The 57671-nt window shown below is 61.9% G+C and carries 52 protein-coding genes and 1 other RNA gene (2 of these 53 only partly in view); 23 read left to right on the top strand and 30 right to left on the bottom strand.

Translation table 11 applies throughout. From position 1 onward, the window contains the following. Together BM151_RS15820 and BM151_RS15815 are read right to left on the bottom strand one after the other, a co-directional pair. Positions 1-1954: the 5' portion of an Ig-like domain-containing protein gene (locus BM151_RS15820; RefSeq protein WP_090061709.1), read on the bottom strand. Its footprint begins 1199 nt before the window's first position; only the first 1954 of its 3153 coding nucleotides appear in the window; its start codon is at positions 1952-1954; the stop codon falls past the left edge of the window. A 222-nt stretch (positions 1955-2176) separates the two neighbouring features. Then, a complete protein-coding gene (locus BM151_RS15815; protein WP_090061708.1) occupies positions 2177-4615 on the bottom strand; it encodes a heavy metal translocating P-type ATPase in 2439 nt (812 codons plus the stop codon). Positions 4616-4729: 114 nt separating this feature from the next. Here BM151_RS15815 and BM151_RS15810 point away from each other — a divergent pair, with 114 nt between their 5' ends. The 3 genes from BM151_RS15810 (at position 4730) to BM151_RS15800 (ending at position 6782) form a co-directional block, all read left to right on the top strand. Continuing rightward, positions 4730-4930, top strand: a complete 201-nt coding sequence (locus BM151_RS15810; RefSeq protein ID WP_090061707.1) for a heavy-metal-associated domain-containing protein — start codon at positions 4730-4732, stop codon at positions 4928-4930. Positions 4931-5022: 92 nt separating this feature from the next. Next, on the top strand, positions 5023-5790 hold the full coding sequence (locus tag BM151_RS15805; protein WP_090061706.1) for a 2-dehydro-3-deoxygalactonokinase: 768 nt from the start codon (positions 5023-5025) through the stop codon (positions 5788-5790). Beyond that, complete coding sequence (locus BM151_RS15800) at positions 5787-6782, top strand: aldose epimerase family protein (protein WP_090061705.1); 996 nt, start codon at positions 5787-5789, stop codon at positions 6780-6782. Before BM151_RS15805 ends, BM151_RS15800 begins: the two co-directional genes overlap by 4 nt. Positions 6783-6827: 45 nt before the next feature. Here the strand turns inward: BM151_RS15800 and BM151_RS15795 are convergent, their stop codons facing one another. Together BM151_RS15795 and uraH are read right to left on the bottom strand one after the other, a co-directional pair. Continuing rightward, positions 6828-8066: a urate hydroxylase PuuD gene (locus BM151_RS15795; protein ID WP_090061704.1), complete on the bottom strand. Its 1239-nt coding sequence runs from the start codon at positions 8064-8066 to the stop codon at positions 6828-6830. Position 8067: 1 nt separating this feature from the next. After that, a complete protein-coding gene (uraH, locus tag BM151_RS15790) occupies positions 8068-8427 on the bottom strand; it encodes a hydroxyisourate hydrolase (RefSeq protein WP_090061703.1) in 360 nt (119 codons plus the stop codon). Positions 8428-8578: 151 nt separating this feature from the next. Between uraH and puuE the strand changes: the two genes are divergently transcribed. From puuE to BM151_RS15775, 3 genes are read left to right on the top strand one after another with little or no spacing between them, the layout of a single operon-like run. Beyond that, complete coding sequence (gene puuE / locus BM151_RS15785; RefSeq protein WP_090061702.1) at positions 8579-10006, top strand: allantoinase PuuE; 1428 nt, start codon at positions 8579-8581, stop codon at positions 10004-10006. A gap of 12 nt (positions 10007-10018) precedes the next feature. Next, entirely contained in the window at positions 10019-10849 is an 831-nt protein-coding gene (locus tag BM151_RS15780) for a bifunctional allantoicase/(S)-ureidoglycine aminohydrolase (RefSeq protein WP_090061701.1), read from the top strand. 7 nt (positions 10850-10856) lie between these two features. Further along, positions 10857-11348, top strand: coding sequence for an ureidoglycolate lyase (locus BM151_RS15775; protein WP_090061700.1), 492 nt, complete (start codon positions 10857-10859; stop codon positions 11346-11348). 40 nt (positions 11349-11388) lie between these two features. Here the strand turns inward: BM151_RS15775 and BM151_RS15770 are convergent, their stop codons facing one another. Next, a complete protein-coding gene (locus BM151_RS15770; RefSeq protein ID WP_090061735.1) occupies positions 11389-13917 on the bottom strand; it encodes an ABC transporter permease in 2529 nt (842 codons plus the stop codon). A gap of 14 nt (positions 13918-13931) precedes the next feature. Continuing rightward, the gene (locus tag BM151_RS15765) at positions 13932-14642 is read right to left on the bottom strand and encodes an ABC transporter ATP-binding protein (RefSeq protein ID WP_090061699.1); all 711 of its coding nucleotides are present in this window, start codon (positions 14640-14642) and stop codon (positions 13932-13934) included. 43 nt (positions 14643-14685) lie between these two features. On the opposite strand from BM151_RS15765, the gene BM151_RS15760 reads away from it, so the two are divergent. Beyond that, positions 14686-15387 carry an arylesterase gene (locus tag BM151_RS15760; protein WP_090061698.1) on the top strand — a complete coding sequence of 234 codons (702 nt, stop codon included), beginning with the start codon at positions 14686-14688 and terminating at the stop codon, positions 15385-15387. Between the two features lies 1 nt (position 15388). Here BM151_RS15760 and ccoS read toward each other — a convergent pair whose 3' ends face one another. The 8 genes from ccoS to ccoN all read right to left on the bottom strand — a co-directional run bounded on the left by ccoS (position 15389) and on the right by ccoN (position 23433). Further along, positions 15389-15547 carry a cbb3-type cytochrome oxidase assembly protein CcoS gene (gene ccoS / locus BM151_RS15755; protein ID WP_090061697.1) on the bottom strand — a complete coding sequence of 53 codons (159 nt, stop codon included), beginning with the start codon at positions 15545-15547 and terminating at the stop codon, positions 15389-15391. Next, positions 15544-17721 (bottom strand): heavy metal translocating P-type ATPase, encoded by a 2178-nt coding sequence (locus BM151_RS15750; protein ID WP_090061696.1) that lies wholly within the window; start codon positions 17719-17721, stop codon positions 15544-15546. The genes ccoS and BM151_RS15750 overlap by 4 nt, the downstream gene beginning before the upstream one ends. Before the next feature lie 9 nt (positions 17722-17730). Then, entirely contained in the window at positions 17731-18189 is a 459-nt protein-coding gene (locus tag BM151_RS15745) for a FixH family protein (protein WP_090061695.1), read from the bottom strand. A 3-nt stretch (positions 18190-18192) separates the two neighbouring features. Continuing rightward, complete coding sequence (gene ccoG / locus BM151_RS15740) at positions 18193-19638, bottom strand: cytochrome c oxidase accessory protein CcoG (RefSeq protein WP_090061694.1); 1446 nt, start codon at positions 19636-19638, stop codon at positions 18193-18195. A 421-nt stretch (positions 19639-20059) separates the two neighbouring features. After that, a complete protein-coding gene (ccoP, locus tag BM151_RS15735; protein ID WP_090061693.1) occupies positions 20060-20908 on the bottom strand; it encodes a cytochrome-c oxidase, cbb3-type subunit III in 849 nt (282 codons plus the stop codon). Continuing rightward, complete coding sequence (locus tag BM151_RS15730) at positions 20905-21084, bottom strand: cbb3-type cytochrome oxidase subunit 3 (protein ID WP_090061692.1); 180 nt, start codon at positions 21082-21084, stop codon at positions 20905-20907. Before BM151_RS15730 ends, ccoP begins: the two co-directional genes overlap by 4 nt. A gap of 12 nt (positions 21085-21096) precedes the next feature. Beyond that, positions 21097-21822, bottom strand: a complete 726-nt coding sequence (gene ccoO, locus BM151_RS15725; RefSeq protein ID WP_090061691.1) for a cytochrome-c oxidase, cbb3-type subunit II — start codon at positions 21820-21822, stop codon at positions 21097-21099. 15 nt (positions 21823-21837) lie between these two features. Next, positions 21838-23433 (bottom strand): cytochrome-c oxidase, cbb3-type subunit I, encoded by a 1596-nt coding sequence (gene ccoN, locus BM151_RS15720; RefSeq protein ID WP_090061690.1) that lies wholly within the window; start codon positions 23431-23433, stop codon positions 21838-21840. Positions 23434-23800: 367 nt separating this feature from the next. On the opposite strand from ccoN, the gene BM151_RS15715 reads away from it, so the two are divergent. Then, a complete protein-coding gene (locus BM151_RS15715; RefSeq protein WP_090061734.1) occupies positions 23801-24640 on the top strand; it encodes a universal stress protein in 840 nt (279 codons plus the stop codon). Positions 24641-24740: 100 nt separating this feature from the next. Here BM151_RS15715 and fnrL read toward each other — a convergent pair whose 3' ends face one another. Continuing rightward, on the bottom strand, positions 24741-25481 hold the full coding sequence (gene fnrL / locus BM151_RS15710) for a transcriptional regulator FnrL (protein ID WP_090061689.1): 741 nt from the start codon (positions 25479-25481) through the stop codon (positions 24741-24743). Positions 25482-25547: 66 nt separating this feature from the next. Between fnrL and hemN the strand changes: the two genes are divergently transcribed. Next, on the top strand, positions 25548-26903 hold the full coding sequence (hemN, locus tag BM151_RS15705; protein WP_090061688.1) for an oxygen-independent coproporphyrinogen III oxidase: 1356 nt from the start codon (positions 25548-25550) through the stop codon (positions 26901-26903). Between the two features lie 119 nt (positions 26904-27022). Then, positions 27023-28417: an FAD-binding oxidoreductase gene (locus tag BM151_RS15700; protein ID WP_090061687.1), complete on the top strand. Its 1395-nt coding sequence runs from the start codon at positions 27023-27025 to the stop codon at positions 28415-28417. A 255-nt stretch (positions 28418-28672) separates the two neighbouring features. On the opposite strand, the gene hemC is transcribed toward BM151_RS15700, so the two are convergent. Continuing rightward, complete coding sequence (gene hemC, locus BM151_RS15695) at positions 28673-29617, bottom strand: hydroxymethylbilane synthase (protein WP_090061733.1); 945 nt, start codon at positions 29615-29617, stop codon at positions 28673-28675. A 129-nt stretch (positions 29618-29746) separates the two neighbouring features. Between hemC and hemE the strand changes: the two genes are divergently transcribed. Then, entirely contained in the window at positions 29747-30781 is a 1035-nt protein-coding gene (gene hemE, locus BM151_RS15690; RefSeq protein ID WP_090061686.1) for a uroporphyrinogen decarboxylase, read from the top strand. 87 nt (positions 30782-30868) lie between these two features. On the opposite strand, the gene BM151_RS15685 is transcribed toward hemE, so the two are convergent. Together BM151_RS15685 and hemF are read right to left on the bottom strand one after the other, a co-directional pair. After that, positions 30869-31543, bottom strand: a complete 675-nt coding sequence (locus tag BM151_RS15685; RefSeq protein WP_090061685.1) for a YfdX family protein — start codon at positions 31541-31543, stop codon at positions 30869-30871. 325 nt (positions 31544-31868) lie between these two features. Then, positions 31869-32762 carry an oxygen-dependent coproporphyrinogen oxidase gene (gene hemF / locus BM151_RS15680; RefSeq protein ID WP_090061684.1) on the bottom strand — a complete coding sequence of 298 codons (894 nt, stop codon included), beginning with the start codon at positions 32760-32762 and terminating at the stop codon, positions 31869-31871. A 126-nt stretch (positions 32763-32888) separates the two neighbouring features. On the opposite strand from hemF, the gene BM151_RS15675 reads away from it, so the two are divergent. Next, complete coding sequence (locus BM151_RS15675) at positions 32889-33263, top strand: hypothetical protein (protein ID WP_090061683.1); 375 nt, start codon at positions 32889-32891, stop codon at positions 33261-33263. Positions 33264-33278: 15 nt separating this feature from the next. Here the strand turns inward: BM151_RS15675 and BM151_RS15670 are convergent, their stop codons facing one another. Genes BM151_RS15670 through clpS form a run of 3 tightly spaced genes read right to left on the bottom strand, consistent with a single transcriptional unit; the run spans position 33279 to position 35477 of the window. Then, entirely contained in the window at positions 33279-34091 is an 813-nt protein-coding gene (locus BM151_RS15670) for an SDR family NAD(P)-dependent oxidoreductase (protein ID WP_090061682.1), read from the bottom strand. Between the two features lie 48 nt (positions 34092-34139). Next, entirely contained in the window at positions 34140-35132 is a 993-nt protein-coding gene (locus tag BM151_RS15665; protein ID WP_090061681.1) for a class I SAM-dependent methyltransferase, read from the bottom strand. Between the two features lie 18 nt (positions 35133-35150). Next, on the bottom strand, positions 35151-35477 hold the full coding sequence (gene clpS, locus BM151_RS15660; protein ID WP_090061732.1) for an ATP-dependent Clp protease adapter ClpS: 327 nt from the start codon (positions 35475-35477) through the stop codon (positions 35151-35153). 148 nt (positions 35478-35625) lie between these two features. On the opposite strand from clpS, the gene BM151_RS15655 reads away from it, so the two are divergent. Both BM151_RS15655 and BM151_RS15650 read left to right on the top strand, forming a co-directional pair. Further along, positions 35626-36330 (top strand): HAD family hydrolase, encoded by a 705-nt coding sequence (locus BM151_RS15655; protein WP_090061680.1) that lies wholly within the window; start codon positions 35626-35628, stop codon positions 36328-36330. A gap of 251 nt (positions 36331-36581) precedes the next feature. Next, on the top strand, positions 36582-38132 hold the full coding sequence (locus BM151_RS15650) for a D-alanyl-D-alanine carboxypeptidase family protein (RefSeq protein ID WP_090061679.1): 1551 nt from the start codon (positions 36582-36584) through the stop codon (positions 38130-38132). Between the two features lie 82 nt (positions 38133-38214). Here BM151_RS15650 and BM151_RS15645 read toward each other — a convergent pair whose 3' ends face one another. The 5 genes from BM151_RS15645 to BM151_RS15625 form a co-directional block, all read right to left on the bottom strand. Next, positions 38215-39822, bottom strand: coding sequence for an ABC transporter ATP-binding protein (locus BM151_RS15645; protein WP_090061678.1), 1608 nt, complete (start codon positions 39820-39822; stop codon positions 38215-38217). After that, complete coding sequence (locus BM151_RS15640; protein WP_090061677.1) at positions 39819-40925, bottom strand: ABC transporter permease; 1107 nt, start codon at positions 40923-40925, stop codon at positions 39819-39821. The genes BM151_RS15645 and BM151_RS15640 overlap by 4 nt, the downstream gene beginning before the upstream one ends. Next, the gene (locus tag BM151_RS15635; RefSeq protein ID WP_090061676.1) at positions 40922-42034 is read right to left on the bottom strand and encodes a microcin C ABC transporter permease YejB; all 1113 of its coding nucleotides are present in this window, start codon (positions 42032-42034) and stop codon (positions 40922-40924) included. The genes BM151_RS15640 and BM151_RS15635 overlap by 4 nt, the downstream gene beginning before the upstream one ends. A 67-nt stretch (positions 42035-42101) precedes the next feature. After that, entirely contained in the window at positions 42102-43985 is a 1884-nt protein-coding gene (locus BM151_RS15630) for an extracellular solute-binding protein (RefSeq protein ID WP_090061675.1), read from the bottom strand. A 226-nt stretch (positions 43986-44211) separates the two neighbouring features. After that, entirely contained in the window at positions 44212-44730 is a 519-nt protein-coding gene (locus BM151_RS15625) for a c-type cytochrome (RefSeq protein ID WP_090061674.1), read from the bottom strand. A 122-nt stretch (positions 44731-44852) separates the two neighbouring features. On the opposite strand from BM151_RS15625, the gene BM151_RS15620 reads away from it, so the two are divergent. After that, entirely contained in the window at positions 44853-45683 is an 831-nt protein-coding gene (locus BM151_RS15620) for a prephenate dehydratase (protein ID WP_090061673.1), read from the top strand. 39 nt (positions 45684-45722) lie between these two features. On the opposite strand, the gene BM151_RS15615 is transcribed toward BM151_RS15620, so the two are convergent. Together BM151_RS15615 and nudC are read right to left on the bottom strand one after the other, a co-directional pair. Further along, positions 45723-46196 (bottom strand): SRPBCC family protein, encoded by a 474-nt coding sequence (locus tag BM151_RS15615; protein ID WP_090061672.1) that lies wholly within the window; start codon positions 46194-46196, stop codon positions 45723-45725. A gap of 52 nt (positions 46197-46248) precedes the next feature. Then, positions 46249-47184, bottom strand: a complete 936-nt coding sequence (gene nudC, locus BM151_RS15610) for an NAD(+) diphosphatase (protein WP_090061671.1) — start codon at positions 47182-47184, stop codon at positions 46249-46251. 300 nt (positions 47185-47484) lie between these two features. Between nudC and BM151_RS15605 the strand changes: the two genes are divergently transcribed. From BM151_RS15605 to BM151_RS15590, 4 genes are all read left to right on the top strand, one after another. Continuing rightward, positions 47485-49461 (top strand): bifunctional 2',3'-cyclic-nucleotide 2'-phosphodiesterase/3'-nucleotidase, encoded by a 1977-nt coding sequence (locus tag BM151_RS15605; protein ID WP_090061670.1) that lies wholly within the window; start codon positions 47485-47487, stop codon positions 49459-49461. Positions 49462-49662: 201 nt separating this feature from the next. After that, positions 49663-50670 carry an ABC transporter substrate-binding protein gene (locus tag BM151_RS15600; protein ID WP_090061731.1) on the top strand — a complete coding sequence of 336 codons (1008 nt, stop codon included), beginning with the start codon at positions 49663-49665 and terminating at the stop codon, positions 50668-50670. A gap of 108 nt (positions 50671-50778) precedes the next feature. Beyond that, a complete protein-coding gene (locus BM151_RS15595) occupies positions 50779-51585 on the top strand; it encodes an ABC transporter ATP-binding protein (RefSeq protein WP_090061669.1) in 807 nt (268 codons plus the stop codon). Next, complete coding sequence (locus BM151_RS15590) at positions 51585-52349, top strand: ABC transporter permease (RefSeq protein ID WP_090061730.1); 765 nt, start codon at positions 51585-51587, stop codon at positions 52347-52349. Before BM151_RS15595 ends, BM151_RS15590 begins: the two co-directional genes overlap by 1 nt. A 110-nt stretch (positions 52350-52459) precedes the next feature. Here the strand turns inward: BM151_RS15590 and BM151_RS15585 are convergent, their stop codons facing one another. Both BM151_RS15585 and BM151_RS15580 read right to left on the bottom strand, forming a co-directional pair. Further along, the gene (locus tag BM151_RS15585; RefSeq protein WP_090061668.1) at positions 52460-53335 is read right to left on the bottom strand and encodes an MBL fold metallo-hydrolase; all 876 of its coding nucleotides are present in this window, start codon (positions 53333-53335) and stop codon (positions 52460-52462) included. A 78-nt stretch (positions 53336-53413) separates the two neighbouring features. Further along, the gene (locus BM151_RS15580; protein ID WP_090061667.1) at positions 53414-54070 is read right to left on the bottom strand and encodes a peroxiredoxin; all 657 of its coding nucleotides are present in this window, start codon (positions 54068-54070) and stop codon (positions 53414-53416) included. Between the two features lie 144 nt (positions 54071-54214). On the opposite strand from BM151_RS15580, the gene BM151_RS15575 reads away from it, so the two are divergent. From BM151_RS15575 to BM151_RS15560, 4 genes are all read left to right on the top strand, one after another. After that, positions 54215-55120 (top strand): hydrogen peroxide-inducible genes activator, encoded by a 906-nt coding sequence (locus tag BM151_RS15575; protein WP_177213180.1) that lies wholly within the window; start codon positions 54215-54217, stop codon positions 55118-55120. Between the two features lie 47 nt (positions 55121-55167). Continuing rightward, positions 55168-55264: signal recognition particle sRNA small type (gene ffs, locus BM151_RS15570), an RNA gene on the top strand. Between the two features lie 169 nt (positions 55265-55433). After that, positions 55434-56477, top strand: coding sequence for a ribosome small subunit-dependent GTPase A (rsgA, locus tag BM151_RS15565; RefSeq protein WP_090061666.1), 1044 nt, complete (start codon positions 55434-55436; stop codon positions 56475-56477). A 379-nt stretch (positions 56478-56856) separates the two neighbouring features. Beyond that, positions 56857-57671 carry the beginning of a DNA polymerase III subunit gamma/tau gene (locus BM151_RS15560; protein WP_090061665.1) on the top strand. It continues 988 nt past the right edge of the window, so the window shows 815 of its 1803 coding nt (coding positions 1-815); the start codon lies at positions 56857-56859; the stop codon falls past the right edge of the window.

Here is a 57671-nt window from a genome sequence, read left to right as displayed (position 1 = left end):
TGTTGCCCGCGGCGTCGGTGAGGGTGGCCGTGGCCGTACCGTCATATTCGCCCGGGGTGATCTCGGAAGCGGCAAAGAAGGCAGCATAGGTGCCGCCCGAAGAGGCGCTGACCGTATGCGACACGCCCGCCAGCGTCACGGTGACCGTCTCGCCCGCCGTCGCGGTGCCGGAAATCCAGACCCCGTCGGACGCCTCGGCAGCATTGATCACATTGTCGCCTTCGATCGGCGTGGTGATGGTGATATTGCCCACCACGGTATCGACATGCACGGTGCTGGCGCTGGTCGCGGTATTGCCCGCGGCATCGGTCGCGACGGCGGTCAGGACGGTATCGTATTCTCCCGCGGCCAGCGTGCCCGCCGCGTAAGAGGCGGTCCAGGTCCCCGCCGCATCCGCCACGGTGGTCACAGCCACACCGGCCAGCGTCACCACCACGGTGGCGCCCGGCTCGGCGGTACCGGTAAAGCTCATCGCACTCTGGCTTTCGGACAGGTTGATGGTCTCATCACCACCGGAATGGCCCGCATCGATGGCAACGCCGGTCTCGGTGTCGATCTGGAAGGTTCCCGTCGCGGAGGTGGAATTGCCGGCGAGATCGGTGGAGGTGGCGGTCACTTCGGCGCTGTAGCTGCCTTCGGGCAGGGAACCGCTCTCATAGGTCACGGTCCAGCTGCCGTCTTCGGCCACCGTCGTTGTGCGCGAGACGCCTTCGACCGTCACGGTGACGGAGGCGCCGGGCTCGCCGGTCCCCGAAAGATTCACACCGGAAGTCATCTCGGACAGGTTGACCGTGCCGTCGCCTCCCGCCGCATCCGCATCAACCGTCAGCGCCGCCTCGAGATCGATGGCGATGTCATGGGTGTAACTCGCGGCATTGCCATAGGCATCGGTGACCGTTGCGGTGACCGTGCTGTCATAGGTGCCGGCCGGCAATTGCGTGCCATCGAAGGTCACGCTCCAGCTGCCATCCTCAGCCACCGTGGTCGTGGCGCTCTGGCCTTCCAGCTCGATCACGACCGTGGCGCCCGCCTCGGATTGACCGGAGATGGTCACATCGCCGGAAGCTTCGGCGATATTGACGATATCGTCGCCCGCAACCGTGTCGAAGCTGAGATCCTCGGCCTCGGTATCGACCACCAGCGTATCGGTCACGGTGGTGGTGTTCCCGGCCTCGTCGATCGCGGTCACGGTGACATCGGTGGTATATTCGCCGGTCTCGATCGTCTCGCTCTCGAAGGTGGTGCTCCAGGTGCCATCCTCACCGACCACCACGGTCTGGCTGTTGCCATTCACCTCGACGGTGACGGAGGCGCCAACCTCGCCCTCACCGGAGATGACGTAGCTGCCACCGTCATAGATCTCGCCATTGACGTAATCATCGGTACTTTCGACACCGGAGAGGATCACGACATCGGGGGCCGCGCTGTCGGTGGCGCCACCGCCACCTCCCGTACCGCCATCCGTACCATCCCCGCCACCGGCCAGAAGCGCCGCGCCACCGACGGCCGCCGCAGCAGCTCCGGCCCCGCCGAGCCCGAACAAAGCAGGCGCCGCGAGCGGAGCGACAACCGGCTCGACCCGTTCAAGGTCGAGAAACGCCAGCTGGTCGTATTCGCTCCATTTGCCGCTCAGATCGACATCCTGATAGGAGGCCACCAGCGCGCCTTCGTCCTCGGTGACGAAATCGACCTTGGTCATCAGGCCGCGCTCGGAGAGAAGCAGCTGGTGCTCCCCCTCGAAATAGCCTTCGAGAACGATGGTCTTGCCGCCGACCAGCTCGACCACGAGATCGCCGCCGTCACGGGCATAGCCGGTCACGGAGGCCGACGACATATTGATGGAGATATCCTCGACATTCCGAACCGCGAGAGTTTCGCTATTTCCGGAAAGAGAGAGCGTGCCTGTGGAAATTTCACCCGCGTGATCGCGGACGGAATATTGAATGCCCAACATGATACCGTTTCACTTTTGCTCGATAGATAGCCGCGTCCGTAAGCTCGGCACGACTTTTTTTGCTCATTTACCGGCAAACTATATGAAAGATGATTCGCAGACTAGGGGAGAAATGATCCCCTTAACTCATTTTTAAGCTTACAACCCCCACATCAACCGAGGAAATTTTCGTTTTCGACAAGATATTGCGCATTTTGCAATACCTAGATTCACCCTCCCGGATCATAGCGATGCGGGGATACGCCGCAGCCGCAGCGCGTTCGAAACCACGAAAACCGAGGACATGGCCATCGCCCCCGCGCCGAGCATCGGCGACAATTGCAGCCCGAAGGCCGGATAGAGCACGCCCGCCGCCACCGGGATCAGAGCCGCGTTATAGGCAAAGGCCCAGAACAGGTTCTGGCGAATATTGCCCATGGTCCTGCGGCTCACATCGAAGGCGGTCACCACCGCCGCAGGGTCACCGCCCATGAGCACCACATCCGCCGCCTCGATGGCGACATCGGTGCCGGTGCCCACCGCGATCCCGACATCGGCCGAGGCCAGCGCCGGCGCGTCATTGATCCCGTCCCCGACGAACCCCACCGCGCCATGGCGCTCCTTGAGCGCCGCGACGGTCTTGGCCTTGCCCTTGGGCAGCACTTCCGCCTCGACATGATCGATGCCGAGATCCCGCGCTACGGCCTCTGCCGCCCGACGCGTATCGCCCGAGACCATCGCCACCTTGATGCCGCGCGCATGCAGTTCCGCGATGGCCTTGCGCGAGGCCGGACGGATCGGATCGGAAATCCCGAGCACCATCGCCGCCACGCCATCCCGGGCCACCAGCACCGGCGTGCGTCCCTGATCGGCGAGCGCCTCAAGCGGCGCCTCGAAAGCGCCCGTGACGATGTTCTCCCGCGCCATCAGACGCATATTGCCGACCAGCAACGAGACCGCTCCGATCTCCGCCTTGATCCCATGCCCTGCCACGGCACGCGCCTTGTCCACCTCAGGCAAGCTGAGCCCGCGCGTCTCGGCCGCACGCTCGATCGCCCGGGCAATCGGATGTTCGGACTTGGATTCGACGGCCGCGACCGCTGCCAGAAGCGCATTTTCGTCGCCCTGCAGCACCAGCACATCGGTGACATCCGGGCGTCCTTCGGTGAGCGTTCCGGTCTTGTCAAAAGCCACGACCTTCACCTCCTGCAACCCTTGCAGCGCGTCGCCCTTGCGGAACAGCACACCCAACTCGGCGGCACGCCCCGTGCCCACCATGATCGAGGTCGGCGTGGCCAACCCCATGGCACAGGGGCAGGCAATGATCAGCACCGCGACACCGGCGACCAGCGCATGGGCCAGCGCCGGCTCCGGCCCGAAGAAGAACCAAACCAAGGTGGTCAGCGCCGCCAGCCCCATCACCACGGGGACGAAATACATCGTCACCTTGTCGACCAGAGACTGGATCGGCAATTTCGCCCCCTGTGCCTCTTCGACCATGCGGATGATCTGTGCCAGCATCGTGTCGGAACCGACCTTTTCGGCGAGATAGGTCATCACGCCCTCGCCATTCACCGTGCCGGCGATCACCGGGCTGCCAATCGTCTTGGCCACCGGGATCGGTTCACCCGAGATCATCGCCTCATCGACATGGCTGTCGCCCGTGAGCACCTTGCCATCGACGGCGATCTTTTCGCCCGGGCGCAGATGCAGCACATCTCCGACCTTGATGTCTTCGATCGGCAGCTCCACGACCTCGCCATCGCGCTCGACCCGCGCCACTTTCGCCCGCATGCCCGCGAGCTTGTGGATAGCGGCGCCGGTCTGTCCCTTGGCCCGCGCCTCGAGCCAGCGCCCCAGAAGAATCAGGGTGACGATGACGGCGGCGGCCTCGAAATAGACATTCTGTGCGCCCATCGGCACGGCCTGCGGCCAGAAGGTCACGAAGGTGGAAAACAGATACGCCGCGCCGGAACCCAGCGCCACCAGCGCGTTCATGTCCGGTCCGCCCTTCAGCAGCGACGGAATGCCCTTGGCAAAGAACACCCGCCCCGGGAAGGCCAGAACAATCGTGGTGAGCGCGAATTGCACCATGCGCCAAAGCCATTCCGGCACCGTCATCATCCACCAATGATGCAGCGCCGGGATCAGATGGCCACCCATCTCGATCACGAAAATCGGCAGGGTCAGCACAGCCGCCCAGATCAGATGCCGGCGCAGCCCGCGCGCTTCATCGGCCTTGCGATTGACCGGGGCGGCATCGCGATCGATCCGCGCCCGGCCCTCATAGCCGGCCTTGGCGATCACCTTGGTGAGGCTATCGACATCCTGGGCGCCGGTCAGGAAATGCACTGTCGCGGTTTCGGCAGCGAGATTGACATTCGCCTCCGTGACGCCGGGCTCGGCGGCCAATGCCCGCTCCACCCGCCCGACACAGGAGGCACAGGTCATGCCCTGCACATCGAAGACCAGCTCTTCGGCGCGGGCCGGATAGCCCGCCTTGTCGAGCACTTCGACCAGATCGCCAACAGAGACATCATCATCGAATGTCACCTCGGCGGTCTCGGTCGCCAGATTGACATTCGCCGCCTTGACCCCTTCGGTTCCGATCAACGCCCGTTCGACCCGGCCCACACAGGAGGCACAGGTCATGCCTTCGACTGACAAACGCGTATTCTGCATCTTGATCCTCTGGTCTTTACCGTCTTACAGCTTAGCTATGTAGCGCAGAGACCGGTGCCCGCGTAGTGTCCAGCCGCCGGAAGCTCGCAAGAAATTTCCGAAAGGATCAGACAAATGTCCGTATTTTCCGTCCCCGACATGTCCTGTGGCCATTGCAAAGCCACGATCACCGAAGCGCTTGAGGCCATCGACGACACGGTCGAGATCGATGCCGACATGGAGGCGCGCGAGATCGACGTATTTTCCGATATCGAGGATGCGGCCATTCTCGACGCTCTGAAAAAAGCCGGCTATCCGGCAACGATCAAAACCTGAGCCAGCGCGCAGCCTGACGCCATTGCATCGCCCTTGCAGCAACGCGATAAAGGGGCGAGGATCGCACTGGAGTTGAGGGAGGCGGACGCAGCATGGATGCAGGGGACGCAGGAATTTGGGACGGCAGGACGCTGCGGCTTTGGTCTCTCGGACGCGCTGATCTGCCGCCGCGTGTGATGCCCCTGCCCGAGGGGCCGGACGGGGCCCGGCCCGAGTTCTCGGAGACGCTTCTGGCCGGCACCGGGACAGCCCCGCGCCAGCTGCCCTGCACCGCCCTGCCCGAGGCTCTCAGCGCGTCAAATATCCCACCGCTCGCACAGGACAACCCGCGCACCGTGACCCGGGGCGAAGAGGTGACCATGGCCGGGTTCATCGCCGGGACCCCGAAATTCGACGGCATTCTCTGCCTGCCCGGCCCCCAAAGCACGCTCTGGGCCCATGTCAGCGCCGAAGAAATCGTCTCCATGCGGCGGTTCCTGACCGGCACCATGCTGCGCGCCACCCTGCCCGAACACATCACCTTTGCGGAAACCGACAGGTTCCTCGAGATCCTCTCCGACACCATGTCACGCCCGGAGAACGTCGCCCTGCGCCTGTCCGAGGCCCGGACCCGGGCCGATCTCCGCGAGTTCACCGAAGCCGAAGCCCATGCCAGTATGACGGCCGCCCTGATCGGCGCCGAACTCGCCGCGACGCGTCCCTATTGGCTCGGCCAGATGGTGGCGCTGATCGGGACGGAGGTGCAACGCGCGCCGTATCGCGCCGCCCTGTCGAGCCAGTTCGTACCGATGACCGAGGCCGAAGCCGATCCGCTCACGCTGCGCGGCTTCACGCTGGCCCGCAAAAGGCTCTCTGCATGAAGGCACGTTTCGGCACATTGCGCGACGGGCGCCCGGTCGACGCGATCACCCTGAGCGCCGGCGATCTGACGGTCAAGATTCTGACCTATGGTGCCATTCTCAACGATGTGCGGCTGCGCGGCGTGCCCTATGGGCTGACGCTGGGCAGCTCCGACATCCGCGCCTATGAACACGGCCCGATGGATTTCTGGGGCGCTCTGGTCGGCCCGGTCGCCAATCGCATCGCGGGAGCGCGGGCCCAGCTCGGCGGGCAGGAGCTTTGCTTTGAGCCCAATGAGGGCGAGACACTTCTGCATGGCGGGGCACAGGGCATGTTCACCGAGCTTTGGCAGATCGCCGCGCTCACCGCCACCTCGGCGACCCTGACCCTCACCCTGCCCCACGGCAAGGGCGGTTTTCCCGGCACACGGCTGATCACCGCGCGCTATACGGTCGAGGCGCCCGCCACGCTGCGGCTCGAGATCAACGCCAGCACCGACGCGCCGACGCTGATGAACATCGCCAATCACTCCTATTGGAACCTCGACGGCACCGAGACCACCGATGGTCATTGGCTCCAGGTCGCGGCGGAGCGATATCTGCCGGTGGACGCACGGATGATCCCGACAGAGGCGACAACCGTCGCGGGCACAGGCTTCGATCTGCGCGCGGGGCGCGTGCTCCGGCCCAGCGATGCCCAGCGCTATGATCACAACTTCTGCCTTGCGGACCGATCGGGCGACATGAAACCCGCCGCAACCCTGCTCGGCACCCGCGGCGTCGAGATGCGGATGGACACCACAGAAGCGGGGCTACAGGTGTTTGATGCTGCGCCCATCGGCAGCGGCGATTTCGCCGGTCACCGTGGCCTGCCTGAGGTCGGTTTCTGTGGCATCGCTTTGGAGGCACAAGGCTGGCCTGATGCGCCGAACCATCCGGAATTCCCCTCGGTAAAACTCATGCCTCACGAGACATACCGGCAGGAGACACGCTGGAGCTTCTCAAAAAGATAAGGCGGGGAAGCCCCGCCTCAGATCCTTGGTTGATACGCTCTGGCCTTAGCCCTCGATCGCGCCTTCGTACCATTTGCGAATGGCGTCTCGGCTCTCGTCGTCTAGCGCCATATAGCTTCCAGCTGGCGGCATGGCATGGGTCACACCCGCTTGCAGCCAGATTTCCTTGGCCAGTGTCGCCACCTCTTGCGTGGTTTCGAGACGAATGCCCTTGGGCGGCGCAGCCATGCCCTCCCAATAGGGTTCGCGGGAATGGCACATGGAACAATTGGTCACCACGATATCGTGCACATCCTCGAAGCCTTCGGCAGAGGCAAATTTCTGCGCCATCGGCCCCAGAGCGGCGGCCTCATCCTCGCCCTTGTCCTGCATGAAAATCCCGGCGGTGGAGAGCCACATCACGATCAGGAACAGACCCACCGTGAGCCCCCAGGTCCACCACAGCATGCCCTTGTGCGCATGCATGGTGTTGAAGAAATGCCGGATGGTGACCCCCATCAGGAACACCAGCGCCGCGATGATCCAGTTGTACTGCGAGGCGAAGGCCAGCGGGTAGTGGTTCGACAGCATCATGAACAGCACCGGCAGGGTCAGATAGTTGTTATGGGTCGAACGCTGCTTGGCGATCTTGCCGTATTTGGCGTCCGGCGTGCGACCCGCGACCAGGTCTTTGACCACGATCTTCTGGTTCGGAATGATGATGAAGAACACATTGGCGCTCATCACCGTGGCGGTGAAGGCGCCGAGATGCAGGAACGCCGCCCGGCCGGAAAAGACCTGGGTATAGCCCCAGGCCATCACCACCAGGATCACGTAGAGGATGAGCATCAGATAGGTGTCGCCCTTGCCCAGCATCAGCTTGCAGATCGTGTTATAGGCGATCCAGCCAAAGGCCAGCGAGGCTATCGAGATCGCAATCGCCGCGCCATTCGACAGTTCCATCACATTCGGATCGATCAGGAACAACTCGGCGCCGAGGTAATAGACCACCGCCATGAGCGCGAAACCCGACAGCCAGGTCGCATAGCTTTCCCATTTGAACCAGACGAGATCCTCAGGCATGCGCGCCGGTGCGACCATGTATTTCTGGATGAAATAAAAACCGCCGCCATGGACCTGCCATTCCTCGCCATGGACGCCCTGACGGCGGTCCGAGGACGGGTGCAGCCCGAGATCGAGCGCGATGAAATAGAACGACGAGCCGATCCACGCGATCGCGGTGACCACATGCAACCAGCGCAGGGCGAACTCCGCCCATTCCCAGAAAATCGGTAGCAAACTCATCTTAGCTCCCCCGGTAGGTCGAATAGCTGAAGGGCGACAGCAACAGCGGCACATGATAATGGCTGTCCGCGTCATTGATGCCGAAACGGATCGGGATCTGATCGAGGAACAGCGGATCATCCCCCGCCTGCCCCGTGCGTCTCAGGTACTCTCCCGCGAAAAAGATCAGCTCATAGGTCCCGGTTGTGAATTTCTCCGCCGGCAGGATCGGTGCATCGGTGCGACCGTCACTGTTGGTGATGGCTGTCGCGATTTTCGTGTGGCTGTTGCCAGTCACACGATAGAGCGCAATCTCGATCCCTTCAGCGGGAAGCCCCTTGGCCGTGTCGAGAACATGGGTGGTCAAAAAACCGGACGTCATAGAGAAGCTGCCCAAATTGTTAGCGTTTCCTCAGAAGACTGTCGGAAAGCTCCGACAGCGGCAATGAAGATTGTCGCCAGATTGCATACAAAAGAGTATTCGATATCTCACAAGCCTACCAATTAGTCAAAAAACACGAAGGCCACGAAAAATGCCGAAAAATCCGCCGCGTTATGTTCGCAACATGTCTGGGTACGGAGCCAACGCCCCCGATCCGAAATGGCCCGGCGGCGCCAAGGTGGCGGTGCAATTCGTGCTGAACTACGAGGAAGGCGGCGAAAACTGCGTGCTGCATGGTGATGCGGCCTCCGAAGCCTTCCTGTCCGACATCGCCGGCGCCGCCATGTGGCAGGGCCAGCGCCACTGGAACATGGAATCGATCTATGAATATGGCGCCCGGGCCGGGTTCTGGCGTTTGCACCGCCTATTCACCAATGCCGAGATTCCGGTGACCATCTATGGTGTCGCCACGGCGCTCGCGCGCTCGCCGGAACAGGTCGCGGCCATGCAGGACGCCGGCTGGGAGATCGCCTCGCACGGGCTGAAATGGGTCGAGCACAAGGATATGCCCGAGGCCGAGGAACGCGCCGCGATTGCCGAGGCGATCCGCCTGCACGAGGAAGTCACCGGCGAACGGCCCTATGGCTGGTACACCGGGCGCTGTTCCGAGAACACCGTGCGGCTTGTGGCGGAAGAAGGCGGGTTCGATTATGTCTCCGACACGTATGACGACGACCTGCCCTATTGGCTCGAAGTCGGGGAGCGCGATCAGCTCATTATCCCCTATACGCTCGAGGCCAATGACATGCGCTTTGCCACGGCGCCCGGCTATATCACCGGCGAGCAGTTCTTTACCTATCTCAAGGACGCCTTCGACACGCTCTATGCCGAGGGCACTGAAAGCACCCCGAAGATGATGAACATCGGGCTGCATTGCCGTTTGATCGGGCGTCCGGGCAAACTCGCAGGGCTCAAGAAGTTCATCGACTATATCAAGGGCTTTGACGACATCTGGACCCCGCGCCGGATCGATATCGCGAAACACTGGGCCGCGACCCATCCGCATATGCGCAAAGAAAAGCCGTCGCAGATGTCGAAAGACGAGTATGTCGCCAGGTTCGGCGCAATTTTCGAACACAGCCCCTGGGTCGCGGAACGCGCCTGGGACCTCGAGCTTGGTCCGGCCCATGACACATGGATCGGCACGCATTCGGCGCTGTGCCGCGCTTTCCGCAGCTCTTCGGATGCCGAGAAAAGCGGTGTGCTGATCGCGCATCCGGATCTCGCGGGCAAGCTGGCACAGGCCAAGCGCCTCACCGCAGAAAGCACGTCGGAACAGGCCTCCGCCGGCCTCGACGCGCTCACCGACGCCGAGCGCACCGCCTTCGAAGCTTTGAACGGCAAATATACCGAAAAATTCGGCTTCCCCTTTATCATCGCGGTGAAAGACAATACCAAGGAGACAATCCTCGCGGCTTTCCACGCCCGGCTGGAGCATTCCAGAGACGAAGAATTCAAGACGGCCTGCCAACAGGTCGAACGGATTGCGTGGCATCGGCTGAAGGATATGGACCTCTAACCCGAGACCCCAATGAAATACGAATATACCTATTGCGCGCCCACGGGCGGCCTGCCGGACCAGAACAATCATGCGCGCGAACGCGCCGTTTTCACCAATTCCTATGCGGTCATCCCGCATGGGGTGATGTCGGATATCGTGGTGAGCTACCTGCCTGGCTGGGACAAGACCCGCGCCTGGACGCTCGCCCGCCCGCTCACCGGCTTTGCCGAGACCTTTGCCCAGCTGATCGTCGAGGTCAGCCCGGGGGGCGGCGCGACCGACCCGGAGCCCGATCCGATGGCCGAATGCGTGATTTTCGTTCTGGCCGGGCACATGCGCATCACCATTGGGGCGCGTGCCCATCAGCTGGAACCCGGCAGCTATGTCTTCATCGCACCGGGCGACAAATACACGATTGCCAATGACAATGACACGCCGGTGACCTTTGTCTGGATCCGCAAACGCTACGAACCCGCGCCGGGCATTGAGGCGCCGGAGAGTTTTGTCACCGCGGATATGGAAAAACCGCCGGTCGAGATGCCCAATACTTCGGGCTATTGGTCGACCTCTCGCTTTGTCGATCCGCATGACCTGCGTTATGATTTCCACGTCAATATCGTGACCTTCCTGCCGGGCGGCACCATCCCCTTCGCCGAAACCCATGTGATGGAACACGGGCTCTATGTGTTGCAGGGGCGTGGCGTCTATCTGCTCAATCAGGACTGGGTCGAGGTCTCCGAGGGCGACTTCCTGTGGCTGCGTGCCTTCTGCCCGCAGGCCTGTTACGCTGCCGGGCGCCGGCCCTTCCGCTATCTCCTGTACAAGGACGTCAACCGTCACGCCAAGCTGGAGCTGGGGTGAGGCGCATATGACACGCAGCATCACGACAGAGCCGCTGACGCCCGAGGCCTTTGCCCCTTATGGCGATGTGCTGGACGTCGAGGGCGCACCCGACAAGATCATCAATCAGGGCAAATGCGGCCGCTATCACGACCGCGCCCGGGTTGATGTCACCCCCGAGAGTGGCGGGCGGGTCGGCATCTCGGTGTTTCATGCCGAGCTCAGGACCTTCCCCTACACGCTCGATCTGATCGAACGTCACCCGGAAGGCTCGCAGGCTTTCGTGCCGATGTCCGCCGATCCGTTTCTGGTGGTCGTTGCCGATGGACCGGACGCCCCGCCCCGCGCCTTTGTCACTAATGGCGCGCAGGCGATCAATTTCCACCGGGGCACATGGCACGGGGTGCTGACCCCGCTCACCGGCAGTGGCATGTTCGCCGTCGTCGACCGGATCGGCGAAACGCCCAATCTCGAAGAGCATTGGTTCGAGGCGCCTTGGCTGATCACCCACACCGTTTGAGCCTGTCCGCGCCCCGATAGGAGACGAGCGGCGGCAAGGATCAGCTTTCCGCCGCTCTGAGCACCTGCGCCGGGCGCACCCCCATGGCGCGCCAGGACATCCACAGGGAACTCAGGCTGGTGAGCGTGATGCCGCCAAGGATGATCGGCAGGGCGGATCCGAGCGAAAGCATGAAGTCCGCCTCCATCACGAAATGCAGCACCGCCCAGGCAATCGTCGCCCCGGAGACGAGCGCCACCAGACCGGCCGCCGCGCCGAGGATCACGGCGCGCAGGGCGAAGCTCAGCAAGACCTTGCCACGCGAAGCCCCCAGCGTCTTGAGCACCGCCGCCTCATAGCGACGTCGTTCCTCGCCGGCCACCGCCGCCCCGATCAGCACGACGGCTCCTGCGACCAGGGTCACCAGCGCGCCCAAAGTGGTGGCCGACGCGATGCTTTGCAAGATCGTCACCACCTGTTCGATGGCGTCACGCACCCGGATCGTGGTGATATTGGGATAGGCCCGCGCCAGATCGCGAATGAGCGGCGCTTCGGCGGCCTCATCGGCATAGATCGTGGCGATCCATGTGTGCGGCGCACCGGCCAGAGCCGCCGGGTTCATCGTCAGGATAAAGCCCATGCCGGCGCCGGAGAAATCCACCTCGCGAAACGAGGTGATCGTGCCGGTGATGTCGCGGCCAAGCACATTGACCGTCATCGTATCTCCGAGTTTGAGCCCCATTTCCTCGGCCTCCTTGGCGGCGAAGCTGATCTGCGGCGCCTTGTCTTCGAGCGACCACCATGTGCCGGCGGTGATCTTGGTGTTGCTCGAAGGCGTCTCGGCATAGGTGATGCCGCGATCGCCGCGCAGCACCCAATGCGCACCGGCGACCTCCTTGGCGTCCTGACCGTTGATCCGCGTGATCACGCCGCGCAGCATCGGGGCCTTCTCGAACCGCGACACGCCGGGATCGCTCGTCACCCGGTCGCTGAGCCCGTCGATCTGATCGGGCTGGATATCGACCACGTAATAGGAGGGCGCGCGTTCCGGCAGGTCCCGGGCGATGGCGCTGCGCATATTGCTGTCGATCTGGCCGATGGCGGAGAGCACGGTCAGCCCGAGCCCGAGCGACAGCACGACCGAGGTCACCTCGCCGCCCGGCCCGCCGACGGAGCCAAGCGCGAGCCTGAGCGGCAGGGCGCGACGCGCGAACCGGCTATGCGACAATGCCTTTGACACCCGGCCCAGCCCGCGCCCGGCCAGAACCAGGACCCCGAAGGTGATGGCAAGGCCAAGAAAGGACCAGAGCACCAGCCGCGCACTGTCCGACAGGATCACGGCCGCCAGGATCAACAGGGCGATCAGCCCGGAGATGGTCAAAAGATAGGGCCAGCGCGGCAGGCCCGTCAGCCCGATCAGCGCCTCGCGATAGAGCGCGGCGGGGCGGATGCGTTCGCTACGCGCCAGAGGCCAGAGGACGAAAATGGCACTCGCCAAAACGCCATAGAGCGCCGCCTCAAAGAGTGGTGCGAGATGGACCCCCATCTCGACGGGCACCGGCAGGAGCTGTTGCACCAGAGGCAGCGCCAGCAGCGGCAGAAGCCCGCCCAGCACCAGCCCGGCGAGGATCGCCAGCGCCGTCAGCACACCGATCTGCATCAGATAGGAAATAAAGATCACCCGTCGCTCGGCGCCCAATGTCTTGAGCGTGGCGATCACCGCGATCTTGCGGTCGAGATAGCTGCGCACGGCAGAGGAGACGCCGACGCCGCCCACCGCGAGACCGGCCAGACCGACCAGCACCAGAAAGGAACTGAGCTGATCGACGAAACGGCTCACACCCGGCGCGCCATTGCGGGCATCGCGCCACCGGAACGCCCCGGCGGCCAGCTCGGATTGTGCCGTGTTTTTCAACTGGTCGAGATCGCTGCCCGGCGGCAGCTTCAAGCGATAGGCGCTCTCGAACAGGGTGCCGGGGGCGAGAAGCGTGGTGTCTTTCAACGCATCGAGTGCGACGAGGCTGCGTGGCCCGAGGGTAAAGCCGGCGCCTGCACCATCGGGCTCATGGGTGAGCGCTGCCATCACCACGAAAGGCACATCGCCGATCCGCACCGCATCACCGGGGGTGAGCCCCAAACGTTCCATCAGGATCGGCGCCAGAACGACCCCGGGCAGGCCATCTTGCCCCGCCAGGGCGGTCGCGAGCGGCATCGCAGGCGTCAGCTCCACCTGCCCCGTCAAAGGATAAGCGCCATCGACGGCTTTCACCTGCGTCAGGGCGCGACCCTCTGCCGCCGCGCCGTCTGGCGCCAGCATGGAGCGGAAATCGGCGATCTCGGACAGGGTCTCGGCACGATCCTGCATCCAGCCGCGCTCCTCCTCAGAGGCAAAACGATAGGTAAATTGCAATTCCGCGTCACCGCCCAACATGGTGGCGCCTTCCCGCGCCAGCCCGCCGGAGATCATGTCGCGCACCGAAGTGACCGCAGCAATGGCCGCCACGCCCAGCGCAAGGCTCAGGATCAACACCCAAAAGCCGCTCAGCCCCGCCCGCAGCTCCCGCCGGGCGATGGCCCAGGCCAGCCGGATTTGCGCGCCAAAGCTCACCGGGCCGCCTCCTGGCCATCCTGTTCGCCGTCCAGCTGACCGTCCAACTTTCCGTCCTTGAGACGGAGCACCCGGTCGCAACGTGCGGCGAGTTCCGGCGCATGGGTGACCATGACCAGCGTCGCGCCATGACGATCGCGCAGCCCCATCAGGAGATCCATGATCGCAGCACCATTGGCGCCATCGAGATTGCCGGTGGGTTCATCGGCCAGAAGGATCTCCGGCCGCGGCGCCGAGGCGCGGGCCAGCGCCACGCGCTGCTGTTCCCCGCCCGACATCTGGGCCGGGTAATGATCGCAGCGCGCGCCCAATCCCACGGCATCGAGTTCCGCCCGGGCGCGCTCGAACGCATCGTCATGGCCGGCAAGCTCGAGGGGGATTGCGACATTCTCCAAAGCGGTCATTGTGGGAATGAGGTGGAAGGATTGGAACACCACCCCCATATGATCTCTGCGAAAGCGCGCGAGTTGATCCTCATTCATGCCGGTCAGATCGCGCCCGAGCACCTTGACCTGACCCGCGCTGGCCTGTTCCAGCCCGCCCAAGACCATGAGGAGTGAGGATTTGCCCGACCCGGACGGCCCGATCAGACCCAGCGTTTCGCCCTTGGCGACCTCGAGCGTGATGCCGCGCAAAATCTCCACTTTACCGGCGTTACCGTCGAGGGTGAGACGCGCCGCCTCGGTGGAAATGATCGGTTCGCTCATCTCGAAAGTCCTTTTGCCTCGCCTCAGATCATCCAGCCTCTGGATGTCGGCTTTTCTCAAGAAATATGGGGTCTTGGCGCGGATCGACAAGCCGCTTGCCACGCTTTTGGTGACTCTGATGTTGATCGGCGGCACGCTGCCGGCCGAGGCCCGGCCCTTGCGCATCGCGGCTCTGGGCGACAGCCTCACCGAGGGCTACGGATTGATCGCGCAAAACGGCTTCACCGCGCAGCTGCAAAGCTGGCTCGACGCGCGCCATGTCGAGGCCACGATCGTCAATGCCGGGGTTTCCGGCGACACCACTGCGGGTGGTTTGAGCCGGGTCGACTGGACCCTGACCCCGGATATCGGCGCGATGATCGTGGCGCTCGGCGGCAATGATCTCTTGCGTGGGCTGTCGCCGGATCTGTCCAGATCCAACCTCGCCGGCATTCTCGATGTGGCGAAAGAAAAAGGCATCCCGGTCCTGCTGGTCGGGATGGAAGCGCCCGGCAATTACGGTGCCGAGTACAAGGCCACATTTGATGCGATCTATCCGGATCTCGCGGCGGAGTATGACACGCTCTATTTCGAGGGTTTTCTGAAACCGCTGACCGATCTCGGGCTTTGGGAGCAGGTTCTGAAAGACTACATGCAACCCGACGGGGTGCATCCGAATGCCGAGGGCGTGGCCAGGATCGTCGAGGCCATGGGACCCGTGGTGGCGGAGCTCGCCGAGCGGGCGGGGGCCTCAGAACAGCCCTAGATCACTCTTTCGGGTGGTCGTCATATTCGCCGGTGAGGATGCGGTTGGCATCCCCGTCCGGATCGTCATATTGCCGCGACCGGATCGACCAGAAGAAGCCCGCGAGCCCCAGCCCGCCCAGAAAGATCGAGATCGGGATCAGGTAGACGAGTACATTCATGGCTTTCCTTTGAGACGCAGTGCGTTGAGGGACACGGTGATCGAGCTGGCCGACATCGCGAGCGCGGCAGCCAGCGGGGTCGCGAACCCGGCAAGCGCAATCGGGATGGCGATCATATTGTAGCCCGCGGCGATGGCAAAATTTTCCCTGATCCGCCGGGTCGCGGATCTGGCGACCTGTGTGGCCTCGCCGAGCGGGGCGAGCGTCTTGCCCAGCAGCACCATGTCGGAGACGACGCGGGTGGCTTCGAGCGCCGAAGCCGGCGAGATCGAAACATGCGCCGCGGCCAGAGCGGCCGTGTCGTTGAGACCGTCCCCGACCATCAGCACCTTGCGGCCAGAGCGGGTCAGCTCCGCCACGCGGAGCGCCTTGGCCGCGGGCAGGCATTCGGCATCCCAGGCCTCGATCCCGATGCGGGCGGCGATATCGGCCACGGCGGCGGGCGCATCGCCGGACAAGAGGACGACATCCTTGCCCTGCGCCTTCAAGGCAGCAACGGCTTCCATCGCGCCCTCACGCAGGTGATCGACAAAGGTGAAGGCAATCGGCGCCTCCTTGCCGAGCTTGAGATAGGTCGCGGTCTGCGACAGGGCATGGGCATCGACCCAGGCGGCGCGGCCCAGTTTGACGTTCACATCGCCCAGCCGGCCCATGATCCCCTGCCCCGGCACCTCGACAATATCGGTGAGGGCAGACGGGGTGATATCCGCCGCAAGAGCCGCCTCGTAGAGCGCGGCGGAGAGCGGATGCGCGGAACCGGATGCCAGTGCCATGGCGACGCTGCGGGCATGCGGCGGGATGTCTTTCAGGTTCGACAGCTCCGGCTTGCCCTCTGTGAGCGTGCCGGTCTTGTCGAACACCACGGTGTCGACCTCGGCCAGACGTTCCAACGCGGTGGCGGATTTGATCAGCATGCCGGCACGGAACAGCCGACCCGACGCCGCGGTGGTCACGGCCGGAACGGCCAGACCCAATGCACAGGGACAGGTGATGATCAGCACCGCCACGGCGATATTGAGCGAGTGGCGGATGTCACCGGTCGCCATCATCCAGCCGATGAAGGCCGCAAGCGACAGGAGATGCACGGCAGGCGCGTAGACCTGCGCCGCTCGGTCGGCCAGCGAGGTGTATTTGTTGCGCGAGGTCTCGGCCATGGCGACGAGATCGGCCATGCGATGCAGCGAACTGTCCTCGCCGGCGGCGGTGACCTTTACCACCAGCGGACCTGTGAGATTGACCTCGCCGGCAGAAACGATGGTGTCGACCCCGGCCTCGACCGGCAGGCTCTCGCCGGTCAGAAGGGAGCGATCCAGTTCAGAGGCGCCTTCGACCACGATCCCGTCGACCGGCACGCGGGCCCCGGGCACGACACGCACCAGGGCGCCTTTGGCGAGATCCTTGATCGAAATGACCGTGCCATCGGTCAAGGTCACACGCGGCACTTCGAGCGCGGCGAGCTCCTCGGCGGCGGAGCGCGCCACGGAGCGGGTGCGGTAATCGAGATAGCGGCCGGCCAGAAGGAAGAAGGTCAGCGATAGGGCCGCGTCGAAATAGGCGTGACGCCCGGATTCCATGGTCTCGAACAGCGACATGCCGCCGGCCAGAAGAATCGCCAGAGAGATCGGCACATCCATGTTGAGACGCCTAGCCCTGAGTGCGGTCCAGGCCGACCCGAAGAACGGCTGGGCGGCATAGGCGATGGCCGGCAGCGCGATCGCCGCCGAGATCCAGTGGAACATGTCGCGGGTGACGTCAGAGGCCCCGGACCAGACCGCGATCGACAGCAGCATGACATTCATCATGGCAAAGCCCGAAACGGCGATGCGGGTCAGGATGGCGCGGCCTTTCCTGTCGGTCTCGGTGGCGGAGATGGCGCCGGCATCCAATTCATAGGCCTCGTAGCCCACACGGGTCAGCGCCGAAATCAGATCATCGACCGAGACGTCTTCGTCGGCCTCGACCTGGGCGCGCTTCAAGGTCAGGTTGACCCGGGCGGCACGCACGCCGGGCTGTTTGATGAGTTCACGCTCAACGCCGGAAATACAGGCCGCACAATAGATCGCGGGCAGAGACAGCACGAAACGCGTGTCGCGAACGTCACGCGCATGGGCTGTTTCTTCGGCGGCCGGGGCGGCCACACAGGCCGGACAGGCCGAGATCTGAACCTCGGACATGGTTCCCTCTTAGCGTTTGACGTGAATCACGATCCGCTGCGTGAACTGCGTGCCATCGAGCGCGGTGGCGGTCATCCGGTAATTCCAGTTGCCGCTCGACAGCACCCCGGTCTTGGCCACATAGGCCTCGCCGTTGAAGCTGAACTCGGGCTGCTGGTCATCGACCACCGTAGTGGCCCGCCCGAGCGTGCCACCAATCTCGGTGACCTCGACCGGCTTGCCCTCGGCATCGCGGATATAGACGAAGAGATGTTCCTGATCATCCACCGCCTCGACGGTCCAGCCCAGGGCTTCCTGGGCCTGTTTGTCGCGGTTGAAGGTCTGGGACACGCCGTAGGAATTGGCGGTCTCGAGCCCGGGGAAGGTCTTCACGGCCTGAAACGCCATGAAGACATTGACCCCGATGATCACGGCAAAAGCCGAGACCGTTCCGATCAGAACATGCTTGCCGGTGATTTCGCGCGCCATCTGTTACTGTCCTTTTCCGTTGAAGACAGATTCAACGGAGACGCGCTCGTTGGCAACCCCATCCTCGACCCAGAAGGTGAATTCCGTGCGGTCGGACGTGGCGGCTTTGGAGCCCGCTGGCGCTTCGACATAGGCCCGGACGATGCGCATTTCATCGGCATTCACCGCGATCGTGTTGCCCGCGTCGCTGTCGGCGCCTTGCAGCGTCACGAGCAGGCTGTCATCGCCGGTCACGCTGACCTTGAATTCGCGGGTCTCGCCATGTTTGTTGCGCAGACGCAGGTCGTAGATATTGCGGATCGCGCCATCGGATTGCATCACGTAGGTCGGGTTGCGCACCGGGGCCACGGTCATGTCGATATCGGCGCGCACGAAGAGCGCGTAGAGAAGCGCGAAACCGACGCCGGACCAGAGCACCGTGTAGAGAATGGTGCGCGGGCGGAAGATGTGCTTCCACACCGGTTTCGGCGGCTGGCCGGAGATCTCGCGCGGCTCGTCGGTCAGAGCCATGTAGTCGATCAGCCCCCGCGGCTTGCCGATCTTGTCCATCATCTCGTCACAGGCGTCGATGCAGAGCGCACAGGTGATGCACTCGAGCTGTTGACCGTCGCGGATATCGATCCCCATCGGGCAGACGTTGACGCAGGCCATGCAATCGATGCAATCGCCGAGGGTCTCGGCGCCGGCGCCCTTACGATGTTTGCCGCGCGGCTCGCCACGCCAATGGCGATAGCCGACCACGAGAGTATCCTCATCCATCATCGCGGCCTGAATCCGCGGCCAGGGGCAGGCGTAGATACAGATCTGTTCGCGGGCGATTGCGCCGAAGAACACGGTGGTCGCGGTCAGCACGGCCATGGTCATATAGGCAATCGGATGGGCATGGCCGGTCAGCAGATCGATGGCCAGTGTCGGCGCATCGGTGAAATAGAACACCCAGGCGCCACCGGTGGCCAGGCCGATCAGCACCCAGGCAACCAGTTTGGTCAGGCGCAGGCGAATTTTCCGCGCGTCCCATTTCTTTTGCCGGTAGAGGCGCAGGCGGGCGTTGCGGTCGCCTTCGATCCAGCGCTCCACGAGGATGAAGAGATCGGTCCAGACGGTCTGCGGACAGGCATAGCCGCACCAGACACGGCCGGCGGCCGAGGTGAACAGGAACAGGCCGAGACCGGCCATGATCAACAGACCCGCGATGAAATAGAACTCATGCGGCCAGATCTCGATGAAGAAGAAAAAGAAACGGCGGTTGGCGAGATCGATCAGGATGGCCTGATCGGGCAGCTCCGGCCCCCGGTCCCAGCGAATCCAGGGCGACAGGTAATAGATGCCCAGTGTCACCGCCATGATGATCCATTTCAGCGACCGGAACTTGCCTTTCACACGGCGCGGAAAAACCGGCTCGCGGGAGGCATAGAGTTTCTGTTCGGGGGGGGTATCGGTAGAGCTCATGGAGCATTGCCTTTTCGCACGTTTCGCGTTTGTCCCTTATTGGGCGGGAGCGGTTACCAGAGCCTTGATGTGGATCAAGGGATTCGCATCCCGCTCAAAGATGCATCAAGAAAATGCCTTATCTTTCGGACATCCTGCCCGCTGGCGCCGAAAAAACAAGATTTTTGGCGCTTTGTGAGGCTGACGGATTGACGCGGGGCGGCTGTTTTCCCAACGGGCAACGTGATTCCATGCGCCGCGTCCCCATTGCTCGCGCAGCGCGAAACACCACGCGCGCCTTCCCCTTTTTGTGGATACGAAAACACCGCCCCCGATCCGGGAACGGTGTTCTCAAGACATATAGGCACCGGCCCCGAAGAAACGCGCGAACAGGATCAAGGGCCGGTGCCGCAACCCGGGCGTTGCCGCCCGGATTCTGGTGTTATTGACCGCCGCCCAGCTGGTGGACGTAGAGGGCCGCGGCATTGACTTCCGCCTGCGACAGACGCTGCCCCCAGGCCGGCATCACGCCGAAGCGGGCGTTGGTGACGGTTTCCTTGAGGGTGGCGCGATCGCCGCCATACAGCCAGATGGCATCGGTCAGGTTCGGAGCCCCTTGGTAGATGTCCCCCGTGCCGTCCTCGGCGTGACAGGCGACGCAGTTCTCTTCAAAGACCACGGCCCCTTCGGTGGCCATGGCCGCATCATGATCCTGACCGGAGATCTGCAGGACATATTCCACGACCTGATCGATCTGTGCCGGTTCCAGGAGCTCGTCGGCGCCGAAACGCGGCATTTCGGAATAGCGCGCCTCATCGGTTTCGTTGCGCACACCGTGTTGAACGGTAAAGGCAACCTCGTCGATGGTGCCACCCCAGAGCCAGTCATTGTCCAACAGGTTCGGATAGCCGACGTTGCCGGCAGCACCGGAACCGTGACATTGCGAACAATTGGCACGGAACACCGCGGCGCCCATGTTGACGGCGTAGTTATGCACCGGCGAGCCGACTTCGATCGTGGTCACGTCCGCAGCGGCAAGCTCGGCTTCGACCGTGGCGTTCATTTCCTCGAAAGAGGCGATCTTGTCGGCCACCTGGGCACGGGTCGACCAGCCGAGCATACCGGCGGTTGCGCCCTTGACCAGCGGCCATGCAGGGAAGGCAATCGTGTAGCCGATGCCCCAGATGATGCAGATGTACCAGATGATCAGCCACCAGCGCGGAAGCGGGTTGTTGTACTCTTCAATCCCGTCCCACGAGTGGCCTGTGGTTTCCACTTCTTTCTTGCTCATGTCCTCGCCTCCTTTTCGGCGGGTTTCTCTTCATGCCGGAAGATGATGTCGGCCGTGTCCCGATGCTCCTTGCGGGAGCCCGGGCGAAACGCCCAGACCACCACAAGGGCGAAGAACACAAACATGGCCAGCAACACCCAGCTGTCGGCAAATTCGCGAAGGATGTGATAATCCATCTCTTCAGTTCCTTAGCGGGACGCGTCGGGAGTGAAGGTCGAGAAATCGACCAGGGTGCCCAGCATCTGCATATACGCGATGATGGCATCCATCTCCGTGATCCCGTCCTGACCGTCGAAATTCGACACCACTGCACCCGGGTAGCGTTCCATCAGGCCATCGGTATCGGCCCAGGGATCCGCCTGTGCGGCAAAGTCTTCTTTCGCAACTTCGATCATCTCGTCGGTGTAAGGCACGCCGACGATCCGATGAGTCTTCATCAAGTCCTCGATATACTCGGGCTCGATGTAACGGTCCGAAAGGAAGCCGTATTTCGGCATGACCGATTCCGGCACCACGGACTGCGGGTTGGTGAGGTGATCCACATGCCAGGCGTCGGAGTAACGCCCGCCCACACGGGCGAGGTCCGGCCCCGTCCGCTTTGAGCCCCACTGGAACGGGTGATCGTATTTCGATTCCGCTGCCAGCGAGTAGTGACCATAACGTTCGACCTCGTCGCGCATCGGGCGGATCATCTGCGAGTGGCAGACATAACAGCCTTCGCGCACATAGATTTCCCGGCCCGTCAGCTCCAGCGGGGAGTAGGGGCGCACGCCCTCGACATCCTCGATGGTGTTTTCGAGATAGAACAGCGGGGCGATCTCGACGATCCCGCCGACGGTGACGACCAGAAGGGCGCCAACCATCAACAGGGTTCCGTTGGTTTCGATGATCTTATGCTTGTCAATGAGACCCATAATCGGAACCCTCCCTTATTCGGCCGGTACGGCAGCAGCTTCGTCCGCTTTCACGGGGCTGCGACGCACGGTCATGACGAGGTTGTAGCACATGATGAGCGCACCGGTGAGGTAGAGCACCCCGCCCGTGGCACGGACCACATACATCGGATGTTTCGCGGCGACGGTGTCGGCAAAGGCGTTCACGAGGAAGCCCTGGCTGTCAACTTCGCGCCACATTAGGCCTTCCATGATACCGGTCACCCACATCGAGGCTGCGTAGAGCACGATGCCGATGGTGGCGAGCCAGAAGTGCCAGGACACGAGACCGAGCGAGTAGAGACGCTGACGGTTCCACAGCGCCGGCACCAGATAGTAGAGCGCCCCGAAGGTGATCATGCCGTTCCAGCCCAGAGCACCGGAGTGCACGTGACCGATGGTCCAGTCCGTGTAGTGCGACAGCGAGTTCACGGCGCGGATCGACATCATCGGACCTTCGAAGGTGGACATGCCGTAGAAGCCGACGGAAATCACCATCATCCGGATCACCGGGTCGGTGCGCAGCTTGTCCCAGGCGCCCGAGAGCGTCATCAGACCGTTGATCATGCCACCCCAGGACGGCATCCACAGCACGACGGAGAACACCATGCCGAGGGTCGAGGCCCAGTCCGGCAGAGCGGTGTAATGCAGGTGGTGCGGACCGGCCCAGATGTAGATGAAGATCAGCGCCCAGAAGTGGATGATCGACAGTTTATAGGAGAACACCGGGCGTTCCGCCTGTTTCGGCACGAAGTAGTACATCATGCCGAGGAAGCCGGCGGTGAGGAAGAAGCCCACGGCGTTGTGGCCGTACCACCACTGGGTCATGGCATCCTGAACACCGGACATCACCATCACGGAACGGGAGCCGAGGATGGAGATCGGGATCACCAGGTTGTTCACGATATGCAGCATCGCGATGGTGACGATGAACGACAGGTAGAACCAGTTGGCAACGTAGATATGCTTTTCCTTGCGGGTAAAGATCGTGCCCATGAACACCATCAGGTAAGCCACCCAGACGATGGTCAGCCACAGGTCGATATACCACTCGGGTTCGGCGTATTCCTTGGATTGGGTCACCCCCATCAGGTACCCGGTCGCCGCCAGCACGATGAACAGGTTATAGCCCCAGAATACGAACCATCCGAGACCGCCGCCCCAGAGACGCGCCGCCGAGGTGCGCTGCACCACGTAGAAGGACGTCGCGATCAGCGCGTTGCCGCCAAAGGCGAAAATCACCGCAGAGGTGTGCAGCGGACGCAGGCGCCCGAAGTTGCCGTAACCCTGCAGGAACTCGAAGTTCAGCTGCGGGAAAGCCAGCTGGAAGGCGATAAACGTCCCAACCAGAAAGCCCACAACGCCCCAACCGGCCGTTGCGATGACCCCGTAGCGCACGACACCGTCAAAATAGCCTTCCGGCTTCGGTTTGACATCCCCGGTCGTCCGCAGGGTGTAGATGAAAGTGATGGCCGCGGCGGCCATGAAAATCAGCGCGTGCACTTGATAGCCAAAATCGCGCCCATAGTTGGCGGCAAGGCCAAAGAGGACCACGGCGATCCCCAGCACTGCCAGCTTGATGTAGTTCCACATGTTGCGTCCCTTCGTTCATTCGCCCCTGTCTTCAGGGCATAGTCGTCCCGCGTTCGACCCACGGGTACCGACAGCTTGCGGTTTGTCTCACATCTGTGTGAACAGCATTGATCTGAGTCAAAACACTATCATTTACGAAATTTCCGCGCCACATTCCCAGCCAGCTTCCGCAGGTCCGCGATGATCGGTCGCATCCCAGTTCGCAAGGCCGAGTATGAGGCCAGCCGGGCTCTTTTCAACTTGTAATTGCAAAGCCCCCTAAGAATCCGCGAACAGTGTCGAAATTTGTTGATCTCCATCAAAGCCGTTTTTGCCGCGAAGGCGCATGGTTTAGCTGAAAGTCAAACAACCTCGGATGGAGGCGGACATGCCCTTCAAAACTATCACGACCATCATGTGCAACATGGAGGCCGATCGCCACGCCCTTGATGCCGCCGTTGCCCTTGCCCGGCGCGAAGAAGGGCATCTTGACGTGATCTGCCTCGGCCTCGACCGGACCCAGCCCGGGTTCTATTACGCCGGCACCAACGCCATGGCGCTGCAGGACAACCTGCAACAGGCCCAGGCGGACAGCCGCAAGATCGAAGAAGAGGTCAATGAATATCTCAAGGCCGAAGAGATCTCCTGGTTCACCAATCCGGTGACAGCCCAGATGGCCGGCCTGACCCCGCAGCTTGCGCATTTCCTGCGCTTCTCCGATGTCGTGGTGTTGCCACGCCCCTACGGGCCAGGCCGCGGTCACGAACATGAAGAGATTCTGGAAGCCGCGCTGTTCTCCGGCCATGTTCCGGTGCTCGTCGTGCCCGATGGCACCGATGTTCCCGCTGAGATTGAGCGTGTCGTCGTTGCCTGGAACGAAAGCGCCGAAGCGCTTGGCGCGGTGCGCTCGTCGCTGCCGATCCTGCAAAAGGCCGACTTGGTGGATATCACCATCGTCGACCCGCCGCAGCACGGCCCCGACCGCTCCGACCCGGGTGGCTCGCTGTGTCAGATGCTGGTGCGCCACGGCGTCCGCGCCGAGGTCTCGGTCCTGGCGAAAACCATGCCGCGCATTTCCGATGTTCTCGTGCGCCAACTGCGCGACAAGGATGCCGATATGCTGGTGATGGGGGCCTATGGCCACTCCCGTTTCCGCGAGTCCATCCTTGGCGGGGCAACCCGGCATATGCTTGAACTTGCAGAGATTCCGGTGCTGATGTCGCACTGACATCCGCCGCAATCCTCAAAAACAAAAGCGCGCCTCAGGGCGCGCTTTTCATTTCGTGACAGGGCTGAAAACGTCGAAGGCCGGGCCTTCCGCGCCCGGTTCAGACCATCAACCCGCCATCGGTGTCGTCGCCGGTCTCGATCTGCAAGCGGTCGAAATCCGGGATCAGAACCTTGCGCTTGCCCTCGAGCGTGATCACCCCGTCGCGCTTGAGCGCCGAGATCTGTCGCGACACGGTCTCGAGCGTCAGGCCAAGATAATCGGCCATCGCCTCGCGCGTCAGCGGCAGTTCGAAACTCATGCCATTCTCCGTCGAGCCGAGCCCGAGCGAGGCTTCGCGCCGGGCCAGGATCGCCATCAGCGAGGCGATTTTCTCCCGCGCCGTCTTGCGACCGAGAATCAGCATCCATTCACGCGCCGCGTCCAGCTCGTCGAGCGTCATCTCCAGAAGCCGCTGGCCGATATGGGGCGTGCGGATCATCATCTGTTCAAACGGCTTGCGCCGGAAACAGCAGAGCGTGAGATTCGACACGGCGATCACATCGTAAGGGGCGACATCGCGCCCCGGACGGCCGAGGAAATCGGAGGGCAGCAACAGCCCGACCATCTGAGTGCGGCCGTCTTCCATCGCCTGGCTCAGCGAAGCAACGCCGGTCACAACGGAGGCGACGAAATCCATCCGGTCGCCAGACCAGACGATCGGCTGACCAGCCTCATAGGAGCGATAGTATTTGATCGCGTCCAGTTCTTCGAGCTCGTCGGTTTCGCAGCGGGCACAGACCGCACGATGACGGATCGGGCAGGAGCCGCATTCTTTATGGTCAAATATAACGTCACTCATCTGTGCGCTCGCGATTCTTGATCTGGGTCAATGCACCCGATCTCTGTTTCTCTAGAGCGTATCCCTATGAACAAACATACGCAACTCCGCAAGCTCGGCCTTTTTGACGCCCGTGTCCCCCGGTACACGAGCTATCCGACCGCACCGCATTTCTCCACCGATGTCACGGCAGAGGATGTCAGCGGTTGGCTCAAGACCCTGCCGCCGGAAAACCCGATCTCGCTTTATGTGCATGTGCCCTTTTGCCGTCGGCTGTGCTGGTTCTGCGCCTGCCGGACCCAGGGCACAACCACGGCGGGTCCCGTCGCCGCCTATGTGGAAACACTCAAGGCGGAGCTGGAACTTCTGAAAGCGCAACTGCCCGAAGGCATCACCATCGGCCATCTGCATTGGGGCGGCGGCACGCCGACGCTGCTGGAAGCCGATATGATCGCCGATCTTTCCGGCGCGATTCGCGATGTCGCTCCGTTTTCCGACGAGTATGAGTTCTCGGTCGAGGTCGATCCCAATGAGATCGACGATGCCCGGCTCGATGCGCTCGCCGCAGCCGGGATGAACCGCGCCTCGATCGGGGTGCAGGATTTCGATCCGCAGATTCAGGAAACCATCGGTCGCATCCAGTCCTATGAGACGACGAAAGACGCCGTCGACGGGCTCAGGGCGCGCGGCATCCGCTCCCTCAACGCCGATATTCTCTACGGCCTGCCCGGTCAGACACCGGAAAAAATCTCCGAGAGCGTTCAAAAACTGTTGTCGCTCTCGCCGGATCGGGTCGCGCTCTTTGGCTACGCCCATGTGCCCTGGATGGCACGGCGTCAGTCGATGATCCCGACAGATGCCCTGCCGACGCCTGAGGAGCGGCTCAGCCTGTTCAACATCGCTCGCGATCTCTTCGTCTGGGACGATTATGCCGAGATCGGCATCGATCACTTTGCGAAAAAGGGTGACGGTCTGGAAGTGGCGCTGCGCACCGGCAAGCTGCGCCGCAATTTTCAGGGCTATACCGATGACAAATGCCCGACCATGGTCGGGGTCGGCGCCTCCTCGATCGCGAAATTCCCGCAGGGCTATGCCCAGAACCAGCCTGCGACCTCGAAATACCAGGCCGAGGTGCGGGCCGGAAACCTGCCGATCGCCAAGGGCCACAGGTTCACCGAGGAAGATCATCTGCGTGGCCGGATCATCGAGGCGCTGATGTGCGATTTCCGGGTCGAGGCGGCGGAACTCGCCGAGACATTCGCGCTGAGCCAGGAGGGCTTCGATCATTTCGCGCAAAGCGTGGCGGAGGCCTTCCCCGACATGCTCGATATTTCCGATGAGCGTATCGTGATCCGCGAAGAGGCGCGCCCGCTGACCCGGATGATCGCCCGGCATTTCGACGCTTATGACATGACACAGGCGAAGCACTCCTCCGCCGTGTGACCTGCAACACGACAAGAACAGACAAACCCGCCCGGCATGCCGCCGAGGCGGGTTTGTCATGCGCCTCTTGCCATTCCCGGCATTTTGCCGGACACCCGTCGCAGCAAGTGGAGACCCCAATGACCCTCATCGCCCGCCTGAAAGAGATCACGCCGCATGTTCTGACCGGGGCTGACGCCCTGCCCTATGGTCGCGATTGGGTCGGAAAATATCAGACCGCGCCTCTGGCGGTGCTCCGCCCCGGCACGACTGGCGAGGTCTCCGCCATTCTCGCGCTCTGCAGCGAGACGGGCACGGCCGTGGTGCCGATGGGCGGCAACACAGGGCTCACCGGGGCAACGGCGGCCGAAGGGCTCGTCATCCTGTCGCTGGAGCGGATGAACACCATTCGTGAAATCCGCCCCGATGCCCGCATCGCCATCGTCGAGGCCGGGGTGATCCTGCAAGACCTGCATGAGGCCGCCGCGCAACATGATCTCTCCTACCCGATGACCTTCGGGGCCAAGGGCTCCGCCCGGATCGGCGGCACGCTGGCGACCAATGCCGGCGGTTCGAACGTGTTGCGCTATGGCAATACCCGCGATCTCTGTCTGGGTCTCGAAGTGGTGCTGGCCGACGGGCGCGTGCTCGATCTGATGAGCGAGCTGCACAAGGACAACTCGGGCTATGACCTGCGCGATCTGATAATCGGCTCCGAGGGCACGCTGGGGGTGATCACCGCGGCCGTGTTGAAACTTGTGCCGACCCCCTCGGCCTATGCCACCGCCATGGTCACCGTGCCGGGGCTCTCGGGGGCGCTGAGGCTGTTGAACGCGCTGCAGACCCGCACCGGCGGCATGGTCGAAGCCTTTGAATATATGCCACGCGATTACATGGCGCGGCTGAAACAGTTCCGTTCCGATCTGATCCCGCCCCTGGGGCATGATCAGGATCACACGATTTTTCTCGAAGTCGCCTCGACCGTGCCGCGCGATTGCGCCGCGGATGAGAGCGGGCAAGTGCCGCTGGTGAGCCATCTCGAGGAAACGCTGGGCGAATTGTTCGAAGAGGGTCTGGTGCTCGACGCCGCCCTGGCCCAGAGCGAGGCGCAACGCGCGCTGATGTGGCAGATCCGCGAGGCCGCCGCCGAGATCTCGGTCGCCACCAAACCCATCGTGATCAACGATCTCTGCCTGCCGATCGATCAGGTCGAAGCATTTCTCGCCCGGGCCGAAGCAAAACTCCGCCCGCTCGATCCCGGCTTTGGCACCTGCGTGGTCAGCCATCTCGGCGACGGCAATGTGCATTACACGATCTATCCATCGACCGAGGCGCTCTGCGATCCGCTGATGCAGGCGGTGGAGGATATCGTCGAGGAGATGCGCGGAAGCTTTTCCGCCGAACATGGCATCGGGCTCTCGAAATTGCCCTCGATGCGGCGGCGCAAGGATGAGGTGGCGCTGACTATGATGCGCGGCGTGAAAGCGGCGTTTGACCCGAAGAGGATTCTCAATCCGGGGAAGACGCTGCCTTAGACCTCAATCGCGAGAGACGGCTTTGCGGGACGGAGTTGCCGGTCGCGGTCCAGGCGCTGAGCCGTGACAAGCCTGCCCGTGGGATGGCGCCCAAACGATTGAGCGATGCGCTTTATGTTGAAGAATACTTCTTATTTATGAGGTCATTACGCGACCAGGGTGCGCCAGCCCGCCGGGACGGGCAGGCGCAGGCGCGGCGGCCTACGGCCTTGTTCCGCGCCAAGTAGACCAACGTCCCCTCAGGGCTCTAAGCGTTCAAGTCCAGTCGAAGAACCCGGCGCCGGCGCGTTCCAGCAGTTTGACCGCCATTTCGACGCCCATCGCGGCCCCATCCTCGACGGCACCGGTCATGTCGTCCGTCAGGCTCTCGGAGCCATCCGTGCGCAGGATCTCGCCTCTGAGCCGCAATGTGCCGCCCTCGATCTGCGCAAGCCCGGCAATCGGGGTCTGGCACGAGCCGTCGAGCTTGGCCAAGAATGCCCGTTCGCAGGCCATGGCCTGACCGGTCGGCGCGTGATGCAGCGCGGCGAGCATCTCGGCGATGTCTTTGTCGCCCGCGCGGCGCTCGATCGAGATCGCACCTTGCGCCACCGCCGGCAGCATTTCCTCCGGCGTCACCGCCTGGCGCGGCACATCGTCGTAGCCAAGACGGTTGAGGCCCGCCATGGCGAGGAACGTCGCCTCGGCCACACCGTCTTCGAGCTTTTTCAGTCGCGTTTGCACCGAGCCGCGGAATTCCACGACGCTCAGGTCGGGACGTTTGTTCAACAGCTGCGCCTTGCGCCGCAGCGAAGACGAGCCGACCACGGCGCCCTGCGGCAATTCCGAGAGCGGCTTGCCATCGAGCGTGATGAAGGCGTCGAACGGGTTTTCACGCTCCAAAAACGTATCAAGCACCAGCCCCTCGGGCTGTTCCACCGACATGTCCTTGGTCGAATGCACGGCGATATCAACCTCGCCGGACAGCAGCCGATCCTCGATTTCCTTGGAAAACAGGCCCTTGCCGCCCAGCTCACGCAGGGCGCGGTCCTGAACCCGGTCGCCCCGGGTCGAGACGGTCACCACCTCGAACGCCTCTTCCGGCAGGTCGAACGCCGCCATCAACAGGCTGCGCGTCTCATAGGCCTGCGCCAGAGCAAGAGGCGAGCCACGGGTGCCGATTTTCAGCGGGTGAGCGGGGGTCGGAAGCGTCAAAGTCATGGTCAAGCCATACCTGCGGCGGATCAGCCTGACAAGCGGGGAAAACGCCTTGCATGCTTGACAAAACCGCGCGGGACAGGGACCAGTGCGGGACGTAAATTCGCGACAGGAAGATGGGAGAGGCCGCAGATGACCGAGAAGACGATCCTGAAAGCACTGAAAGGCGAGGTGCAAAAGGTTCCGCCGATCTGGATGATGCGGCAGGCCGGGCGCTACCTGCCGGAATATCGCGCCACCCGCGCCGAAGCGGGCGATTTCCTGTCGCTCTGCTACAATTCCGATCTCGCCGCCGAGGTGACCTTGCAGCCGATCCGGCGCTTCGGTTTCGATGCGGCGATCCTGTTCGCTGATATTCTTTTGTTGCCGCAAGCACTTGGCGCCGATCTCTGGTTCGAAACCGGCGAGGGACCGCGGCTCTCGACCATCACCGAACAGGCGGATTTCGCCAAGCTCAAGGGCAAGGATGACATCCATGACAAGCTCGCGCCGATCTATGAGACGGTGAAGATCCTCTCTGGCGAGCTGCCGAAAGAGACCACGCTGATCGGCTTTGCCGGCGCGCCCTGGACCGTAGCGACCTATATGATCGCTGGGCGCGGCACCCCGGATCAGGGCCCGGCGCATGCGCTGCGCGAGGGCGACAATGCGCTCTTTGAGCAGATCATCGATCTCCTGACCGTCTCGACCATCGAATATCTCGACATGCAGATCCGCGCCGGCGCCGAGGTGGTGAAGATCTTCGACAGCTGGGCCGGCAGCCTCAAGGGCGAAGCTTTCGAGAAATACGCGGTGGAACCGGCGCGGCTCATTACCCGCGAACTCAAACGCCGCCATGGCGATATCCCGGTGATCGGCTTCCCGCGCGAGGCAGGCGAGGGTTACATCGGCTTTCATAAGAAGACCGGTGTCGATTGCGTCGCGCTCGACAATTCCGTCACCCCGGAATGGGGCGCCGAACATGTACAGGTCGATGGCTGCGTGCAGGGCAATCTGGCCTCTAGCCACATGGTGACCGGTGGTCAGGCGCTCGTGGACGAGGTGCGCCATGTGCGCGAGGCCTTCTCGAAAGGTCCGCATATCTTCAATCTCGGCCATGGCATCACCCCGGATGCCGATCCGGACAATGTCGCGCTGATGATCGAAACGCTGCGGGAAAACGCCTGAGCTTACTCAGACCCAGCGACATCGAACGAAAGATGCCTGCCGCAGACGCTCCTGCGGCAGGCATCTTTTTGAGCCACAGCTGTCACATCAGCCCGCCGAGCCGCCTTGTGCCGGCAGATTGCTGAAGTCGAAATTATCCGCAACGATCGAATCCTCGATCGCTTTCAGGGACATGTTCGCCTGATAGTAGTCGCCCTTGGCGATCTGATCGGAGGCCTGTTGGGCGTGTTTCACGCTGCCGTTGATCGGCAACATATAGGCCATGTAATCGACATCGACATTGGCGAGCTTGAGAACTTCCAGCGCCTTTTGCTGATCGCCCTTGGCGAGATGCTTGCCAGCCTCGGCCATCTGATCCTTGTTGGCATCCGTCGGCACGAAACCCTCAGCCAGACCGACCGAGCTTTCGAACGGCACATACATGTCATCCTTGGCTTTCGTCTTGTCGGATTTGATCGCGATATCCGACGCGGTCTTCTGTGCGCTGCTGAGATCATCGGCCGCTGCCGCCGTCAATGTCCCGGCCATGTCGGTATTGCCTTCGAACAGGGCAATTCGGGCAGCATGGACATTTTGCAGTGCATCGCGCGTGCTCTGCGAGGTTTCAAAGGCCAATTTCCGTTGTACCGGTGTCATCGCGCTGTCCGTCGAGACATCCGTCTTCGGCGCCATCGCGCTCTCTGATGCCGGAGCGGCAAAGGCGGGAGAGAGCGCCAGCATGCCGACGAGACCAAGACCGACCAGTTTCGTATGAGTTTTCATAACCTGTGTCCTTCTGAAGTTCAGATCTCAGACGTTTTCGCCTGATGAGTTTCAGGTGGGGACAAAACACCCACGGACAACCAGATTAAGCATTTGAATAGTATCAACAAAACCTAACGGTCGGGAACCCGATCGTGAGAAAGCGTGTGCGCATCTTCCGCCGCAGGACATGTCACCGAGAAATTTGCCCGCATTTTCAAAGGCGGCGCAAAATCAGGGCAATGTGAAAGCGAAGGCCGAAAGCATCGGCTGAAAAATGCTTTCGGCTCGGCTGGTTTTGGCGGATCTGTTTGCGAAGACGGATGAGACGAGTGCGCCAGCGCCCTCACACCCATTTGGCCATGGGCGGCAGGGACATCAGCACGGCATTGGCGTCATGGCCGGTCTCGAGCCCGAATTTCGTGCCCCGATCATAGACGAGGTTGTATTCGGCATAGAGGCCGCGATGGATCAGCTGGGCATCCTTGTCGGCCTCGTCCCAGGGCGTGTCACGGCGTTTTTCCGTGACACCAAGGAAGGCGGGCAGGAAGGCGCGCCCGACATCTTGGGTAAAGGCAAAGTCTTTCTCCCAATCGCCGGTGTTGTGGTCGTCGAAGAAAATCCCGCCGACGCCGCGCGCCCGGCCCCGGTGCGGCACATAGAAATATTCATCCGCCCAGGCTTTGAAACGCGGGTAATACTCGGGATCGTGCCGGTCACAATGCTCTTTCTGAACCGCGTGGAACTGCGCCGTGTCCTCGGCATATTCGATACAGGGGTTGAGATCGGAGCCGCCACCGAACCACCAGCCATGCGGCGTCCAGAACATCCGCGTGTTCATATGCACCGCCGGCGTATGCGGGTTCTGCATATGCGCCACCAGCGAGATGCCCGCCGCCCAGAACCGCGGATCGTCCTTCATCCCGGGCAGCCCCTTGCGTGCCGCCATGGCCATCTGCGCCCGCTCGCCGAGCTTGCCATAGACGGTGGAGACATTGACCCCGACCTTCTCGAACACCCGGCCACCGCGCATCACCGACATCAGACCACCACCGGCGCCGGAGCCGTCCTCGGACTGGCGCTTGGTCTCCGTCACCTCGAAACGGCCGGCATGTCCGGTCGCGAAAGGCCCGCTCAGCTGGGTGTCTTCGAGCGCTTCGAAGGCCGAGACGATCTGATCACGAAGACTCCGGAACCACGCGCTGGCGCGGGCCTTTTCATCGGGCATATCCTGTGTCATCGGCGCTCTCCTTTTCCCGCGTCTCAGCGCAACAGAGGTAACAGCAACCGCCCTGCGACGGCAAGCTCCCTTCCCCTGCGACGGAAACGCGCTATTCTGACGTTCTACAGGAAAAGGAGATTTCCGATGCGCTGGTATATTCCTCTCGCTCTCATCCCGCTTCTGGCGGCCTGTTCCGAGCAGCAAATGTGCATCTCGCGAGCCACCAAGGACCTGCGGCAGGTGCAAAGCTTCATCGCCGAATCCGAAGGCAATCTGGCACGCGGCTACGCCTTGGTTGAAAAGCAATATATCGATTACGATTACGAACGCTGCGGCGAAGATGCCGATGGCAAGACGATCTATTGTCGCGTACCGGACGTCGAAACCCGCAAAGTGCCGAAAGCCATCGATCTCGATGCCGAAGCCGCGAAACTCGCCGCGCTGAAGGCGAAGGAAGCCCAGTTGCAGGTCACGGCGGCTGCGGCGACCCAGGCCTGTATCGAACAGTATCCCGAGTAGGAGCGCGCGCCCGGATCAGTGGGTCGGCGCGTGCACCGGGTCGACCAGCGTGCGCCCGCCATCCACGGTCAGGATCTGTCCGGTCATGAAGCCGGAGCCTTCCGAGACAAGATATTGCACGGTTTCGGCCACCTCGGTGGCCGGAGCCACACGGCCCAACGGGGTCTTTGCGGTGATTTCCTCACGATAATCTGGGTTTTCGGCCAGCATATCCTTGAGGCTGGCACTCATCACCGAACCGAAGGCCACGGCATTGACGCGGATGCGGTTCGGCGCCAGAGCCACCGCCATCGCCCGGGTCATCTGATCGACCGCCGCCGATGAGATCGAAAAGGCCAGCAGATCGGGCTGACAGCGTCGCGCGGCAATCGACGACAGATTGACGATCGAACCGACGACGCCCTCATCGCTTTCGGATTTCTCCGACTGTTTGATCATCCATTTGGCGACATGCTGGGTCAGCCTCAGCGAGGTCATCAGGTTCTGATCCAAAAGCTGCGCGACATTGTCTTCGCGCGGTTTGAGCGGATCGCTCATCAACACCTGCCGCGAGGCATTGACCAGAATATCCACCCCGTCAAAGGCGTCGATGGTGGCCGAGAGCAGGTTGGCGATGGTCAGTTTCTGCCGCAGGTCGCCGGCGAAATAGGCGATCTTGGCCTCCTCGGCCTCGGCCGCCTCGCCATATTGGGCGACCAGGCTGGCCTCATCGATATCGGCACACATGACATTGGCGCCCTGTTCCGCGAAATGCCGGGAGATCGCCAGACCGACACCATTGGCCGCGCCGGTCACAATCGCGGTCTTGCCTGCTATGGAAAAGCTCATCTCGGGGGAACTCCCTCTTTCTGCCCGGCTTGCCTGCCGGGGCACAGTTTAGACGCTCGCCCGCGCCCTGCGAAGGGGTTTCGCGGCGTGAAGCAATTTGAACCCCTGGGTGGTGCCAATCTCGGCGTGGCTGCCGAAACAGGCGGCAAGGGTCGCCTCATAGGGCAATTGCCGGTTGGCCACCAGCCAGAGCTGACCCTGCGGGCCGAGCATCCCGGCCGCCGCCTCGATAAAGGCCTGACCCAGCGCCGGATCGGCGGCGCGGCTGGTGTGAAACGGCGGATTCATGATCACCGCGTCGAGCTTGCCGGGCGGGGTGAAACGCGTGGCGTCTTCCCAGTGGAACGTGACGCGCGGATCGGTGAGATTGTCCCGGGCCGAGGCAAGCGCCGCGGCTTCCGCCTCGACCACATGCAGTTCCTGCACCCCGTCGCGAGAGAGGATCGCACGGGAAAGATAGCCCCAGCCGGCACCGAGATCGGCGATTTTGGCGGGGAGCCTGTCGGGAAGTGCGGCGGCCAGAGCCTCGGAGCCCTTGTCGATCCGGTCATAGGAAAACACGCCCAGCCGGGTGGTGAACCCATCGATCAACTGCAGCGCGCCGGGATCGGCCCAGTCGGAGAAATCCCCGCCAGAAAATAGCACGGATTTGCCATGCGCCTTGGAGATCACCTGTGCCGCACCGGCACCTCTGCGAATGTCCTTGAGCAGCGAGTCGATGCCGTCGGTCTTCTGGCCGTCGACGAGCACCCGCGCGGCACGCGACGCGGCATCGGCAATCAACGCGCGGGCCTGAGCCTTGGACCGAGGCACCGCCACGATGGCAAGATCGAAATCACCTTCGGCCTCGGTGCGCACATCAAAGCCCTCAGCCTTGAACGCATCGAAATCGGGTTTGAACCCCTGCACGATCTGCAGATTATTCGTGCCGAAACGCGTGAGATCCTCGCCGGCGCGCGGGCGATAGATCACCACACGGGCGTCCGGAGACAGATCCGAGAGCGGCCCGTCGAGCAGGAGGGGAAGACGCGCAGACAGCATGGCGAAGCGGCGGACCGCTTATTCCTTTTCCATCGTGCATTGCAGCGGATGCTGATGCCGGCGGGAGAAATCCATGACCTGCTGCACCTTGGTCTCGGCGATCTCAAAAGCAAAGACTCCGACCACGGCGAGGCCCTTTTTATGCACGGTCAGCATGATCTCGGTCGCCTGACCATGGCCAATGCCAAAGAATCGTTCGAGCACCAGAACGACGAATTCCATCGGCGTGTAATCGTCATTCAGAAGCATGACCTTGTAGAGCGGCGGACGCTTGGTTTTCGGCCGGGTCTTGAGCGCAAGACCGACATCGCCGTCCTCATCCGAACGGTCGTCATCATTGGCCATCATCTGAGGTCTCATCTGAGCCGAGAGGATCACTCTGTCGTCTCCGGTATCTTCATCTGCACACGTCGGGATCATTGGCCGATATATAGCCCCTTTTTCATATCAATAAAGAGGGTTATGCCAAAACCGGTAAAGGAGAGCTGGAAATATGGCCGAAAAATGCGCAACCATCGCCTTCGATGCGGATGACACGCTTTGGGAAAATGAGCAGTTTTTCCGCATGACTCAGGCGCGATTCGGCGAGCTGCTGGCCGACTTTACCGATCCGGATCATCTGGCCGAACGGCTCCTGGCGGCCGAGCGGCGCAACCTCGGCCATTACGGCTTCGGCATCAAAGGATTCGTCCTGTCGATGATCGAGACCGCCATCGAAGTCACCGAGGAACGCGTGCCCGCCGCCGTCATCGGCGAGCTGATCGCCGCCGGTCAAGAGATGCTGCGTCACCCGATCCATCTGCTCGACGGCGTCGAGGAAACGATCCCCGCCCTCGCCGAAGAGTTCGAGATCCTGCTGGTGACCAAAGGCGACCTTCTGGATCAGGAACGCAAGCTGGCGCAATCCGGCCTGGGCGAACTGTTCGATGGGGTCGAGGTGGTCTCCGACAAGACCGCAACGGTCTATAGCTCGATTTTCGAGCGCCACAATGTCACGCCGGACCGCGCCATGATGGTCGGCAATTCGATGAAGTCCGACGTGTTGCCGCCAATCGCGGCCGGTGCCTGGGGCGTGTATATCCCGCATAATTTCACCTGGGAGATCGAACAGGCCAAAGCGCCCGACGCACATCCGCGCTATCGCCAGCTCTCGAGCCTGCGCGATTTGCCCGCGCTGATCGCCTCTGTCTTTGTCTGAGACTCGGCCTGACGTTTGATCCTGACTGGCCTTGCCTGAATTTCAGGCAGCGGCGCGCCGCCTCACGTTACCAAAGGATTAACAAAGTGCGCATGTGGTGGCGGACATCCACGCGCATACAAAATCTGGCGTTGCATCAATGCACGCTCTGAAACGCCTTGAAAATTGGGAGTTTTCTCCGCCTCCAGCCTGTGTTACCGTTTCCTTTATAAGTCGGGCGCAATGATCCGGCATGACGAGGCAGATTTATCATGAAGAGCAACGTGCGAGCGCGGGCGATCCCGTGTGCCGTTTCAGGACGTATTTTCCCTCTCTTTCTGGTCGCATTCGCGATGCTGATCGCGGTGTCCAGTCGCGCCGTTGCGGCGGAATATGCCGCGCTGGTGATGGATGCCCGCAATGGCAAGGTGTTGCATGCCACCAATGCCGACACCCGATTGCACCCGGCCTCGCTGACCAAGATGATGACCCTCTACATCGCCTTTGAGGCAATCGAGCACGGCGAGATCGGCCTCGACGATCTGGTCACCGTATCGCGCAACGCCGCTTCGGAACCGCCATCGAAACTCGGGCTGCGCACCGGTCAGCAGATCAAGCTGCGCTATCTCATCCGTGCCGCCGCGGTAAAATCCGCCAATGACGCGGCCACCGCCATCGGCGAGGCGATCGAAGGCTCGGAAGCCGCCTTTGCCCGCCGGATGAACCGCACGGCAAAGGCTTTGGGCATGTCGCGCACGACGTTCAAGAATGCCAATGGCCTGACCGAGAGCGGTCACCTGTCGACCGCCCGGGACATGTCGGTTCTGGGGCGGCATCTGTTTTACGACTTCCCGGACTATTACAACCTGTTCTCGCGCAAGACCGCGGATGCCGGGGTGCGCACGGTGAGCCATACCAACACGCGGTTCCTCAACTCCTACCCCGGCGCAGATGGGATCAAGACCGGTTACACCTCGGCGGCGGGCTTCAACCTGACGGCCTCGGCCCGGCATGGCAGCGAGCGGATCATCGTCACCGTGTTCGGCGGCAAATCCACCGTGTCGCGCAACGCCAAGGTGACCGAACTGATGGATCTCGGTTTCAAACGCGCCCCGCGCAATGTCGCCGTGGTCAAACCCAAACGCCCCGCCTATCTCGGCAAAGGGGCCGGCGGGACGGTCATGGTCGCGGGCGCAGACATGCCCGACGTGGCCTCCAAGATCATTCGCGTGAATATCAAGATGACCTCGAGCCAGCGCCCCCTGCCCCGACCGGTGCAGGCGCTCGCCCCGGAGACCGAGGAACTGCTGATGGCCGCCTCCGACGATGTCATGGACGCTTTGGCGCAGGCACAACAAGAGGCCGAACAGGAAAAGGCCCTTCTGGCCGCCGCCAGCGCCGCCACGACCGAAGCCAATACGATTCTCGCCGAAACCGCGCGGGCGAAACAGCCGAGCCTGCCGATGATCGCGCCGGTGCCGCGGCCTGAAACATTGCAGCTCGCCTCGGTCGAGCCGACCTCCGCGATGGCCGCCTCGCCGCTGCCCAGCGCACCCGAAGTGGTCACCCGCATCTCAACCTCGGGCAGCCGCTATTGGGGGATCAACATCGGCACTTACAACAGCGAATATGCCGCCCGCAAAGAGCTGTTGAAAACCGCGCTGACCGAGGTGGAAATGCTCGATGGCGCATTGCGTAAAGTGGTGAAGACCAAACGTGGATTTGACGCGAACTTCCTCGGCATGACCGAAGAGATGGCCTCGATGACCTGCCGTCGACTGGAAGCGCGAGGCACAGAATGTGCCACTGTCGGCCCGTCCTGAGCCAAAGGCCAGCGGTGGAATGACAAAAGCGCGGGAGAGATCCCGCGCTTTTCTTTTGCCCGGCGTCTTATGGGGTTGAGCGCTAAACGCCCGCGCCCGCCTCAACCTTGAGATCGAGCGCAGCACTGATCAGCGCCTTGGTATAGGCCTCTTTCGGGGTTTCGAAGATCTCTTCGGCGGTGCCCATTTCCACCACATCGCCGCGTTTCATCACCAGCACCTTGTGTGACAATGCCCGCACCACGCGCAGGTCGTGCGAGATGAACAGATAGGCAAGCTTGTGGCTCACCTGCAGTTTGCGCAACAGCTCGACGATCTGTACCTGCACCGTCATGTCCAGGGCCGAGGTCGGCTCGTCCAGCACCACAAGGCGCGGTCGCAGGATCATGGCGCGGGCGATGGCGATACGCTGGCGCTGACCGCCGGAGAATTCATGCGGGTAACGATGGCGGGTCTCGGGATCGAGCCCGACCTCGCGCATGATGTCGATCACCGCCTGCTCGGTTGAGGCATAGCCTTCGATCTCATGCACGCCCAGACCCTCGGCAATGATCTGTTCCACCGTCATCCGCGGCGAGAGCGAGCCATAAGGGTCCTGAAACACGATCTGCATATCGGCGCGCAGCGGTCGCAGCGCCTTGTTCGACCAGCCCTGGATATCCTTTCCGAGCACCACGACCGGGCCTTTCGAAGAAATCAGCCGCATCATGGCGAGCGCCAGCGTGGTCTTGCCGGAGCCGCTCTCGCCGACGATGCCGACGGTCTCGCCCTCGCGCACGGTGAATGTCGCAGCATTCACCGCTTTCACATAGCCGACGGTCTTGCGCAGCAATCCCCGTTGAATCGGGAACCAGATCCGCAGGTCCCTGGTCTCGGCCACCACCTCGGCGCCTTCCGGCACCGGTTCGGGGCGCCCCGTGGCCTCGGCGGCCAGAAGCATCTGGGTATAGGCATGTTGCGGATTGTCGAAAATCTCGGTGGTTTTGCCGGCCTCCACGATCGCACCGTCTTTCATCACACAGACCCGGTCGGCGAAACGCCGCACGATGTTCAGATCATGGGTGATGAAGAGCATGGACATGCCTTCATTGCGCTTGATGTCGGCCAGCAGATCGAGGATCTGCGCCTGAATCGTCACGTCGAGCGCGGTGGTCGGCTCGTCGGCGATCAGCAGTTTCGGCGCATTGGCCAATGCCATGGCGATCATCACCCGCTGACGCTGGCCGCCCGAAAGCTGATGCGGATAGGAGCCCAGGCGCTCCTCCGGCTGGTAGATCCCCACCCGGTCCAGAAGATGCAGGATGCGCTCGCGCGCCGCCTCGCCGGTCAGCCCCTGGTGGATCAACATCACTTCGGAGAGCTGTTTTTCCAGCGTGTGCAACGGGTTCAAAGAGGTCATCGGCTCCTGAAAGATGAAGCTGATGTCATTGCCACGCAAGCGTCGCAACAGCTTTTCCGGCGCACCAACAAGTTCCTGCCCCTCATAGGTGATCGAGCCGGAGATCTTCGCCGTGTCGGGCAGCAGGTTCACCGAAGAGAGCGCCGTCACCGACTTGCCGGAGCCGGATTCGCCTACAAGTGCCACCACCTCGCCCTTTTCCATCGAAAAGGACACGCCCTTGACCGCCTCGACCACACCACCGTCCTGCCGGAAACCGATCCGCAGGTCTTTGTACTCCAAAAGGCTCATCTGAAGGTCTTCCTTGGGTCAAACGCGTCGCGCACGCCTTCGAAAATGAAGACCAGAAGCGAGAGCATGATGGCATAGGTGAAAAAGGCGGTGAAGCCGAGCCACGGCGCCTGAAGGTTCTGTTTCGCCTGCAGCGTCAGCTCCCCCAACGACGGGTAGGAGCTTGGCAAGCCAAAACCGAGAAAATCCAATGAGGCCAGCGTGCCGATATTGCCGGTGACGATGAAAGGCAGCATGGTCAGCGTCGCCACCATGGCGTTGGGCAGCATATGGCGGAACATGATGGTGCGGTTCGACACACCCAGCGCCCGGGCGGCCCGGATATATTCGAAATTCCGCGCCCTGAGGAACTCCGCCCGCACCACGCCCACGAGCGCCGTCCAGCCGAACAGGATGGTGACAAAGACCAGGAGCCAGAAACTTCGCCCGAGAATGGCAAAAAGAATGATGATCACATAGAGCGAGGGCATGGCGCCCCAGATCTCGAGGATGCGCTGAAAAATCAGGTCGGTGCGGCCACCGAAATAACCTTGGATCGCGCCGGCGATGATGCCGACGAGCGAGGAGGCGACCGAGACGATCAGGGTGAAGAACACCGAGAGACGGAAACCGTAGATCACGCGGGCGACCACGTCGCGTTTGGTGTCATCGGTGCCGAGCCAGTTCTGCGACGTGGGCGGCGAGGGCGCGGCCCCCGGCCCCTCGACTTGGGTGTTGAACGAGTAACGAATGGGCGGCCAGATCATCCAGCCTTTCTCGATCTTCTCGCCGTTGATCTCGCCGTCTTGCGCGTCTTCGATATAGGCCTCGGGATCGTCGAAACAATCGACCAGACCGCCGGTCTCGATCAGGCATTGCACCTCCGGGTAGCGATAGACGGCTTCGGTGCGGAAATCGCCGCCGAATTCGGTCTCCGGGTAGAATTTGAAGATCGGCATGTAATAACCGCCCCGGTATTGCACCAGGATCGGTTTGTCATTGGCGAGAAACTCGGCAAAGAGCGACAGGCCGAACAGGATCGAGAACAGGATCAGCGACCAGTAGGCGCGACGATTGGCGCGGAAATTGCGCCAGCGCCGGCGATTGAGTTCGGACAGTTTCATGTGTCCCTCCGCTCGAAATCGATACGCGGATCGACGAAGACATACATCAGATCCGACAGGATACCGATGACGAGGCCGATGAGCCCAAAGAAGAACAGCGTGCCGAAGATCACCGGGTAATCACGGGCCAGCGCGGCCTCATAGCCCATGCGCCCGAGCCCATCGAGCGAGAACAGCGTTTCGATGATCACCGAGCCACCGAAGAAGACGCCGAGGAAAAGCCCCGGGAACCCGGCGATGACGATCATCATCGCATTGCGAAACACATGGCCGTAGAGCACGCGGGACTGCGAAAGCCCCTTGGCCTTGGCGGTGACCACATATTGTTTGCGGATCTCGTCCAGAAAGGAGTTCTTGGTCAAAAGCGTCAGCGTGGCAAAGGATGAGATCACCGAGGCCAGAACCGGCAGGGCGATATGCCAGAAATAATCGCCGATCTTGCCGAGCCAGGACATCTGATCCCAATCCGGCGAGGTCAGGCCGCGGAGCGGGAAGATCTGCCAGTACGACCCGCCGGCGAACAGCACCAGGAGCATGATCGCAAACAGAAAGCTCGGGATCGCATAGGCGGCGATGATCACCCCCGAGGTCCAGGTGTCAAAGCGCGATCCGTCCTGCACCGCTTTGCGAATGCCCAGCGGGATCGACACCATATAGGAGATCAACGTCGCCCAAAGCCCCAGAGAGATCGACACCGGCAGCTTGTCCCACACCAGATCGAGCACACGTTCGGATTTGAAATAGCTCTCGCCGAAATCGAACCGCATGTAATTCCACATCATGCCGAGGAAACGTTCCAAAGGCGGCTTGTCGAGGCCGAACTGCCGTTCAAGATCAGCGATGAATTCGGGCGGAAGCCCCCGGGCGCCGGCGTAGTCGCTTTCATACGTATTGCCCGAGGAGGAGGCGTTCTTATCCTCGAGCGAGACATTGACGTCGCCTTGCCCGCCGGTGATCGACTCGAACACATCGCCCTCGCCCTGCAGGTTGGCGAGCACCTGTTCGACCGGCCCGCCGGGCACAAATTGCGTCAGCGCGAAATTCACCACCATGATCCCGACCAGCGTCGGAATGATCAGGAGTAAGCGCCGTAGAATATAGGCTCCCATGGGCCGTCCTTATCGGATTGTTATGTCTGCTCTCATCGGTCGCATTCGCGCCCGTGTTATTTCAGGCTTATTTCAGGGCGCCGGCGGCGCGCAACTCTGCCTCGCGCTCCTGGTTCACCCACCAGAAGTCCAGGTACCCCAGAGCCAGCGGCGGCATCTTATCCGCTTCGGGATGCTCGTACATGTCGTAATAGGCCACCCAATAGCTGTCGTTCATATGCGCCGGTACGATAAAATAGTCATAGCGCATGATCCGGTCGGCGGCGCGCACCATGGCGGACATCTCGTCATAGGTCTTCACCTTCAGGATTTCATCTCCGATCTTGTCGATCGCCGGGTTGCAATAGCCCGCCGGGTTAAAGACGTCTTCCTTATCTGCGCAGCCGTATTTCTGCGTGAAGGAGGAACCCTCTTCAAAGCCGTTGGCATAACCATCATAGATCATGTCGAAATCATTGCTCTGGGTCCGGGCCTGATACTGGTTCGGATCGATCCGGTTGTAGCTGGCATTCACCCCCAGCGCGACGAGGTTCTCGACATAGGGCTTCATGATCCGGTCCCAGGACGGGCTGTATTGCAGCACCTCGACATCGAGGGTTTTGCCCTCGGCATCGCGCATCATGCCGTCGTCGCCCGGCGCGTAACCGGCTTCGGCCAAAAGCGCGATGGCACGGCGCATGTTCTTGCGGTCCAGAGACCGTTCACCCGAGCTGTGCGGCACAAAGGCCTCTTCGGTGAAGATCGCCTCGGGCAGATCGTCTTTCACCCCGTTGAGGATCTCGAGCTCCGCGCCCTCGGGCAGGCCCTCGGCCATCAGCCCCGGCGACTGCCACATGCTGACACGCTGGGAAAACAGCCCGTATTGCAAGGTGTCATTGGTCCAGGTGAAATTGTACATCAGACCCAGGGCCAGCCGGACATTGCGGTCCTGGAACTTCTCGCGGCGCAGGTTGAAGACGAACCCGTAAGCGGGCGGGATATTGCCGTTGTGCAAGGTCTCTTTCGTGACCCAGCCCTTGTCGAGCGCCGGGAAATCGTACCCTGTCGCCCATTGCAGCGAGGAGTTCTCCTGCCGGAAAGTGATATCGCCGGCCTTGAAGGCCTCGAACGCCGCCACCGTGTCGCCGAAATACACGACCCGGATGGTGTCGAGATTGTTGCGCCCGACATTCATCGGGTGAGCCGCGCCCCAGTAGTCCGGGTTGCGCTTGTATTCGACCCATTGGCCGGGATCGTAATTCGACAGCATATAGGCGCCCGTGCCCGGCGAGGTCTCGTAGCGTTTCTCATCGAGCTTGGCCCCGGTCTTTTCGAACCAGGCCTTCTGCATCACCGGTGTCGCGCCCGCCTGATCGATCAGACCGTTGCGCGGAATATCCGGTTGAAAGGTGAATTTCACCGTATAGGGATCGAGCGCCTCGACCTCCTTGATCATCGCGGAGACGCCCGAACGCCAGGACGGCGTGGCTTCTGCAATCATCTTGTTATGGGTAAAGGCCACATCCTCCGCCGTCATCGGCGCACCATCGGAAAAGGTCACGTCGTGGCGCAGGTGGAAGATCACCCAGTCCTTCGATTTCGGATATTCGATGGTCTCGCAGAGCACGCAATAGAGCGCCGATTTGAATTCGTCCGCCGTGCCGGACATCAACCGTTCATACATCGACGAGGACAGCGCCGCCGGCGTCCCCGAAAGGGTCGAGAACGGATTCATGCTGTCGAATGTTCCGACCATGCCGATGGTGACATCGCCGCCCTTTGGCGCATTCGGATTGACGTAATCGAGATGTTCGAAAGGCTCGGCATATTTCGCCTCGTCCCATTCGGAATACCAGCTCCGGGTGATGATCTCCGGATCCTCGGCGCTGTCCTGGGCCAGAGCCACGGCGCTCGTCAGCGAAGCGATAGCCAGAACGGGGACGAAAACGCGGGCAATGGAGCGTGGGATCATCGGCGACCTCTCGGATTGTTGGCAATGGGCGGGGGCCGCCACTGTTCAGACGGTAATGGGAGCGGGGCCGCACATGCAAGCAACATGCGGTCGAATTTGCGTGAACATGCTGTAATCCACCCCTGGCCCGGCGAGACTGCGCAAAAGAAAACCCCCATCGGTGCGGCCGATGGGAGTTTCGATGACATACGCGCCAGAGGCGCGTCCAGACACGCCTTGCGTCGGATCAGCCGGAGATCGACTGCAGGTAGGCCACGATATTGGCGCGATCCTCGATCTTCTTCAGACCGGCGAAGGACATTTTGTTGCCCGGGATCGCGTCTTTCGGATTCTCGAGATAGGCGTTGAGCGTCGCGGCGTCCCAGGTGCCGCCATGGCTGGCAACAGCATCGGAATAGCCGAAATCGCCGACCGCGCCGACTGCGCGCCCGAAGACACCGTCGAGATGCGGACCGGTACCGTTCGAGCCGTCCACCTTGTGGCAGGCCTTGCACTTGGAGAACACCTTTTCGCCTTTCGCCACATCGGCGGAGGCCAGCAGATCGTCAAAGCTCACTTCGACCACCTCTTCCTCCACGGCGTCCTCGTCGCCGGTGGCAATGACATAGGCTTGGGCGTGTTCACCGTCGTGGCCGGTGGCGTCCATGGCGTAGATAGAATCAGCGGCCCAGTTGCCGAAGAGGAAGATCAGGAAGGTGCCGCAGAGGCCCCCAACGACCTTTGTAACTGTCATAGTGTCGAACATGTCGCGTTCCGTTTATATAGGTTCGTCGCGCGCTATCTATCCGCTTCCCCTGCTTCATTTCAAGGTATAAGACCGAAACCCGGACAAGTTAGCGCTGATCAATCGACAAAAAAGGGGTAAAAATGGCCGCTCGGATCGCATTTCAGGGAGAACCTGGCTCCTATTCCCATCAGGCCTGTGCCGATGCACGCCCCGAATACGAGCCCCTGCCCTGCCCGACATTCGAAGATGCGATGGACGCCGTGCGCACGGGCCGTGCCGATCTCGGCATGATCGCGGTCGAGAATTCGACCTATGGCCGGGTCCAGGATGTCTATCACCTGCTGCCGGAATCCGGGCTGCATATCATCGACGAGACTTTCGTGCGGGTGCATGTGAACCTTCTGGGTCTGCCGGGCACCAAGACCTCCGATATCAAGACCGTGCGCGCCATGTCGGTGCTGCTGGGCCAGGCCCGGACTTTCGTGCGCGAGCACGGGTTGACCACGGTCAACTGGTCCGACAATGCCGCCGCCGCGCGCTCGGTCAAGGAAGAGGGCGCGCCCGAGATCGGCGCTTTCGCCTCTGAACTAGCCGGCGAGATCTTCGGGCTCGACGTGCTCGAACGCCATATCGAGGATCACAAGCTCAACACCACGCGGTTTCTGATCATGGCGCGCGAACCGGATTACAGCCGCCGCGCCGACAAGATGGTCACCGCCTTCATGTTCCGGGTGCGCAACATCCCCGCCGCGCTCTACAAGGCGATGGGCGGGTTTGCCACCAATGGCATCAACATGACCAAGCTGGAAAGCTATATGGTCGACGGTGTGTTCACCGCGACGCAGTTCTATGCCGATATCGAAGGCCACCCGGAGGATGCGAATGTCCGGCTCGCCCTCGACGAGCTGCGCTATTTCACCGAGATGGTCGAGATCCTCGGGGTCTATCCGGCCGATCCGCGCCGCACCTGACCAACCCGATCCGAGACGACCACAGGCGACCGGAGCCCGTCAGAGCTTCGGTCCGCTGGCATATTGATCGGAAAGATGATCGCAGAACATCCCGATCCGCTTCTCGAACCGTTTCTGCAACGTCGCCTTGGCGAATTTCACCGATTGCACGAGGATGCGTGCAGAAAGGGTCTTGGGCCGGACATCATAGGCAAAGGTGACCCGGGTCCGCTGCGGCGACAGCGGCACGAGCTCCGCCGTGAGTTCCATGTTCAGCCCCCCAGAGACAGCCGCCGCGGCGACCGCATTGGGCGCGTCGAATTCGGCGATTTCCGCTTCGAGATCGCGCAGCTTGCCCCGAAACGGCACCTTGAGCGCCCATCCCGCGCCTTTGTCGCGCGGCTGGTTCTGCGACTTGCGCGTCACTTCGATCCCGCGGCGCATCGCCTGACGTTCCAGACCCTCGAAATCCGTGATCCGCGCAAAAACAAAATCTGCGGGCGCCTCAATATCCTTGCGGGTCGAGAATTTCATCGCTGCTCACCTGTCTTGCCCCGTTTACTCCCACCACCTTATTTCCATATTCCTAACGGTCTGCAAGCCACTTGGTCAGGAGAAATTGCGCGACCGCGCCTTTTCTCGGCGGCGCGATCTCGGGGTGTCGCCCCGCCACCGCCAGGGCCAGTTCTTCGCGGCTCACCCAGCGGGCATCCGAGATTTCTTCGGGATCGATCTCGATCTCCGTGCTGAGCGCATTGGCCGTGCAGCCGAACATCAAGGACGCCGGAAACGGCCAGGGCTGGCTGGTGACATAGCGTACCGTGCCGATGCGGACGCCCGCCTCCTCGAACACCTCGCGGCGCACCGCCGCTTCGATCGGCTCGCCCGGCTCGACGAACCCGGCCAGCAGCGAATACATCCGCTCCGGCCAATTGGCATTGCGACCCAGAAGCACCGAATTGCCATGGGTCACCAGCATGATCACCACCGGATCGGTGCGCGGGAAATGCGAGGCTCCGCAAGCCGGGCAATCGCGCCGCCACCCGGCATCGGCGATCACGGTACGCGCGCCGCAGGCCGCACAGAACCCATGCTGGCGATGCCATTCGAACACGCCGCGCGCCGTGCCGGCCAGTTCGGCCTCAAGCGGGCTCAGCCGGGTCATGACCGCGCGCAAATCAAAGAAGCTCACGCTTTCGAGCCCTGCGACCGTCACCCCATCCTGCGACCAGGGATTGCCGCTCTCGGATTGCGGATCGCGCGCCGCCAGATGGCTCACGTCGACGGCAAAAACCGGTGCGCCATCGGTCAGCAGCCCGAGAAAGATCTCATCCCCCGCGACCGCCGGCAGATCTCCGGCGTCGAACAGGGCAAAATGCCCTCTCTCATCGAGAGGAACCGATCCCCGCCACAGAGCCAGGAGACGCATGCCGTCCCGGCTGCGCAACGCTTCCGCCTCGCGCCGCAGATGCGCCGCCCTGTTCAATTCTCCGCCCGCAAGGGCAACACCATCCTGTTTCATACACCTTGCAATAGGCGGCAATCCCGCGTCGCACCACCCTTCAAATACGCAAACCCACCACCACACTCACCGTCACATTCACCGGCATGCCCAACGCACCATCCGCACATATGTTGCGGCCGTGACGCAGGCTTGAGAAATCAACTCAAAGTTGTTCAATCGCCCCAAAAGGCAACTCAAAATGGTTTGCGCTATTGATTTCTCTTGATAAGTTCCAAGACGTCACATGTTTGTCTTGTGGCTCTGGAATGGTCTCGGCAAGCATGTCTGAATGCAAGAAATCATCACAGGAGACGCATGATGGACCACCCGCACACCCCGATGAATCGCCGGACTTTCCTGTCCGGCACAATTGCAGGATCTGCCTTGATTGCTCTTCACCCCTTTTCCGCCCGCGCCAATGCCAATCAGGCACATTTGCGGATCATGGAAACAACCGATTTGCACGTGCATGTCTTCCCCTACGACTATTATGCCGACAAGCCGGTCGATACGGTCGGTCTGGCCCGCACCGCAGCGCATATCAATGCCGTCCGGGAAGAAGCCACCAACACGATGCTGATCGACAATGGCGACTTTCTTCAGGGCAACCCGATGGGCGATTTCATTGCCTATGAGCGCGGCATGAGCGAGGGCGACATGCATCCGGTGATCACCGCGATGAACAGACTCGGTTTTGACGCTTCCACACTCGGCAACCATGAGTTCAACTACGGCGTGCCCTTCCTGATGAAAGCACTCGCGGGCGCCAATTACCCGGTGATCTCGGCTAATGTCGTCAAGGAAATGGGCGCCAACCCGCGCGAGGACGTGACGTTGCTGCCGCCCTATATCATCCTCGATCGCGAGGTGACCGACGGCTCCGGCGCCACGCATCAGATCAAGATCGGCCTGATTGGCTTTGTACCGCCGCAGATCATGATGTGGGACCGCAAGAATCTCGAAGGCACGGTGAACGCCCGCGACATCGTCGAGACCGCCCGCGCCTATGTGCCGGAGATGAAGGAAAAAGGCGCCGATCTCATCATCGCGCTGAACCACTCGGGCATCGGCTCCGCCGATCACACCGAGGGCATGGAAAACGCCTCCGTACCGCTGGCCGAAATCGATGGGATCGACGCGCTCCTGACTGGCCATTCGCACCTCGTCTTCCCCTCGCCGACCTATGATGGCTACGCCGCCGTAGATTCGGCCAAGGGCCTGATCCACGGCAAGCCGGCGGTGATGGGCGGCTATTGGGGCTCGCATCTGGGCGTCATGGACCTCTTGTTGGAAAACGAGAGCGGCGCATGGCGCGTGGTAACCAGTGCCGTGGAAACCCGTCCGATCTCCAAGCGCAACGAAGATCGCTCGGTCACGCCGCTGGTCGAAAGCGTCGAGCCGGTTCTGGCCTCGGTCGCGGATATCCACGAACAGACCCTGTCCTATGTGCGCCGCGCCGTGGGCAAGACCGCAGCACCGCTGCATTCCTATTTCGCGCTGGTGGCCGATGATCCGTCGGTGCAGATCGTTTCCAACGCCCAGCTTTGGTATATCGAAGAGATGATGAAGGGCACCGAGCACGAGGGCCTGCCGATCCTCTCGGCGGCGGCGCCGTTCAAGGCCGGTGGCCGTGGCGGTCCCGACTATTATACCGATGTCGCGCCGGGCGATGTGGCGATCAAGAATGTCGCCGATCTCTATCTCTACCCGAACACGATCCGTGCGGTGCGCATCACCGGCGCCCAGCTCAAGGGCTGGCTCGAACGCTCCGCCGGCATGTTCAACCAGGTCGAGAAAGGTACGAAAGACGCGGTCCTCTTGAACCCGGATTTCCCGTCCTACAATTTCGACGTGATCGACGGGGTGACCTATCAGATCGACATCTCGCAGCCGTCGCGTTTCGATGCCCATGGCGAATTGCTCGACGCCAATGCCTCGCGCATCGTGAATCTCGCCTATAATGGCGCGCCGGTCACCGACGAGATGGAATTCGTGGTCGCCACCAACAACTACCGCGCGGGCGGCGGCGGCACCTTCCCCGGCGCCGATGGCACCACGGTGATCTTCGAGGGGCCGGACACCAACCGCGACATCATCGTGCGCTATATCGTCGATCAGGGCACCATCAACCCGACCGCCGATGACAACTGGTCTCTGGCGCCTCTGGGCGACACCAGCGTGTTGTTCGAAACCGGCCCGGCGGCGCGGACACATCTCGCGGATCTCAAAGGTCTGGCCATCGAGGATGCCGGCGAAGGCACGGATGGATTCGCCCAGTTCCGCATCACGCTCTGACGCAAATCCCCGTAAAAATGCAGAAGCGGTCGCTCCGGCGATCGCTTTTGTTTACCATTTAGGCAAAAATCACGGGCAGAAATCCAGGTTCCCGCCACTTTTTTACGCAATCGTTCAGATTGTATACATGATTGTGCACCTCAATCTCGCGGACGAGAAGACCACAGGTCATTCTACGCTCGAATGAAACAGGGGAAATTCATGTTCTACAAATCGATCACCACCCTGGCTGCCTTTGCGCTCACCGCAACGGCCGCCTATGCCGAGACCGCGATGCCGTTCGCGCTCGACTGGAAATTCGAGGGCCCGGCCGCCCCGTATTTCACCGCCATCGAAAAGGGCTATTTCGCGGATCAGGACCTCGCGGTGGAAATCTCCGCCGGTCAGGGCTCGCTCGACGCGATCCCGAAAGTCGCCACCGGCGCCTTCCCGGTCGGCATGGCCGATATCAACAGCCTGGTGAAATTCCTCGACCAGAACCCGGGCGCGCCGGTCATCGGCATGATGATGGTCTATGACGCCCCGGCCTTTGCCGTGGTCGGTCGCAAGTCGCTCGGCATCGAGGCCCCGAAAGATCTCGAAGGTCACGTGCTGGGCGCACCGCCGCCGGATGGCGCCTGGGCGCAATTCCCGATCTTTGCCGCCGAGAATGATCTCGACATGGACAAGATCACCGTCGAGCCCGTCGGCTTCCCGACCCGTGAGCCGATGCTGGCCGAGGGCAAGGTGGACGCCGTCACCGGCTTCAACTTCTCGTCCTTCCTGAACCTCGTGCGTCTCGGCGTGCCGGAAGATGACATTTCGACCATCATGATGTCGGACTATGGCGTGAACCTCTATGGCAACGTGCTGATCGTGAACACCGATTTCGCCGCCGAGAATCCGGAGGCGGTCAAAGGGTTCGTGTCCGCCGTGACCATGGGCTGGAAAGACGCCATGGCCGACCCGAAAGCCGCGGTCGAATACATGATCAAGTACAACCCGGCCTCCGATCTCGATCTCGAGACCCGTCGTCTTGAGCTGGCGCTCGAAGGCAATGTCTATACCGACTATGTCGCCGCAAACGGCATGGGCGGGATCGACGCCGAACGTTTCGCCGGCTCTCTCGAGCAGCTCAAGATGGTCTACGAATTCAACGCCGAGCCCGACGCCAGCCTGTATTTCACCGAAGACTACCTGCCCGCCTCCGACGCGCGCATGCTGAAGTGATCGCAGATTTTTGAAAACACGGGCGGGCGCGGGATCTCATGAGCCCGCGCCCGTTTCCATACGGGCAGGTGGCGACACCGGGCGGCAGACAGGACAAGACGGGGAAAAATGACAAACCTCATAGAAATCAAGGGCGTGACACACGCCTACAAGACCGATAACGGCCCCTTGCCCGTTCTCGACGACCTCAACATCTCCGTACCCGAAGGCGATTTCTGCGCCGTGGTCGGCCCGTCGGGCTGTGGCAAATCCACGCTCACGAAACTGGTCGCCGGGCTGATGAAACCCGATCAGGGCGAGGTCTGGCTACATGGCGAACGCGTCACCAGCCCGCGCTCGACCGTCGGCATGGCGTTTCAGAACCCGGTGATGCTCGAATGGCGGACGATCCTGCAGAACGTGCTTTTGCCGCTCGAGATCGTGCCGAACAAGATGAGCAAACGCGAGAAAGAAGAGCGCGGGCGCGAACTTTTGGCGCTCGTCGGCCTCGAAGGCTTCGAAGACAAACGCCCCTCCGAGCTTTCGGGCGGCATGCGCCAGCGCGCCTCGCTCTGTCGTGCCATCGTGCACAAGCCCGATGTGCTGATCATGGACGAGCCTTTCGGCGCCCTGGATGCCTTTACCCGCGAGGACCTGTGGCAGACCATGCATGCGCTCAGGGCCGAGGAACCCTTTACCGGTGTGCTGATCACCCACGATCTGCGCGAAAGCGTCTATCTCGCGGATGAGGTGATTGTGCTCTCCGGCCGTCCGGCCACCACCCAGCATGTGGAGAATGTGAAGCTCGAGGGTCGCACCGATCTCGAAGTGATCTACACGCCCGAGGCCACCGACATCCTGCACCGTCTGCGCCACCAGATCGAGATCGCGCAGGGGCGAGCAGAGGGCCAGACCAAGGATGAGGAGGCCGCATGATGAAACATTGGAAAAAGGTCGCCACGCCGCTCATCGCCATCGTCGCTTTCCTCGCCTTCTGGGAATTCATCGTCTGGGTGAACCAATGGCCGAATTACAAGATGGCCTCGCCCTCGGATCTGATCCCGGCCTATGCGAAATACTGGAACCTGTTCCTGATCTACGGCTGGCAGACGCTCTGGCGTACCGTCGTCGGGCTGTTGGTCGCGGTCGTTTTCGGCACGCTGATCGGCATGGTCATGGGCTTTTCGCGCACCATGCGGGATGCGCTCTACCCGCTGCTCGTGGGGTTCAACGCCATCCCGAAAGCCACGGTGGTGCCAGTGATCGCGCTGATCTTCATCGGCCAGCATGATTTCAACACCGTGCTGATTGCCTTCATGATCTCGTTCTTCCCGATCTCGGTGGCGGTCTCGATCGGCCTCTCGACGCTCGAGCCGGAATATCGCGATATCCTGCGTTCTCTGGGCGCGTCGAAATGGACGATCTTCTGGAAAATCGCCCTGCCCAAGACCCTGCCGGAATTCTTCGGCGCGCTGAAAGTCGCGGTGACGCTGGCCTTCATCGGCACCAACCTGATGGAGATCGTCGAACCGCACGGTCGCGGCCTCGGCCACCTGTTCGACAGCGGCAAGATCAACGCCGATTATCCGCTGATGTTCGCGGTGCTGATCGCCTTGGCCTTTCTCGGCATCCTGCTCTACTACATTGTGGTCGGGCTGGAGAAAATCTTTGCCGGTTGGGCGGAACGCCCACAGGGGTAATTTGCGGAACGCCCACAAGGGTAAGTGTGCGGAGCGCCCACAGGGGAGTTCACGCCCCCTAAGACATATCGATGAAAACGCGCGCCCCAAAAAGGCGCGCGTTTCGCGTGTCATCGCGGTTCGAAATAATCCAGCGGAATTTTCAGATAGGATCGCGCGTTGTCTTCGGCTGCGGGCTTGCGACCGCCACGGATATTGATCTGCAGCGCCGCCAGCATCAGCTTTGGCAGCGGCAATGTGGCGTCACGGGCATCGCGCACCGCGCGGTAGTCCGCCTCGCTCGGCGCATCCCTGAAATGGATATTCGCCGCCTTGTGGTCGGCCACACTGGCCTCGCACAGCGCCTCGCGCCCATTGGGCCGGTAATCATGGCCGACAAAGACCCGCGTCTCGTCGGGCAGCGCCAGGATCCGCTCAATCGAATCGTAGAGCTCCCTGGAACTGCCTCCGGGGAAATCGGCCCGGCTGGAGCCGCTGTCGGGCATCATCAACGTGTCATGCACGAAAGCCGCATCGCCCGCCACGTAGGTGACCGAGGCCAGCGTATGGCCGGGGGAAAAGATCACCCGAACCGGCACCTCGCCGACCATGAACGTATCGCCATCGGCAAAGAGGTGATCCCATTGCGACCCGTCGGTGGCGAAATCATCGGGCAGGTTGTAGATCTCTTTCCAGAGCTTCTGCACGCCCACGACCTTTTCCCCGATCGCGGTGGGCGCGCCCAGTTGCGATTTCAGATAAGACGCAGCCGAGAAATGGTCGGCATGGGGATGGGTGTCGAGAATCCAGACGATCTCGATCCCTGTTTCACGGATATAGTCGAGGATCATATCCGCGTTCTTTGTCGCGATTGCCCCTGCATTGGGGTCGAAATCGAGCACCGGATCGACAATCGCACCTTTCATGGTCTCGGGATCATGAAACACGTATTGCCAACTGCCGGTCGGCGCATCCCAGAAGGGTTTGACAACGGGTGTCTTGCTCATAGGAACTCCTGTGTTTGATCTGCAAGGATGGGTGCGCGCGTCACCACGCACACCCTTTGGCTCAAATCCGGCGCAAGCTCAGAGCTGACGGGTCGAGAAATACCAATCCACGACATCCTGCCCCTCGGGCGCATTCGCCAGTTTCTCCTGCGCCGCGGCGGCGGTCGGCGGCGTCGGCACGATCACCGCGTCACCCGGCTTCCAGTTTTCCGGCATGGCGCATTTATTTGCGTCGGCGGCCTGAAGCGCCACCACGAGGCGATGGATCTCATCCACGGAACGCCCGGCGTTCATCGGGTAATAGACCATGGCGCGCAGGATGCCGTTCGGGTCGATGATGAAGGTCGCCCGCACCGCCGCGGTGTCGGAAGCGCCCGGCTGGATCATCCCGTAAGCATTGGCCACTTTCATCGACAGGTCGGCGATGATCGGGAATTTGATCTCGACGCCCCAGTTCTCCTTGATGTTGAGCATCCAGGCGATGTGAGAATAGTGGCTGTCGATGGAGAGGCCCAGGAGCTCGACCCCCATGGCATTGAACGCCTCCTGTTTGCCCGCGAAACCGATGAACTCGGTGGTGCAGACGGGCGTGAAATCGGCCGGGTGCGAGAACAGGATCAGCCATTTGCCCTTGTAGTCGTCGAGGGTTTTGACGCCATCGGTGGTCAGCGCCTCAAAGGCAGGCGCAGGTTTGTTCAGTTGCGGGCCGGTAACGGTTTCAATTTGGTCGGTCATTTTTCAGTCCTTTGTTTTCTCAATATTTCTTGTCGATTTCTGTCGTCTCGGGCGCTTCTGCCCTTTCGATGAATTAGAAATAGCTCTTGCATTTCGATTGTTGAAACGAATAAAAAAGATAAAAATAATTGAGAAATTCGATTAATGATCCTGCCCAGCCTGCGCCAGCTCCGCTTCCTCGTCGCGCTCTCGGAAGAGCTGCATTTCGGCCGTGCCGCCGAGGCCTGTTTCGTCACCCAATCGACACTCTCGACCGGGATACAGGAGCTTGAAGACATCCTCGGCGCGCCGGTGGCCGAGCGCAGCAAACGGTCTGTGCTGATGACGCCTCTGGGCGAGGAGCTCGCCGCCCGCGCCCGCGTGATGCTGGCCGAGGCACAGGACATGGTGGAGCTGGCGCAAAGCCAGTCCGGCACGCTGCGTGGCACGCTGAAACTCGGCACCATCCCGACGGTCGGGCCGTTTCTGTTTCCGCGTCTGCTGCCGCGCTTGCGTCAGGACTACCCCGACCTGCGGCTCTATATGCGTGAGGAGCTGACCGAACATCTGATCGCCGGACTGCGCGCCGGGCGGCTCGATGTGATCCTGATCGCCCTGCCCTTCGAGACCGGGGATCTCGAGATCGAAAGCCTGTTCGAGGATGATTACCAACTCGCCACCGCGCCGGGGCATCGGCTGATTTCCGGTCGGGCGATCGGCGGTCCCGATCTCGATGACGAGACGCTGTTGTTGTTGGAACGCGGGCACTGCCTGCAACGTCACGCGCTTTCGGCCTTTCCCGAAAGCCACGCCAAACAGGACGAAACCTTTGCCGCCACCTCGCTGCCGACCCTGGTGGCGATGGTCGAAGAGGGCCTGGGCATCACACTCTTGCCGCAGCTGGCGATTGACGCCGGCGTGACGCGCAACACCGAGATCGAACTGACCCCGCTGTTTGGCACCAAACCGCGCGAGGTCGTTCTGGCCTGGCGCAAAAGCTCGGCGCGGAGCGCGGATTTCCACCGGCTCGCGGGGTTGTTGCGCGAGGAACGCGCCCGGCTCGGCGGCTGAGCGCCAACCCCTTGCGAATCCGCGACATGACGACTATGTAACGCATCGAGAGGTTGGCGCGGGCGAGCGCCTCGCCAACCCGGTCAGGTCCGGAAGGAAGCAGCCGTAACGAGCCCCGCTTGGGTCGTTGTCCAGCCTCTCACCTAAATGCCTGCACCCCAGCCAACCGAGGAGGGATTTGATGATTGTTCTGTCTTACGCCCCTCGGGCAGCTGCCACCTAAGGCCTTTCCCATTATCGGACTGCCCGAGACCCTGTACTCTCGTCGCAAATGCGACGCGGAGGTCTTTTTGACGTCTTCAAAGGCAGACCAATGATATCTGATCTGAAACTTCTCGGCTGGTCCCAATTCTTCAACGGCCAGCTCGATCTCGAGGAATTCGAAACCCTCACACCGCTGCGGCTCACCGAGGTGCGCCGCCGTTCCGTTATGGCACTCACCCCCGCGCTCGAGCGGATGGAAATCGCTTTGACCGGCGATCACGTGGCCACCGACATGGCCGTGGGTGATTTTGCCCTCACCGATGGCGAACGCCTGATCCGCCTGCTGGACCGCAAGACGGTGATCTCGCGCAAGGCCGCCGGGCTGCAAGCCCAGGCGCAGCTCATTGCCGCCAATCTCGACACGCTGTTCATCACCACGTCGTGCAATCACGATTTCAACGAGGCGCGGCTGGAACGTTATCTCGCCATCGCCATCGAGGCCGAGGTCACGCCGGTGATCGTGATCACCAAGGCGGACAAGCCCGAGGAAATGGCGGCAGAGGCCTATGAGGACCGCGCCAAGGCGCTCTACGAAGGCGCAGAGGTGCTGTTGATCAACGCCAAATCGCCCGAAGACATCGCAAGGCTCGAAGGGTATTGCGGCACCGGTCAGACGATTGCTCTGGTCGGCTCTTCGGGGGTCGGTAAATCCACCATCGCCCGCGGTCTCACCGGCGAGGATATCGAGGTCGGCGAAATCCGCGAGGATGATGCCAAGGGGCGACACACCACCACAGCGCGTTCGATGCACCGGATGCATGCGGGCGGCTGGCTGATCGACACACCGGGGATGCGCGAGCTGGCGCTGCACGACGCCTCGGAGGGCATCGCGACGCTGTTCGAGGACATCACCGATCTGGCTCTGAGCTGCAAATTCTCCGATTGCCAGCACCGGAGCGAGCCCGGTTGCGCCGTACGCGCGGCGCTGGAGACCGGGGAACTGAGCGAGGAGCGGCTCGAGCGCTGGCGCAAGCTGATGGATGAAGATGCCCGCAATTCCGAAAGCATCGCCGAGGCGCGCGAACGCGGTCGGAAATTCTCCAAGATGGTGAAAAACACCATGAAGGTGAAAAAGGCGAAACGCGGCGAGTAAGCCGCACGGCGCGGAACAAGGCGCGCAGCGCCGCCGCGCGAACGCCAGACCGGCCCACGGTCTGGCGATTTGTCTGAAACAAACACACCGCTCAAAGTTTTCTCGGATTTGACCGCGACAAACGCTTCAATCAAAAGTCAGATCGCCAGCCCCCCCGATCGGGCATTCGCGCTCTATGCCACAATGGCATCGATTGGAGCATCAATTGAGGTTGCGGGGGGCTCCTCCCGCCCTTACCTTATGGTGCAATCAAGGCCTTTCGCGACACCCCGAGACAGAGGGGGATTGCGACAGGCGCGCCACATAACAACGTCGCTCGGCGTTTTGCGAAAATCTGCATGTCAGGGTTTTCGCAAAACGCTTTAAGGAGGCACATCGCATGACCGACACCAATTCCGGCTACAAGGTTCTGGCGCGCAAATACCGCCCGGAGACCTTTGCCGATCTCGTCGGTCAGGACGCCATGGTGCGGACGCTCAAGAATGCCTTTGCTGCCGACCGCATCGCCCAGGCCTTCATCATGACCGGCATTCGCGGCACCGGCAAAACCACCACGGCGCGGATCATCGCCAAGGGGATGAACTGCATCGGTCCGGATGGCAACGGCGGGCCGACCACCGATCCTTGCGGCAAATGCGAACATTGCGTGGCAATCTCCGAAGGCCGCCATGTCGATGTGATGGAAATGGACGCCGCCTCGCGCACCGGTGTCGGCGATATTCGCGAGATCATCGACTCGGTGCATTACCGCGCCGCCTCGGCGCGCTACAAGATCTACATCATCGACGAAGTCCACATGCTCTCCACGAGTGCGTTCAACGCGCTCCTGAAAACGCTCGAGGAACCGCCGGCGCATGTGAAATTTATCTTTGCCACCACCGAGATCCGCAAGGTGCCGGTGACGGTGCTGTCGCGCTGTCAGCGCTTCGATCTGCGGCGGATCGAACCGGAGGTGATGCTGGCGCTGTTGCGCAAGATCGCCGATGCCGAAGGCGGGCAGATCACCGATGAGGCGCTGGCACTGATCACCCGCGCCGCCGAAGGCTCCGCCCGCGATGCGGAATCCCTGCTGGATCAGGCGATTTCCCATGGCGCCGGCGAGACCACGGTGGATCAGGTCCGCGCCATGCTGGGTCTCGCCGACCGCGGCCGGGTCCTGGACCTGTTCGACATGATCATGCTCGGCGATGCCGC

Origin of the sequence: Celeribacter neptunius, assembly GCF_900113955.1 — a bacterium.
GTDB lineage: Bacteria > Pseudomonadota > Alphaproteobacteria > Rhodobacterales > Rhodobacteraceae > Celeribacter > Celeribacter neptunius.
The sequence above is the reverse complement of the archived record's forward strand: the minus strand, read 5'-3'. Positions and strand labels throughout refer to the sequence as shown.

Coding starts and splice junctions, on each gene's coding strand:
- BM151_RS15780 (WP_090061701.1), top strand. CDS start 10,019: ATGAAATACGAATATACCTATTGCGCGCCCACGGGCGGCCTGCCGGAC.
- BM151_RS15615 (WP_090061672.1), bottom strand. CDS start 46,196: ATGAAATTCTCGACCCGCAAGGATATTGAGGCGCCCGCAGATTTTGTT.
- ccoP (WP_090061693.1), bottom strand. CDS start 20,908: ATGAGCAAGAAAGAAGTGGAAACCACAGGCCACTCGTGGGACGGGATT.
- BM151_RS15745 (WP_090061695.1), bottom strand. CDS start 18,189: ATGGCGCGCGAAATCACCGGCAAGCATGTTCTGATCGGAACGGTCTCG.
- ccoS (WP_090061697.1), bottom strand. CDS start 15,547: ATGAATGTACTCGTCTACCTGATCCCGATCTCGATCTTTCTGGGCGGG.
- BM151_RS15715 (WP_090061734.1), top strand. CDS start 23,801: ATGCCCTTCAAAACTATCACGACCATCATGTGCAACATGGAGGCCGAT.
- BM151_RS15670 (WP_090061682.1), bottom strand. CDS start 34,091: ATGAGCTTTTCCATAGCAGGCAAGACCGCGATTGTGACCGGCGCGGCC.
- BM151_RS15765 (WP_090061699.1), bottom strand. CDS start 14,642: ATGAGCGAACCGATCATTTCCACCGAGGCGGCGCGTCTCACCCTCGAC.
- BM151_RS15750 (WP_090061696.1), bottom strand. CDS start 17,721: ATGTCCGAGGTTCAGATCTCGGCCTGTCCGGCCTGTGTGGCCGCCCCG.
- hemN (WP_090061688.1), top strand. CDS start 25,548: ATGAACAAACATACGCAACTCCGCAAGCTCGGCCTTTTTGACGCCCGT.
- fnrL (WP_090061689.1), bottom strand. CDS start 25,481: ATGAGTGACGTTATATTTGACCATAAAGAATGCGGCTCCTGCCCGATC.
- ccoG (WP_090061694.1), bottom strand. CDS start 19,638: ATGAGCTCTACCGATACCCCCCCCGAACAGAAACTCTATGCCTCCCGC.
- BM151_RS15760 (WP_090061698.1), top strand. CDS start 14,686: ATGTCGGCTTTTCTCAAGAAATATGGGGTCTTGGCGCGGATCGACAAG.
- hemC (WP_090061733.1), bottom strand. CDS start 29,617: ATGACTTTGACGCTTCCGACCCCCGCTCACCCGCTGAAAATCGGCACC.
- BM151_RS15675 (WP_090061683.1), top strand. CDS start 32,889: ATGCGCTGGTATATTCCTCTCGCTCTCATCCCGCTTCTGGCGGCCTGT.
- BM151_RS15730 (WP_090061692.1), bottom strand. CDS start 21,084: ATGGATTATCACATCCTTCGCGAATTTGCCGACAGCTGGGTGTTGCTG.
- BM151_RS15580 (WP_090061667.1), bottom strand. CDS start 54,070: ATGACCGACCAAATTGAAACCGTTACCGGCCCGCAACTGAACAAACCT.
- uraH (WP_090061703.1), bottom strand. CDS start 8,427: ATGACGTCCGGTTTTTTGACCACCCATGTTCTCGACACGGCCAAGGGG.
- hemF (WP_090061684.1), bottom strand. CDS start 32,762: ATGACACAGGATATGCCCGATGAAAAGGCCCGCGCCAGCGCGTGGTTC.
- BM151_RS15795 (WP_090061704.1), bottom strand. CDS start 8,066: ATGAGTTTGCTACCGATTTTCTGGGAATGGGCGGAGTTCGCCCTGCGC.
- ccoN (WP_090061690.1), bottom strand. CDS start 23,433: ATGTGGAACTACATCAAGCTGGCAGTGCTGGGGATCGCCGTGGTCCTC.
- clpS (WP_090061732.1), bottom strand. CDS start 35,477: ATGGCCAATGATGACGACCGTTCGGATGAGGACGGCGATGTCGGTCTT.
- BM151_RS15665 (WP_090061681.1), bottom strand. CDS start 35,132: ATGCTGTCTGCGCGTCTTCCCCTCCTGCTCGACGGGCCGCTCTCGGAT.
- BM151_RS15605 (WP_090061670.1), top strand. CDS start 47,485: ATGGACCACCCGCACACCCCGATGAATCGCCGGACTTTCCTGTCCGGC.
- BM151_RS15655 (WP_090061680.1), top strand. CDS start 35,626: ATGGCCGAAAAATGCGCAACCATCGCCTTCGATGCGGATGACACGCTT.
- BM151_RS15815 (WP_090061708.1), bottom strand. CDS start 4,615: ATGCAGAATACGCGTTTGTCAGTCGAAGGCATGACCTGTGCCTCCTGT.
- BM151_RS15645 (WP_090061678.1), bottom strand. CDS start 39,822: ATGAGCCTTTTGGAGTACAAAGACCTGCGGATCGGTTTCCGGCAGGAC.
- BM151_RS15600 (WP_090061731.1), top strand. CDS start 49,663: ATGTTCTACAAATCGATCACCACCCTGGCTGCCTTTGCGCTCACCGCA.
- BM151_RS15810 (WP_090061707.1), top strand. CDS start 4,730: ATGTCCGTATTTTCCGTCCCCGACATGTCCTGTGGCCATTGCAAAGCC.
- BM151_RS15575 (WP_177213180.1), top strand. CDS start 54,215: ATGATCCTGCCCAGCCTGCGCCAGCTCCGCTTCCTCGTCGCGCTCTCG.
- ccoO (WP_090061691.1), bottom strand. CDS start 21,822: ATGGGTCTCATTGACAAGCATAAGATCATCGAAACCAACGGAACCCTG.
- hemE (WP_090061686.1), top strand. CDS start 29,747: ATGACCGAGAAGACGATCCTGAAAGCACTGAAAGGCGAGGTGCAAAAG.
- BM151_RS15640 (WP_090061677.1), bottom strand. CDS start 40,925: ATGAAACTGTCCGAACTCAATCGCCGGCGCTGGCGCAATTTCCGCGCC.
- BM151_RS15630 (WP_090061675.1), bottom strand. CDS start 43,985: ATGATCCCACGCTCCATTGCCCGCGTTTTCGTCCCCGTTCTGGCTATC.
- BM151_RS15775 (WP_090061700.1), top strand. CDS start 10,857: ATGACACGCAGCATCACGACAGAGCCGCTGACGCCCGAGGCCTTTGCC.
- BM151_RS15590 (WP_090061730.1), top strand. CDS start 51,585: ATGAAACATTGGAAAAAGGTCGCCACGCCGCTCATCGCCATCGTCGCT.
- BM151_RS15700 (WP_090061687.1), top strand. CDS start 27,023: ATGACCCTCATCGCCCGCCTGAAAGAGATCACGCCGCATGTTCTGACC.
- BM151_RS15800 (WP_090061705.1), top strand. CDS start 5,787: ATGAAGGCACGTTTCGGCACATTGCGCGACGGGCGCCCGGTCGACGCG.
- BM151_RS15805 (WP_090061706.1), top strand. CDS start 5,023: ATGGATGCAGGGGACGCAGGAATTTGGGACGGCAGGACGCTGCGGCTT.
- BM151_RS15635 (WP_090061676.1), bottom strand. CDS start 42,034: ATGGGAGCCTATATTCTACGGCGCTTACTCCTGATCATTCCGACGCTG.
- BM151_RS15620 (WP_090061673.1), top strand. CDS start 44,853: ATGGCCGCTCGGATCGCATTTCAGGGAGAACCTGGCTCCTATTCCCAT.
- BM151_RS15585 (WP_090061668.1), bottom strand. CDS start 53,335: ATGAGCAAGACACCCGTTGTCAAACCCTTCTGGGATGCGCCGACCGGC.
- nudC (WP_090061671.1), bottom strand. CDS start 47,184: ATGAAACAGGATGGTGTTGCCCTTGCGGGCGGAGAATTGAACAGGGCG.
- BM151_RS15595 (WP_090061669.1), top strand. CDS start 50,779: ATGACAAACCTCATAGAAATCAAGGGCGTGACACACGCCTACAAGACC.
- BM151_RS15650 (WP_090061679.1), top strand. CDS start 36,582: ATGAAGAGCAACGTGCGAGCGCGGGCGATCCCGTGTGCCGTTTCAGGA.
- puuE (WP_090061702.1), top strand. CDS start 8,579: ATGCCGAAAAATCCGCCGCGTTATGTTCGCAACATGTCTGGGTACGGA.
- rsgA (WP_090061666.1), top strand. CDS start 55,434: ATGATATCTGATCTGAAACTTCTCGGCTGGTCCCAATTCTTCAACGGC.
- BM151_RS15625 (WP_090061674.1), bottom strand. CDS start 44,730: ATGTTCGACACTATGACAGTTACAAAGGTCGTTGGGGGCCTCTGCGGC.
- BM151_RS15685 (WP_090061685.1), bottom strand. CDS start 31,543: ATGAAAACTCATACGAAACTGGTCGGTCTTGGTCTCGTCGGCATGCTG.